Source organism: Pseudomonas sp. EZ-C24 (assembly GCF_014525325.1).
GTDB lineage: Bacteria > Pseudomonadota > Gammaproteobacteria > Pseudomonadales > Pseudomonadaceae > Aquipseudomonas > Aquipseudomonas shirazensis.
Genome location: NZ_JACDIU010000004.1, coordinates 57,238 through 98,063, shown reverse-complemented (window position 1 = coordinate 98,063; position 40,826 = coordinate 57,238). Strand labels below are relative to the sequence as shown.

Annotated in this window: 31 protein-coding genes, 1 tRNA gene and 1 pseudogene (1 of these 33 running past the window's edge); 14 read left to right on the top strand and 19 right to left on the bottom strand. The window is 61.8% G+C overall.

Annotated features, from left to right (window positions below; translation table 11 throughout):
• Positions 1-100 precede the first annotated feature (100 nt).
• The 5 genes from IDM28_RS01810 to IDM28_RS01790 all read right to left on the bottom strand — a co-directional run bounded on the left by IDM28_RS01810 (position 101) and on the right by IDM28_RS01790 (position 5,183).
• Positions 101-817, bottom strand: coding sequence for an ABC transporter ATP-binding protein (locus IDM28_RS01810; protein WP_103435867.1), 717 nt, complete (start codon positions 815-817; stop codon positions 101-103).
• Complete coding sequence (locus IDM28_RS01805) at positions 814-1,689, bottom strand: ATP-binding cassette domain-containing protein (RefSeq protein WP_101315989.1); 876 nt, start codon at positions 1,687-1,689, stop codon at positions 814-816. The genes IDM28_RS01810 and IDM28_RS01805 overlap by 4 nt, the downstream gene beginning before the upstream one ends.
• Positions 1,686-2,975, bottom strand: coding sequence for a high-affinity branched-chain amino acid ABC transporter permease LivM (gene livM / locus IDM28_RS01800; RefSeq protein WP_101315987.1), 1,290 nt, complete (start codon positions 2,973-2,975; stop codon positions 1,686-1,688). Before livM ends, IDM28_RS01805 begins: the two co-directional genes overlap by 4 nt.
• A 2-nt stretch (positions 2,976-2,977) precedes the next feature.
• Positions 2,978-3,892: an ABC transporter permease subunit gene (locus IDM28_RS01795; RefSeq protein ID WP_101315985.1), complete on the bottom strand. Its 915-nt coding sequence runs from the start codon at positions 3,890-3,892 to the stop codon at positions 2,978-2,980.
• A 154-nt stretch (positions 3,893-4,046) separates the two neighbouring features.
• The gene (locus IDM28_RS01790; RefSeq protein ID WP_101315983.1) at positions 4,047-5,183 is read right to left on the bottom strand and encodes a branched-chain amino acid ABC transporter substrate-binding protein; all 1,137 of its coding nucleotides are present in this window, start codon (positions 5,181-5,183) and stop codon (positions 4,047-4,049) included.
• 663 nt (positions 5,184-5,846) lie between these two features.
• Here IDM28_RS01790 and pncB point away from each other — a divergent pair.
• Positions 5,847-7,052 (top strand): nicotinate phosphoribosyltransferase, encoded by a 1,206-nt coding sequence (gene pncB / locus IDM28_RS01785; RefSeq protein WP_150572869.1) that lies wholly within the window; start codon positions 5,847-5,849, stop codon positions 7,050-7,052.
• A 3-nt stretch (positions 7,053-7,055) separates the two neighbouring features.
• Complete coding sequence (gene nadE / locus IDM28_RS01780) at positions 7,056-7,883, top strand: ammonia-dependent NAD(+) synthetase (protein WP_188035235.1); 828 nt, start codon at positions 7,056-7,058, stop codon at positions 7,881-7,883.
• A gap of 65 nt (positions 7,884-7,948) precedes the next feature.
• On the opposite strand, the gene azu is transcribed toward nadE, so the two are convergent.
• Positions 7,949-8,398, bottom strand: a complete 450-nt coding sequence (azu, locus tag IDM28_RS01775) for an azurin (protein ID WP_103435862.1) — start codon at positions 8,396-8,398, stop codon at positions 7,949-7,951.
• Positions 8,399-8,744: 346 nt separating this feature from the next.
• On the opposite strand from azu, the gene IDM28_RS01770 reads away from it, so the two are divergent.
• On the top strand, positions 8,745-9,332 hold the full coding sequence (locus tag IDM28_RS01770) for a TIGR00730 family Rossman fold protein (protein ID WP_150571559.1): 588 nt from the start codon (positions 8,745-8,747) through the stop codon (positions 9,330-9,332).
• 146 nt (positions 9,333-9,478) lie between these two features.
• On the opposite strand, the gene IDM28_RS01765 is transcribed toward IDM28_RS01770, so the two are convergent.
• A complete protein-coding gene (locus IDM28_RS01765; protein ID WP_101315973.1) occupies positions 9,479-11,776 on the bottom strand; it encodes a YgiQ family radical SAM protein in 2,298 nt (765 codons plus the stop codon).
• A gap of 284 nt (positions 11,777-12,060) precedes the next feature.
• On the opposite strand from IDM28_RS01765, the gene IDM28_RS01760 reads away from it, so the two are divergent.
• Complete coding sequence (locus tag IDM28_RS01760; protein WP_188035234.1) at positions 12,061-12,987, top strand: RHS repeat-associated core domain-containing protein; 927 nt, start codon at positions 12,061-12,063, stop codon at positions 12,985-12,987.
• 4 nt (positions 12,988-12,991) lie between these two features.
• Here IDM28_RS01760 and IDM28_RS24110 read toward each other — a convergent pair.
• The 8 genes and pseudogenes from IDM28_RS24110 to rnr form a co-directional block, all read right to left on the bottom strand.
• Positions 12,992-13,155: pseudogene (locus IDM28_RS24110) on the bottom strand (hypothetical protein); the annotation flags it as partial.
• Between the two features lie 370 nt (positions 13,156-13,525).
• Entirely contained in the window at positions 13,526-14,923 is a 1,398-nt protein-coding gene (gene dnaB / locus IDM28_RS01755; protein ID WP_101315971.1) for a replicative DNA helicase, read from the bottom strand.
• A gap of 111 nt (positions 14,924-15,034) precedes the next feature.
• Positions 15,035-15,481, bottom strand: coding sequence for a 50S ribosomal protein L9 (gene rplI, locus IDM28_RS01750; RefSeq protein WP_101315969.1), 447 nt, complete (start codon positions 15,479-15,481; stop codon positions 15,035-15,037).
• Positions 15,482-15,501: 20 nt separating this feature from the next.
• A complete protein-coding gene (locus tag IDM28_RS01745) occupies positions 15,502-16,392 on the bottom strand; it encodes a hypothetical protein (protein WP_150571557.1) in 891 nt (296 codons plus the stop codon).
• Positions 16,393-16,425: 33 nt separating this feature from the next.
• Entirely contained in the window at positions 16,426-16,656 is a 231-nt protein-coding gene (rpsR, locus tag IDM28_RS01740) for a 30S ribosomal protein S18 (protein WP_101315965.1), read from the bottom strand.
• 28 nt (positions 16,657-16,684) lie between these two features.
• Positions 16,685-17,107, bottom strand: coding sequence for a 30S ribosomal protein S6 (rpsF, locus tag IDM28_RS01735; protein WP_101315962.1), 423 nt, complete (start codon positions 17,105-17,107; stop codon positions 16,685-16,687).
• Between the two features lie 258 nt (positions 17,108-17,365).
• Positions 17,366-18,112, bottom strand: a complete 747-nt coding sequence (gene rlmB / locus IDM28_RS01730) for a 23S rRNA (guanosine(2251)-2'-O)-methyltransferase RlmB (RefSeq protein ID WP_101315960.1) — start codon at positions 18,110-18,112, stop codon at positions 17,366-17,368.
• The gene (gene rnr / locus IDM28_RS01725) at positions 18,109-20,763 is read right to left on the bottom strand and encodes a ribonuclease R (protein WP_150572873.1); all 2,655 of its coding nucleotides are present in this window, start codon (positions 20,761-20,763) and stop codon (positions 18,109-18,111) included. The genes rlmB and rnr overlap by 4 nt, the downstream gene beginning before the upstream one ends.
• 269 nt (positions 20,764-21,032) lie before the next feature.
• Between rnr and IDM28_RS01720 the strand changes: the two genes are divergently transcribed.
• A tRNA-Leu gene (locus IDM28_RS01720) sits at positions 21,033-21,119 on the top strand.
• A gap of 89 nt (positions 21,120-21,208) precedes the next feature.
• Here the strand turns inward: IDM28_RS01720 and IDM28_RS01715 are convergent.
• From IDM28_RS01715 to IDM28_RS01700, 4 genes are all read right to left on the bottom strand, one after another.
• Positions 21,209-22,702 (bottom strand): surface lipoprotein assembly modifier, encoded by a 1,494-nt coding sequence (locus IDM28_RS01715; RefSeq protein WP_188035233.1) that lies wholly within the window; start codon positions 22,700-22,702, stop codon positions 21,209-21,211.
• A 73-nt stretch (positions 22,703-22,775) separates the two neighbouring features.
• The gene (locus IDM28_RS01710; protein WP_150571134.1) at positions 22,776-23,600 is read right to left on the bottom strand and encodes a Slam-dependent surface lipoprotein; all 825 of its coding nucleotides are present in this window, start codon (positions 23,598-23,600) and stop codon (positions 22,776-22,778) included.
• Positions 23,601-23,657: 57 nt separating this feature from the next.
• Entirely contained in the window at positions 23,658-26,783 is a 3,126-nt protein-coding gene (locus tag IDM28_RS01705) for a TonB-dependent receptor domain-containing protein (RefSeq protein ID WP_188035232.1), read from the bottom strand.
• A gap of 144 nt (positions 26,784-26,927) precedes the next feature.
• Positions 26,928-27,890: a helix-turn-helix domain-containing protein gene (locus tag IDM28_RS01700; RefSeq protein ID WP_101315949.1), complete on the bottom strand. Its 963-nt coding sequence runs from the start codon at positions 27,888-27,890 to the stop codon at positions 26,928-26,930.
• Between the two features lie 220 nt (positions 27,891-28,110).
• Between IDM28_RS01700 and IDM28_RS01695 the strand changes: the two genes are divergently transcribed.
• The 9 genes from IDM28_RS01695 to IDM28_RS01655 form a co-directional block, all read left to right on the top strand.
• A complete protein-coding gene (locus tag IDM28_RS01695) occupies positions 28,111-29,154 on the top strand; it encodes a class I SAM-dependent methyltransferase (protein ID WP_150572877.1) in 1,044 nt (347 codons plus the stop codon).
• Positions 29,155-29,158: 4 nt separating this feature from the next.
• Entirely contained in the window at positions 29,159-30,439 is a 1,281-nt protein-coding gene (locus IDM28_RS01690) for an MFS transporter (protein ID WP_188035231.1), read from the top strand.
• A complete protein-coding gene (locus IDM28_RS01685) occupies positions 30,436-32,811 on the top strand; it encodes a thiamine pyrophosphate-binding protein (RefSeq protein ID WP_188035230.1) in 2,376 nt (791 codons plus the stop codon). Before IDM28_RS01690 ends, IDM28_RS01685 begins: the two co-directional genes overlap by 4 nt.
• Entirely contained in the window at positions 32,811-35,330 is a 2,520-nt protein-coding gene (locus IDM28_RS01680; RefSeq protein WP_188035229.1) for an aminotransferase class III-fold pyridoxal phosphate-dependent enzyme, read from the top strand. The genes IDM28_RS01685 and IDM28_RS01680 overlap by 1 nt, the downstream gene beginning before the upstream one ends.
• A gap of 178 nt (positions 35,331-35,508) precedes the next feature.
• Positions 35,509-36,684, top strand: a complete 1,176-nt coding sequence (gene moeB / locus IDM28_RS01675) for a molybdopterin-synthase adenylyltransferase MoeB (protein ID WP_188035228.1) — start codon at positions 35,509-35,511, stop codon at positions 36,682-36,684.
• A gap of 10 nt (positions 36,685-36,694) precedes the next feature.
• Entirely contained in the window at positions 36,695-37,105 is a 411-nt protein-coding gene (locus IDM28_RS01670; RefSeq protein WP_150571127.1) for a Mov34/MPN/PAD-1 family protein, read from the top strand.
• 53 nt (positions 37,106-37,158) lie between these two features.
• A complete protein-coding gene (locus tag IDM28_RS01665) occupies positions 37,159-37,431 on the top strand; it encodes a MoaD/ThiS family protein (RefSeq protein ID WP_101315935.1) in 273 nt (90 codons plus the stop codon).
• Positions 37,432-37,488: 57 nt separating this feature from the next.
• Positions 37,489-39,297, top strand: coding sequence for a CoA transferase (locus IDM28_RS01660; protein ID WP_188035227.1), 1,809 nt, complete (start codon positions 37,489-37,491; stop codon positions 39,295-39,297).
• On the top strand, positions 39,294-40,826 hold the 5' portion of the coding sequence (locus tag IDM28_RS01655; protein WP_188035226.1) for a class I adenylate-forming enzyme family protein. The gene runs 117 nt beyond the window's last position; only the first 1,533 of its 1,650 coding nucleotides appear in the window; its start codon is at positions 39,294-39,296; its stop codon lies off the right edge, out of view. Before IDM28_RS01660 ends, IDM28_RS01655 begins: the two co-directional genes overlap by 4 nt.

Sequence of the window (40,826 nt, the reverse complement as noted above, 5' to 3'; positions counted from 1 at the left end):
AACAAGGGCTTGGCGAGGGATTCGAAGAAGCGAAATCAACGGTGTGCGACAAGTTGTCCACATTTGCTGAAAGAAGGGGCCGCATGGCGGCCCCTGACCATCAATGGCCGCCAAGATAGGCGTTGCGCACATCCTCGTTGACCAACAGCTCCTGGCCGGTGCCGGTCATGCGGATCTCGCCGTTGACCATCACATAGGCGCGGTCCGACAGCTTCAAGGCATGGTTGGCGTTCTGCTCCACCAGAAAGATGGTCATGCCGCTCTGGGCCAGCTCGCGCAGGGTGGCAAAGATCTGCTTGACCACGATCGGCGCCAGGCCCAACGATGGCTCATCGAGCAGCAGCAGTTTGGGCCGGCTCATCAGCGCGCGGGCGATTGCCAGCATCTGCTGCTCGCCGCCAGACATGGTCATGGCCCGCTGGCTGCGGCGCTCCTTGAGCCGCGGAAACAGCTCGTACATACGCTGCATGTCTTCGCTGGCGTGCTTGTCGCCGATGGGGATGGTGCCCATCATCAGGTTCTCCTCGACGGTCATGTCGGGGAACACCCGGCGCCCTTCCGGCGATTGGGCAATGCCGTTGGAAGCGATGAAGTGCGGCGATTTGCGGGTGATGTCGGTGCCGCGATAAAGGATTTGCCCGGATGCTGCCCGTGGCTGGCCAAAGATCGACATCAGCAACGTCGACTTGCCGGCACCGTTGGCGCCGATCAGGCTGACCGTCTCGCCCTCGTTGATGTGCATCGAGACCTTTTTCAGGGCCTGGATCGGCCCGTAGAACACGTCCAGCTCCTTCAGCTCGAGAATGGGTGCACTCATACCAGTTCCTCTTCATCTGCACCCAGGTAGGCGGCGATCACCGTCGGGTTGTGGCGAATTTCCTGCGGCGCGCCTTGCGCGATCACCGTACCGTGGTCGAGCACGACGATATGGTCGGAGATGCTCATGACCATGCCCATGTCATGCTCGATCAGCACGACGGTGATGTCGTGCTCGTCGCGCAGCACGCGGATCATCCGGCTCAGTGCTTCGGTTTCCTGCGGGTTGAGGCCGGCGGCCGGTTCGTCCAGACAGATGATCTTGGGCCGGGTACACATGGCCCGGGCGATCTCCAGGCGGCGCTGCTGGCCGTACGATAATTCGCCAGCCAGGCGGTTGGCACAGTCGACCAGGTCGACCACTTCGAGCCAGTAGAAAGCGTGGTCCAGCGCATCGCTTTCAGCTTTGCGGTAGCTCTTGGTGTTGAGCACGCCGGCGAGCAGATTGCGGTTGACCCACATGTGCTGCGCCACCAGCAGGTTCTCCACCACGGACATTTCCTTGAACAGGCGAATGTTCTGGAAGGTCCGCGCCAGCCCGGCGCGGTTGACCAGGTGGGTGCCGCCGAACATCTTGTAGTACACGCGACTGGCAAAACGCGCCGGCGACACGAAGTCGCTGGGCTGGAAGCGCTCGCCCAGCAACTGGATCACGTCGGTCTGGTTACCGCGCAGGTTGAGCTGGATGCGCCCGCCGCTGGCCTTGTAAAAGCCGGTCAGGCAGTTGAACACGGTGGTCTTGCCGGCGCCGTTGGGGCCGATCAAGGCAAAGATCTGGTTGCGCCTGACCTGCAGGCTGACGTCGCTCAATGCCTTGATGCCGCCAAACTGCATCATCAGGTGTTCGACCGAGAGAATGACTTCGTCGCTCATGGCGCCACTCCTTTACGCGGGACTACCCCGGTGCGGCTGATCCGGATCAGCCCACGCGGTCGCCAGATCATCATCAGCACCATCAGTACCCCGAACAGCAGCACGCGGTATTCCGAGAAACTGCGCAGCAGCTCAGGTGCCACGGTCAACACAAAGGCCGCAATCACCACGCCAACGGTCGAGCCCATGCCGCCCAGCACCACGATGGCGAGGATCAACGCCGACTCGAAGAAAGTGAACGAGGACGGGTTGACGAAGCCTTGGTAAGTGGCAAAGAACACCCCCGCCAGGCCCGCGGTAGATGCGCCCAGGGTGAATGCCGAGAGTTTCACCAGCACGTGGTTCAGACCCATCGAGCGGCAAGCGATCTCGTCTTCGCGCAGCGCTTCCCAGGCGCGGCCAACCGGCATCCGGGTCAGCCGGTGCTTGATGTACAGCACCGCCAGCACGACCAGGAACAGCACGATGTAGATGAACAGGAATTTCACGTTGGGGTTGTAGTCCAGACCAAAGAACTCATGGAACGGCACCCCGCCGTCCTTGGCCCGGCGGCCAAACTCCAGGCCGAAGAAGGTCGGTGATGGCGCCGGCATGCCGTTCGGCCCGCCGGTGAACGACAGCCAGTTGTTCAGCACCAGGCGGATGATCTCGCCAAAGCCCAGGGTCACGATCGCCAGGTAGTCGCCGTGCATGCGCAATACCGGAAAGCCCAATATGCAGCCGGCCAGTGCCGCTGCAATGGCGGCCAGCGGCAACACCGTCCAGAAGCCCAGGCCGAGGTACTGGTAACCAAGCGCCAGGCCGTAGGCGCCGATGGCATAGAACGCCACGTAGCCAAGGTCGAGCAAGCCGGCCAGGCCGACTACGATGTTCAGGCCAAGGCCCAGCAACACGTAGATCAGGCCGAGAATCACCACCGTCAGCAGGTACTTGTTGGCGAAGATCGGGAACACGATGGCGATCACGATCAGCGCCGGAATGATGTAGCGCAGCCGCGACTTGTAGTCCGGCGCCAGCACATGCACGCCCGAGCCACCACTGTCGAAGCCCTGCAGCATGCGCTGGCCGGTGCCGCTCTGGAAGAACAGGCTGAGCACGAAGCGCCCGACCATCACCGCGCCGACCAGCCAGGCCACACGGGCGGGCTCGGCGTTGAAGGTATAGCCATCGAGCACCACGCCGACCACCGGGCCGAACACGATCAGGGCAAGCAGGCCGGCGACGATGGTCTCGATCAGGCTGCGTTTGATATCAAAACCGGAAGAAGCAGAATTGGCAGCAGACATGTTCACACCTTAGCCACGAGCGGGCGGCCCAACAGGCCTTGTGGCCGGAAGATAAGGATCAACACCAGCAGCGAGAAACTGAACACGTCCTTGTAGTCGGAGTTGATCAGGCCGGCGAAGAGTGATTCGGAGATGCCCAGGATGATCCCGCCCAACATGGCTCCAGGCAGCGAACCGATGCCGCCGAGCACCGCGGCGGTGAACGCCTTGATGCCGATGATGAAGCCGGCATAGAAGTCGAAGGTGCCGTAGTTCATGGTGATCAACACGCCAGCCAGGGCGGCCATGACCGCACCGATGACGAATACGTAGGAGATCACTCGGTCGGTGTTGATACCCAGAATCGAGGCCATCTTGCGGTCTTGCTGGGTGGCGCGGCACATCCGCCCAAGTTTGGTGTACTTGATCACATAGGTGAGCAGGGCCATGCCGGCAAAGGCAGCAATCAGAATGAAGATCTTGGTGTAGGTCAGTTGCACGAAGCCGCTACCAACCTCGACCCGCAGCGCGCCTTCGAGCAGGGTCGGCACGCCTTGCTGGCGAGCGCCCTGGCTGATCTGCGCATAGTTCTGCAGGATCAGCGAGATGCCGATAGCGCTGATCAGCGGCGCCAGGCGGGTGGAGTTACGCAGGGGTTTGTACGCGATACGTTCGATGGTGAAGCCGTACACACCGGTCACCACCACGGTGAACAGCAGCGTGCCGAGCATCAGCAGCGGGAAGGATTCGACACCGAAATAAGCCAGCAATGCCAGGCTGATTGCCGCCAGGTAGGCGGAAATCATATACACCTCGCCGTGCGCGAAGTTGATCATGCCGATGATGCCATAGACCATTGTGTAGCCGATGGCGATCAGGCCGTAGACCGACCCGAGGGTCAGGCCGTTGACCAGTTGCTGCAGGAAAATACCATCCATAACGCAATCTCGCTGAGTGAGATCGCCCCTGCGCTGGCCACAGCGGGGCTGCCGTCAGGCGGCCCGCGTGGTGCAGCACAGGTGCAGATCTACGGATAAAGACAGATACCGCCTGGGCGTCGGCCCGGGTCTGTGCCCGGGCCTTGCGCCGTTGTTATTTTTGTTTTTCCAGCTGGTGGTACTTGCCGTCTTTATCCCACTGGTAGACCACGTAGTCGGAGATCTTCAGGTCACCCTTGGCGTCCCAGGTCTTCTCGCCCATGACGGTCTGCACCGGGTTGGCCTTGAGCCACTTGGCGGCGTCTTCGCCCTTGTTCGACTTGGCGCCATTGAATGCAGCAGCCAGGGCCTGTACCGAGGCGTAGGCATACAGGGTGTAGCCTTCAGGCTCGGTGCCGTTCTTGCGGAACTGATCCACTACCGCCTTGCTGTCTGGCAGCAGACGCGGGTCGGCGCCGAAGGTCATGTACACGCCGTCGACGTATTGCGCGCCGCCTGCGGTAGTGACCAGTTCGTCGGTGACGATACCGTCATCGGACATGAATTTGACGTCTTTCAGGCCGGCTTCACGCAGCTGACGTACCAGCGGACCGGCTTCCGGGTGCAGGCCGCCGAAGTAGACGACATCTGCGCCGGCGCCACGGATCTTGGTGACCACCGCGCTGAAGTCTTTCTCGCCGCGGGTCAGGCCTTCATACAGCACCGGTTTGACGCCGCGTTTTTCCAGCTGCGCCTTGGTCGCATCGGCCAGGCCTTGGCCATAGGTGTCCTTGTCGTGCAGCACCACGACCTTCTTGCCCTTGAGCACATCAACGATGTAGTCGCCGGCAACGATGCCTTGCTGGTCGTCACGCCCGCACATGCGGAACATGGCCGACAGGCCCCGCTCGGTGACCTGCGGGTTGGTCGAGCCTGGGGTAATCGCGATGATGCCGGCCTCGTCGTACACCTCGGAGGCTGGGATGGTGTTGGACGAGCAGAAGTGCCCGACCACGCCAACCACTTTCTCCTGGTCGACCAGCTTGTTGGCTACCGCTACGGCCTGTTTCGGTTCGCAGGCGTCATCGCCGGCTACCAGTTTGATCTGCTCGCCGTTGACCCCACCGGCCTTGTTGATCGCGTCGGCCGCAGCCTGCGCACCTTTCATGTACTGCTCGCCAAACGCTGCGTTGGCCCCGGTCATTGGCCCCGCGACGCCGATCTTGATGTCGGCCTGAACATACGAAGAAACACCCAGTGCCGTTGCCACGGCCAGAGCCAGGAAGCCTTTCTTGTAAAACGTCTGCGACATGAGGTGGTGCTCCTAGAGTCTTTTTTTTGGTTGGCACTACAACGTTCTGCTTGCTGATCAGAGCAAGCGCCGTGCCACTGACTTTGCATTTCGAGCAAACACGCCTGGCTGGCCGTCTGGAGGCCGGCGCCGGGCATCGTTCATTGAGCGTGCAACCGTCTACAACGAAGCGGGCGCCACCATTCCTCCAATATAGGCGCAACCGAGCAGTGCCATCATTGCAACCAGCACCAGTGTCAACGTGCAACCTGCCGGTAACTGTCGACGTCACCGAAGTGCACACCGCTGGTGCGTGACTGCTACGGGGGCACTGTTTCAAGGCTAGTCGCTGCGCGCGAAAACGTCCGGGTTTTGGCAGTTACAGCCCCGTTGCAGGGCTGCGCGAAGCCTGCCCGCAGCAGCCGCGACACGGTAAGGTGTAGGAGCGGCCTTGTGTCGCGAAAGGGCCGCGTAGCGGCCCCAGCATTTGTGCTGCACCGCAAGATCGCCGGGCCCGCTGCGCGCGCCTTTCGCGACACAAGGCCGCTCCTACAGAGGCTCCGCGCGAGGTAAAGGTAATGCGGTCAACTGTGAGTGCCCTGTGAAGCGCAAAGGCTGGCACAATGATCGCCATTCCCGCGCGCTTGCGCCGTTTCAGCGAGCGCCGCCGACCTGGAGCTTTCAATGAGCGAGAGCGCATTCTCTGAGCGCATCGTGCACAACCTGCTCGACACCGATTTTTACAAGCTGACGATGATGCAGGCGGTGCTGCACAACTATCCCGATGCTGATGTCGAGTGGGAGTTTCGCTGCCGCAACGGCGAAGACCTGCGCCCCTATCTGGGCGAGATTCGCCGCCAGATCGAGCTGCTCAGCGAGCTGACCCTGGACGACGGCCAGCTGGCGTTTCTTGAGCGCATCAGCTTTCTCAAGCCAGACTTTCTGCGCTTTTTGCGCCTGTTCCGCTTCAACCTGCGTTATGTCCATCTGGGCATCGAAGACGATCAGCTGTGCTTGCGTCTAAAAGGCCCGTGGCTGCATGTGATCCTCTTCGAGGTGCCGCTGCTGGCGCTGATCAGCGAGGTGCGCAACCGTCACCTGCACCCGCACATGCCGCTGGCGGCTGCCCGCGATCAGCTCTACCGCAAGTTCGACTGGCTCAGGGCCAACGCCAGCGAGGACGAACTGGCCGAACTGCAGGTAGCCGACTTCGGCACCCGGCGGCGCTTCTCCAGCCGCGTTCAGGAAGAAGTCGTGCGGGTCCTGCGCGATGACTTCCCGGGGCGCTTCGTCGGCACCAGCAATGTCGATCTGGCATGGAAACTGGATATCAGACCATTGGGCACCATGGCCCATGAATGGCTGATGGCCCACCAGCAACTCGGCCCGCGCCTGATCGACAGCCAGATCGCCGCGCTCGACTGCTGGGTCCGCGAGTACCGCGGCCTGCTCGGCATCGCCTTGACCGATTGCATCACCATGGATGCCTTCCTCAATGATTTCGATCTGTACTTTGCCAAGCTGTTCGACGGCCTGCGCCACGACTCCGGCGAGCCGGTGGCCTGGGCGGAAAAGGCTATCGCCCATTACCAGCAACTGGGCATCGATCCGATGACCAAGACCCTGGTGTTCTCCGACGGTCTCGACCTGCCGCGTTCGTTGCAGATATTCCGTGCCCTGCGTGGTCGCATCAATGTCAGCTTCGGCATCGGCACCAACCTCACCTGCGACCTGCCGGGGGTAGCGCCAATGAGCATCGTGCTTAAAATGACCGACTGCAATGGCTCGCCGGTAGCGAAGATTTCCGACGAGGCCGCCAAGACGCAGTGCCGCGATGAAAACTTCGTCGCCTACCTGCGTCACGTATTCAAAGTTGCCCACAAGGAGTAACCCATGCAAGCCGTTCAGCAAGAGATCGCGCAGCAGCTCAAGGTGCAGCCGCCATTCGCCGATGCCGCCGCGCTCGAAGCCGAAATTGCCCGGCGTGTGGCCTTCATCAAGGACTGCCTGGCCAACGCCCGGCTCAAGACCCTGGTGCTGGGCATCAGTGGCGGGGTCGACTCGCTGACCGCCGCCCTGCTCGCCCAGCGCGCCGTCAACGAACTGCGCGCCAGCAGCGGCGACGACGGCTATCGCTTCATCGCCGTGCGTCTGCCGTACAACGTGCAGCACGACGAACACGACGCGCAGGCCTGCCTGGATGTGATCAAGGCCGATGAAGTGCACACCATCGACATCGCTCCCGCCGTCCTTGGGCTCAAGAGCAAGGTCGATGTGCTGCAGGACGGCGCACCGGCCATGGTCGATTTCGTGGTCGGCAACATCAAGGCGCGCATGCGCATGGTGGCCCAGTACAGCGTCGCCGGCGCCCGTGGCGGCCTGGTCATCGGCACCGACCATGCAGCCGAAGCGGTGATGGGCTTCTTCACCAAGTTCGGCGACGGCGCCTGTGATCTGGCGCCGCTCAGCGGCCTGGTGAAGAACCAGGTACGCGCCATTGCTCGTGCCTTTGGTGCGCCTGAGTCACTGGTCGAGAAAGTACCGACCGCGGACCTCGAAGACCTTGAGCCAGGCAAGCCAGATGAAGCAGCGCACGGCATCACTTACCAGCAGATCGATGGCTTCCTGCACGGTGAGCCTGTCGACCAGCATGCTTTCGATATCATCGTCAGCACCTACCGCAAGACTCAGCACAAGCGCGAGCTGCCGTTCGCGCCGTAATCGGCGGCGATAAAAAAAGCCCGACCGCGACGTTGATCGCGGCCGGGCTTTTTTTGTGGCGTGGCTTACTTGACCACGACCTTGCCTTTCATCATCGAGATGTGGCCTGGGAAGGTGCAGAAGAAGCTGTAGTCGCCGCCAGCTTCCAGCTTGGAAGTGTCGAAGGTGACCTTGGTTTCTTTCTCTGGCGCACCGATCATCGCGGTGTGAGCGATGATATTGGCGTTGTCTTCCTTCAGGTAACCCTTGTCGATGCCTTGGGTCATGCCTTCGGTGGCAATGGCCTGCATGTCGGCAGTCTTGCTGACCACCAGGTTATGGCCCATGACGTTCTTCGGCAGGTTGCCGGAGTGAGTCAGGGTCACGGTGAATTCTTTGCAGCTCTTGTCGACGGTGAATTCTTTGCTGTTGTAGGACATCTGGTCAGTCGAATCAATGGTCACCGCGCACTCGGCTGCAAACACAGAAGCGCTGGCGAGGGTCAGCAGGGATACCGCTACAGCTTTCGCAAACATCGTGAATCTCCTTGGCAGGGTTTATCAATTGCGAGTCTGCCTGAAAGCGGAACGAGCGTGCCTGATATGCATCAAGGCAGTGTTCGGCTGGCAGCCAGTAAATTTGTTCTATGGATTGTATACAACCAATCTAAGTGCACATCATGCCTGCATAACCGACGATGGGACAACCTCTCATTTAGGAGCAAACGACATGTCCCTTGGTAGCTTGATGAATAGCCTGCTCGCCGCTTACGCCCATGGCACCACTGGCGCGGCCTGCGAGTTTTCCCGTCCCGAATAAATCCGATCTTGGAAGCGACAGGCATGCGCTTTACCCTTGGACGTCTGTAAAGGGAGAGAAGCAATGCCTGTACGTTCCGTTTGTGTGTTCTGCGGCGCCAGTATCGGCGCCAACCCCGCCTACCGCGCAGCGGCCGTTGCCCTCGGCGAAGCGATTGCCCGGCGTGGCCTACGCCTGGTCTACGGCGGCGGCGCGGTCGGCCTGATGGGCGTGGTTGCCGACGCGGCGATGGCGGCCGGCGGTGAGGTGGTCGGGATCATCCCGCAGAGCCTGGTCGACGCCGAAGTCGGCCACAGTGGGCTGACCCGCTTGGAAGTGGTCGACGGCATGCACGCACGCAAAGCCCGTATGGCCGAACTCAGCGATGCCTTTATTGCCCTGCCGGGTGGCTTGGGGACGCTTGAGGAGTTGTTCGAGGTGTGGACCTGGGGGCAACTGGGCTACCACGCCAAGCCGCTGGGACTGCTCGATGTAAACGGCTTCTATACCAAGCTGGGCGGGTTCCTCGACCATATTGTCGAAGAAGGTTTTGTGCGGCCGCAGCACCGGGCGATGCTGTTGCTCGGGCAGCAGGCGGATGCGCTGCTGGACGGGATGGATGAATTCGTCGCGCCGGTGGTGCCCAAGTGGGTCGATCGCGCACCTGACTGACCGTGCATCTGGGCCCGCTTGCGCGGGCCTTTCGCGACACAAGGCCGCTCCCACAGATCCGGTGCACGCCTCGAAGGCGGCGCTGACCATGTGGGAGCGGCCTTGCGTCGCGAAAGGGCCGCAAAGCGGCCCCATCAACCTTCAGATCAACGCGGAACCGCTGGCTGACGCGGCTTCTTCTTGCCGCCGCCCTTGGCCGCTTCCTTACGCTCCTTGGCCGCCTGCTGGTTACGCGCAAACGCCTCAGCCTTGGCCTTCTCACGCTTGTCCCACGGCTTGCTGCCGTCACTGGCGCGCGGTGGCAACCCGGAGTGCTGAGTAAGGATCTTCTGTTCCTTGCCGACCTTGTGGCTGCCGCTCGGCGTGGAGTTCTTGCGCCGTGCACTCTGGTAGCCGTCGGTCTGCGGCTGATGCAGCGGGATCAACTGGTGCTTGCCCGGGCCGATCAGGTCGGCGCGGCCCATGCGCTCCAGTGCTTCACGCAGCATCGGCCAGCCTTTCGGGTCGTGGTAGCGCAAGAATGCCTTGTGCAGCCGACGCTGCTCGTCGCTCTTGACGATCTCGACGCCTTCGCTCTTGTAGGTGACCTTGCGCAGCGGGTTCTTGCCCGAGTGGTACATCGCCGTGGCCGAGGCCATTGGCGACGGGTAGAACGCTTGCACCTGGTCGGCACGGAAGCCGTTGCCCTTGAGCCACAGGGCGAGGTTCATCATGTCCTCGTCGGTGGTGCCCGGGTGCGCGGCGATGAAGTACGGGATCAGGTACTGCTCTTTGCCCGCTTCTTTCGAGTACTTCTCGAACATGCGCTTGAAGCGATCGTAGCTGCCGATACCCGGCTTCATCATCTTGTCCAGCGGGCCACGCTCGGTGTGCTCCGGGGCAATCTTCAGGTAACCGCCGACGTGGTGGGTGACCAGTTCCTTGACGTACTCCGGCGACTCGACCGCGAGGTCGTAGCGCAGGCCCGAAGCGATCAGGATCTTCTTTACCCCCGGCAAGGCACGGGCCTTGCGGTACAGCTCGATCAGCGAAGTGTGGTCGGTGTTGAGGTTCTCGCAGATGCCCGGGAACACGCACGACGGCTTGCGGCAGTGCTTCTCGATCTCGGTGCTTTTGCAGGCGATGCGGTACATGTTGGCGGTCGGCCCGCCAAGGTCGGAGACCACGCCGGTGAAGCCCGGCACCTTGTCGCGCATCTCCTCGATCTCGTTGAGGATCGACTCGTGCGAGCGGTTCTGGATGATGCGGCCTTCATGCTCGGTGATCGAGCAGAAGGTGCAGCCGCCAAAGCAGCCACGCATGATGTTCACCGAGAAGCGAATCATCTCGTAGGCCGGGATGCGCTCCTTGCCGTAGGCCGGGTGCGGCACACGGGCATACGGCATGCCGAACACGTAGTCCATTTCTTCGGTGGTCATCGGAATCGGCGGCTGGTTGAACCAGACGTCGACGTCGCCGTGCTTCTGCACCAGCGCACGGGCGTTGCCCGGGTTGGTTTCAAGGTGCAGAACGCGGTTGGCATGGGCGTACAGCACCGGGTCATTGCGGACCTTCTCGAACGAGGGCAGACGCAGCACGGTCTTGTCGCGGGTCATGCCCGGGCTGTCGAGGATCTGCACCACCTTGGCTTCGTTCGGATCTTCGACCTCGCCCTTGGCTTGCTCGATGGCGCAGGCCTGGGTGTCTTGAGTATTCACGTACGGGTTGATGATCTTGTCGACCTTGCCCGGACGGTCGATGCGCGTCGAGTCGATTTCGAACCAGCCGGCCGGGGTGTCGCGGCGTACGAAGGCGGTGCCGCGCACGTCAGTGATCTGCTCGATGGTTTCGCCGTTGGACAGGCGCTGCGCGACTTCAACTACCGCACGCTCGGCGTTGCCGAACAGGAGGATGTCGGCGCAGGCGTCGATCAGGATCGAATGGCGGACCTTGTCCTGCCAGTAATCGTAGTGGGCGATGCGGCGCAGCGAAGCCTCGATGCCGCCGAGCACGATCGGCACATGCTTGTAGGCTTCCTTGCAGCGCTGGCTGTACACCAGGCTGGCACGGTCAGGGCGCTTGCCGGCCAGACCACCAGGGGTGTAGGCATCGTCGGAGCGCATCTTCTTGTCAGCGGTGTAGCGGTTGATCATCGAGTCCATGTTGCCGGCCGCGACGCCGAAGAACAGGTTCGGCTCGCCAAGCTTCATGAAGTCGTCTTTGGACTGCCAGTTCGGCTGGGCAATGATGCCGACCCGGAAGCCCTGGGCTTCGAGCAGGCGGCCGATGATGGCCATGCCAAACGACGGATGGTCGACGTAGGCATCACCGGTCACGATGATGATGTCGCAGGAATCCCAGCCGAGCTGATCCATCTCCTCCCTGCTCATCGGCAGGAAAGGCGCTGGCCCGAAGCATTCGGCCCAGTACTTGGGATAGTCGTAAAGTGGTTTGGCTGCGTGCATGTCAGTGACCGGTTCTTGGTGTGCAGGGAAATCGCGGGCGCGGAATATAGCACAAATTTTGATCACATCCGACGGTAATGGTCGGATTTTGCCTGAAGGCATTGGGCGCACGGCCGCATCAGCGACCCTTCAGAATCATCGCAATCCTCTAAACGCCAAGCTGACCTCAGTAAACGGCATGGGGCACGCCTGAAGCGAGCGGGCCTTACTATAAATTCTGACAGTGTTGGAGACCCTCACTGGGGGGTAGGCTGCCGGAGAAGGCCATCATCGAAGCTAGCAGAATGAAGAAATTTTTTTACCACCAACGAAGAGTCAGCACGTTGCTACAGCAGGGCGGACGGACGCGCTTGCTTGCGAGCCCTGCAGGCATCATGGCTGTATGCGAGGAGCTCGACTGCCATCTGGTTGCCAGCGAGGCAAACGAGTCCCCCACCTCACTCATATCACCGCAAGAGCGTGATGCCGTTGTTTTCAGTGCCTACGGGTCAAGCCCAGAGAAAAAACTCACGGTCGGCTTCAAGGGAGAGCTTCAAGATTCGACAACCCGTTACTATCTACTTGGAAACGGCTATCGTGCTTACAATCCTGTCTTGATGCGGTTCAATAGCCCTGATCGCGAGAGCCCCTTCGCGAGAGGAGGTATCAATACCTACACGTTTGTACTCAACGACCCTATTAATGGCAGAGACCCTTCCGGGCGCTTTGGTGAGTTCTTCAGCTCAATGCTCAGTCGCGTTTTCACGAAAAAGACTTACAGGGGCCCCATTGTTGCGGAGTTTGAGGGAGTTATCGTATTCACCGCACCCCCGCGTCAAGATGGCCGTTTGCCAACCCTCTATATCACTTCTCACGGCAGCGCGGGCTATATAGGCGGTAGTAACGTCGCGATCCACGATGGCTTGAGTCTTTACAAAAGGCTGATCGCAAATAAAGTCGACATGACCGGGCGGCAAACCCATTTCCTATCGTGTGACTCAAGCCTGCCTAACTCCCGGACAGGTAGATCCATGACGCAGGACATGAGTAGCATGACCGGCGCACAGTCCTCGGGATACGCGACCACAGTCTCCCTGGTCGAAACGAGACTAGGAAACGAATATCAGGTGCAGAAGCTCCGTGTTATGCCATTCCATGGAATGACATCGACGAAAACCAGGTCAGGGGGCATTCGAGATCCTCAGCGGCACCTTGACGAAGATTACGTCTAGTTGTAATCCGGCGCACCGACGCCTTAATGCCACCGAGGACAATCGACGCGTGCTTGTAGGCTTCCTTCAGCGCTGGCTGTAGACCAGGCTGGCGCGGTGAGGACGGTTAGAGTTCATGTTGCCTGCAGCGACACCGAAGAACAGGTTCGGCTCGCCGAGCTTTATGAAGTGACCGGTTCTTGGTGTGCAGGGAAATCGCGGGCGCGGAAAATAGCACAAATTTTGATCACATCCGACGGTAATGGTCGGATTTTGCCTGAGCGCATCCGGCACAGAGACGATGGGAGAATCCGCCATCAGCGTGCGAAGTCACGAAGAGGACAATGGTTTTCATCAGCATCTGATCAAACCTATGGGCACAGCGGCTACGTTTACCCGACTTTGCTTGCGCCTCTTCGGCAAAAGGCGCTCCGAACGACGCGCCGGCCAGCCTCAGCCTCTATCCATGCAGTTTGAACCTATCGGTAGCTGACCTACATTCCTTCAAACCAAGAGGCTCGGCAGCGCCATACCAAGCGACTTTGAGCGAACGACACAATCATTCGTCGTCGTCGAAGTTATACGCACCCGGCGCCAGGTTTTCGAAGCGGGTGTACTTGCCGATGAACGCCAGGCGGACAAACCCGATCGGGCCATTACGCTGCTTGCCGATGATGATCTCGGCGACGCCCTTGTGCTCGGTCTCGGGGTGATAGACCTCATCCCGGTAGACAAACATGATCACGTCGGCGTCCTGCTCGATTGCACCGGATTCACGCAAGTCGGAGTTGACCGGGCGCTTGTTCGGGCGCTGTTCCAGCGAGCGGTTCAACTGCGACAGGGCAATGACCGGGCAGTTGAATTCCTTGGCCAGGGCTTTCAACGAGCGGGAAATCTCCGAAATCTCGTTGGTACGGTTGTCACCACTGGAGCCCGGGATCTGCATCAGCTGCAGGTAGTCGACCATGATCATGCCGATCTCGCCGTGTTCGCGGGCCAGGCGGCGGGTCCGCGCGCGCATCTCCGAAGGGCTGATGCCGGCGGTATCGTCGATGAACAGCTTGCGGTCGTTGAGCAGGTTGACCGCCGAGGTCAACCGCGGCCAGTCGTCATCATCAAGCTGACCGGAACGCACCTTGGTCTGGTCGATGCGACCCAGCGACGAGAGCATCCGCATGATCAGCGATTCGCCTGGCATCTCGAGGGAGAACACCAGCACCGCCTTGTCGCTGCGCAGCACGGCGTTTTCCACCAGGTTCATGGCGAAGGTGGTTTTACCCATCGACGGACGGCCGGCAACGATGATCAGGTCGGCCGCCTGCAGGCCGCTGGTCTTGCCGTCCAGGTCGGTATAGCCGGTGGAGATACCGGTGATGTCGCTGTCGGAGTTGAACAGCGTGTCGATGCGGTCGATGGCCTTGGCCAGCAGGTCGTTGACCCCGACCGGGCCGCCGGTCTTGGGCCGCGCCTCGGCGATCTGGAAGATCTGCCGCTCGGCATCGTCAAGAATCTCGGCGGCGTTGCGCCCTTGCGGGTTGAAGGCGTTGTCGGCGATATCGGTGCTGATGCTGATCAGCTGGCGCAGCGTGGCGCGCTCACGAATGATCGCCGCATAAGCCTTGATGTTGGCAACCGACGGGGTGTTCTTGGCCAGCTCGGCCAGATACGCCAGGCCGCCGACCTGGCTCGACTGGCCTTCGCGGTCGAGCTGTTCGTGCAGGGTGACCACGTCGAACGGCTGGTTGAGATCAACCAGCTTGTGGATGGCACGGAAGATCAGGCGGTGGTCATGCCGGTAGAAGTCGCCATCCGAGACCTGATCCAGCACCCGCTCCCAGGCTTCGTTGTCCAGCATCAGACCACCGAGCACGGCCTGTTCGGCCTCGATGGAATGGGGCGGCACTTTCAGCGCGGCGGTTTGCAGGTCGAGCTGTTCTGGATGGGTGATCTCGTTCATGGCCACAATAGAATTCTGGGTGATGAGAAAAACAAAGGGCACGGCCTGCAAAGCAGAGCCGCGCCCAATGTTAACCGGCTAGCCCACAGGGAGCCAGCCGAGTGCTACAGCTTAGGCTGCAACGACAACCACGCGAACGGTGGCTTCAACGTCGCTGTGCAGGTGCACGGCTACGTCGTATTCGCCAACGTTACGGATGGTGCCGTTCGGCAGACGAACTTCAGCTTTAGCCACTTCAACGCCGGAGGCAGTCAGGGCATCAGCGATGTCGTGGGTGCCGATCGAACCGAACAGCTTGCCTTCGTCGCCAGCGGTGGCAGTGATAGTCACTTCCAGCTCGGCCAGTTGGGCAGCACGGCTTTCAGCCGAAGATTTCTTGTCAGCTGCAGCTTTTTCAAGCTCGGCGCGACGTTCTTCGAACGCAGCGACGTTGGCGGCATTGGCAACAGTGGCCTTGCCGAACGGCAGCAGGAAGTTACGGCCGTAACCGGCTTTAACTTTAACTTTGTCGCCCAGGTTGCCCAGGTTAGCGACTTTTTCCAGCAGGATCAGTTCCATTTGGTAAAACCTCTTAACTTTTAACCTTCACCGTTCGCGGAATCGTCACCCTGAGGCGACTTGCGACCGCGAAAATCAACCAGGCTATCGACAATGGCCAGGACCACGAGCAGCGGATAAGTCAGCTGCATGAACAGCACCAGCGTCACGTACAACCCGACCAGCCAGAATCTGCCCAGACGTTTCTGTGCCACCAACCCGTGCAGCAGGGCAAGCCCGGCAAACATGAGCGGTACGCTGCAAAGCGGCGTGAGCAGCGCCAGGGCAGAACCGAGGTTCGGACCCAACACCATGCACCCCAGCAATACCAGCGTTGGCACCAAGGGAATCCGTACCGCTTGAAACTCGCGGCCGAAACCTCCCGGGTTGTACAACGAGGCCTGCCAGTAGCGCCCCAACATCAGGGACAACACACTGACAACCTGCAGCAAAGCCGCAATCAGGCCATTGAGCACCGGTACGACAAGACTCCCAAGGCGTGCCTGCTCCTCTACCGATAACTGCTGGTAGAGACCGTCGAGCATCTGCGGCAGGGCTTTTTCAAGCGCTCGCGCCAGAGCTTCAATCGGTTCACGGAACACCGAACTGAGAATCAGGCCATACAACAGGCCCAGTGCAATGCTGGACAACAGCACCCGGTTCCAGGAATGCCCGGCGCGCAACAGCGCAGCCAACCCCAGCGTACCCAGCAACACCATCAAGGTGCGCGGCTCGCCGAAGACCCACCAGACCAACGCCGGCAAAATGCCCCAGACGATGACCGAGGAAGCGTCCTTGAAACCGCGCCGCAGGAACACCAGGCTCCCAGCGGCGGCACACAACCAGAACAACAGCGGCAATGCCGCACAACCGGCCACTACTACAGCGGCCTGCACGCGACCGCGCATGATGAAATCAGCCAACGCTCGCATGCTTATCCCTTGCTACTTGTCGAAAGCCAGGCCTCAGCGGCCGTGGCTGTCGGTGTAGGCAAGCAGGGCCAGGAAGCGGGCGCGCTTGATAGCGGTAGCCAGCTGACGCTGATAACGAGCTTTGGTACCGGTGATACGGCTTGGAACGATCTTGCCGGTTTCGGATACGTAAGCTTTCAGGGTGTTGAGATCTTTGAAGTCGATCTCTTTCACGTCTTCAGCAGTGAAGCGGCAGAATTTACGACGACGGAAGAAACGTGCCATGTAATAGGCTCCTCAAAAGGTCCGTGGATTACTCGTCAGCGCTATCGCTGGCGTCGCTGTCATTGCTGTCGTCGCCATCGGCGCCATCAGCTTCAGGACGTTCACGACGCTCACGGCGCTCGCTGCGGTTCTCTTCGGCCTTGAGCATCTCGGACGGGCCAGTAACGGCTTCGTCGCGACGGATGACCAGGTTACGGATCACGGCATCGTTGTAACGGAAGTTGTCTTCCAGCTCGGCCAGGGCCTTGCCAGTGCACTCAACGTTCAGCATCACGTAGTGAGCCTTGTGAACATTGTTGATTGCGTAGGCCAGTTGACGACGGCCCCAATCTTCCAGACGGTGGATTTTGCCACCATCTTCTTCGATCAGCTTGGTGTAACGCTCAACCATGCCGCCGACTTGCTCGCTCTGATCCGGGTGGACCAGAAAGATGATTTCGTAATGACGCATGAATGCTCCTTACGGGTTAGAAGCCTGCCAGGGAATCTGGTCAGACAAGGAGTGAATGACACTGTATGACTTGCCTTGTGCAGAAGGCACATGCGCGCCTGCCTGCTGGGCAAGGGGCGCAATTGTAGAGAAGGCGGGACGCACAAGCAAGGTGATTGGCGATTATTTGAACAGCGGTAGGGATCTGCCCAAATCGCCAGGGTGCAGACTGATCCCGGCGGGCAAATAGCTACGCCGGGATCGCTGCAGACGACTGGATCAGCGCTTCAGTTGGCGCTGACGTACGGCTTCGAACAGGCACACACCGGTAGCCACCGACACGTTCAGGCTGCTGACGCTGCCAGCCATCGGCAGCTTCACGAGGAAGTCGCAATGATCACGGGTCAGACGACGCATGCCCTTGCCTTCAGCACCCATGACCACCACCAGCGGACCGGTCAGGTCCTGCTGGTAGATCTCCTTGTCGGCTTCGCCGGCAGTGCCGACCACCCACAGGCCGCGCTGCTGGAGCTTCTCCAGGGTACGCGCCAGGTTGGTCACGGCGACCAGCGGGATCACCTCGGCAGCGCCGCAAGCAACCTTGCGCACAGCCGGAGTCAGGGTCGCCGACTTGTCCTTGGGCACCACCACTGCGGTGGCACCGGCAGCATCGGCGGTGCGCAGGCACGCGCCGAGGTTGTGCGGGTCGGTAACGCCATCGAGCACGAGAATCAGCGGCGGGGTTTCGGTGCGCTCGAGCAACTCCTCGAGCATCAACTCGCCCCACACCTGCGCCGGGCTGACTTCAGCCACCACGCCCTGATGCACGCCTTCAACCCAGGCGTCCATCTCGCGACGCTCGGCCTGGCCGACCGCTACGCGGTTTTCTGCGGCCAGAGCCAGCAGGGTTTGCAGACGCGGCTCACTGCGCCCTTCCGACAACCAGATCTGCTTGACCCGCTTGGGATGGTGCTGCAGCAGCGCCTGCACGGCGTGCACGCCGTAGATTTTTTCCAACTGACTCATGACTTGTTCTTGCTCTTGCGTGGCGCGCCGGACTTGGACGGCCCTTTACGGTGTTTGCTTGGCTTGTCGCTGGCGGGCTTGCTCGAACTTTTGCCGGACTTGCTTGCCGTCGGCGCATTGCGGGCTTCGCCCATCAGCGCCTTTTTCACTTCACGGCTCTTGCGTACTTCGGCGTTGCGCTGCACGGCATCGCTCGGGAAGTAGGCATCCGAACTTTCATTCTTGCGCCGACGCGGTGCTGGCTCGGCCTTGGCTTCTGGCTTGGCTTGCGACGTGGCCTCGCGCTTGCTGTCCTGCTTCACGTCACGCTTGCCCGTGCCAGCACCTTTGCCTGCCGGCGCGGACTTGCCCGCCGGAGCCGTCTCGGCGGCGCCACGTTGCTTGCGGCCAACCGGCGCATTGACGGTGGCTTCGGACATTTCGAAGTCGATCTTGCGCTCGTCGAGATCGACCCGCATGACCTTGACTTCAACCGTGTCGCCCAGGCGGAAGCTGCGACCGGTGCGTTCGCCCGACAGGCGATGATGCACGGCGTCGTAGTGGTAGTAGTCGCCCGGCAGCGCGCTGACGTGGACCAGACCTTCGACGTAAATGTCGGTCAGTTCGATGAACAAACCAAAACCGGTCACAGCGGTGATCACGCCCGGGAAGACTTCGCCCACGCGGTCTTTCATGTACTCGCACTTGAGCCAGTTGACCACGTCGCGGGTGGCCTCGTCGGCGCGCCGCTCGGTCATCGAGCACTGCTCGCCCATCTGTTCCAGGGTGGCAACGTCGTACGGGTAGATGCGCGCTTTGGGGATTGCCACGGCGCCGGCACGCTTGACGTGCGGGGTGTCGATCTTGGAGCGGATCACGCTGCGAATGGCACGGTGCACCAGCAGGTCCGGGTAACGCCGGATCGGCGAAGTGAAGTGGGTGTACGCTTCGTAGTTCAGACCAAAGTGGCCATTGTTGTCGGTGCTGTACACCGCCTGGCTCAACGAGCGCAGCATCACCGTCTGGATCAGGTGGAAGTCCGGACGCCCGGAAATGCTCGCCAGCAGGGCCTGATAGTCCTTCGGCGAAGGCTCCTTGCCCTTGTGCAGCGACAAACCCAGCTCGCCGAGGAAGGCGCGCAGTTTTTCCAGACGTTCCGGTGGCGGGCCGTCGTGCACACGGTACAACGACGGCACTTCGTGCTTCTGCATGAACGCAGCGGTGGCGACGTTGGCCGCGAGCATGCATTCTTCGATCAGCTTGTGCGCTTCGTTACGCACAGTCGGGCGAATTTCTTCGATCTTGCGGTTATCACCGAAGATGATCCGGGTTTCCTGGGTCTCGAAGTCGATCGCGCCACGGGTATGGCGCGCCGCCAGCAGGACCTTGTACAGGGCGTGCAGGTTCTTCAGGTGCGGCACGACTTCGCTGTACTCATCGCGCAGGGCCTTGCCTTCACGGGTACGCGAGTGCTCGAGCATGCTGCTGACCTTGTTGTAGGTCAGCCGTGCATGGGAGTGGATCACCGCCTCGCAGAACTGGTAGTCGACCATCTGCCCGGACTTGTTGATGGTCATTTCACAGACCATGGCCAGGCGATCGACGTGCGGATTCAACGAGCACAGGCCGTTGGACAGCTCCTCGGGCAGCATCGGGATCACCCGCTCAGGGAAATACACCGAGTTGCCGCGTTGCTGCGCTTCGATATCCAGGGCCGAGCCCAGGCGCACGTAGCTGGACACGTCGGCAATCGCCACGTACAGGCGCCAGCCGCCGGAGAACAGTCGCAGCTTGCCTTGCGGCTCGCAATAGACGGCGTCATCGAAGTCACGGGCGTCTTCGCCGTCGATAGTGACGAACGGCAGGTGACGCAGGTCGATGCGGCGTTCCTTGTCCTTTTCTTCGACTTCGGAGCGGAACTTGCGCGCTTCCTTGACCACTTCCTGCGGCCACACGTGCGGGATGTCGTAGCTACGCAGGGCAACGTCGATTTCCATGCCCGGCGCCATGTAGTTGCCGATCACCTCGACCACATCACCCTGCGGCTGGAACCGCGGCGTTGGCCAGTGGGTGATTTTGATTTCGACGAACTGGCCGATCTTGGCGCCACCGTTACGCCCGGCAGTGACCAGCACTTCCTGCTGGATCTTCGGGTTGTCCGGGGTTACGTAGCCGATGCCGCCTTCTTCGAAGTAACGGCCAACCACGCTCTCATGGGCGCGGGAGATGATCTCGACCAGCACACCTTCGCGGCGACCACGACGGTCAGTACCGGAAACCCGTGCCAGGGCACGGTCACCGTCGAACGCCAGACGCATCTGCGACGGGCTGAGGAACAGGTCAGCGCTGCCATCATCCGGGATGAGGAAGCCGAAACCATCGCGGTGGCCAGACACGCGGCCGCAGATCAGGTCCAGTTTGTCTACCGGGGCATAGGTGCCACGCCGGGTATAGATCAGCTGACCGTCACGTTCCATGGCGCGCAGGCGGCGGCGCAGGGCTTCGATCTGGTCTTCTTCGAGCAGGCCGAACTCTGCGGCCAGCTCCTCGCGCGCGGCTGGCTCGCCACGATCGGCAAGGCGCTGCAGGATCAGCTCACGGCTGGGAATAGGGTTGTCGTATTTATCCGCTTCGCGAGCGGCCTCTGGATCGAGGGATTGCCAATCGGCCATCAGGAGGGGTTCACCTTGGTATATATAGAGTAGAAGTTTGGCATAGGCCTATTGAAACCGGAAATGTCGTCGTTGGACAGCCCCCGTCTGACAGTCTTGTTGGCGAGGGAAGCTCAACAGAATCAACGTGTTGAGTTTTTTACTTTTTTTTTGATACGAGGGCTTTACAGCCCCCAATGGCGTCCGTATAGTGCGCACCACAACGACGGACACCGCCGTTGTAGTTGAGATAAGCGATGTTGTAAAGCATCCTCTAATCTTGACAGTGTGCCCAGGTGGCGGAATTGGTAGACGCGCTGGTTTCAGGTATCAGTGACCGCAAGGTCGTGGAAGTTCGAGTCTTCTCCTGGGCACCAAATTAAAAACCCACTAGCTTGCTAGTGGGTTTTTTCTTGCCTGCGATTTTTCATGCCCCGCCTTCACTGGCCGGAGCAGCCCTCCCCGCTCAAAAACTCTTCTCGAATTTCAGCGCCACCTCGCTCTGGCGATACGCGTAGGCCCAGTCGATGCTGCTGTCAGTCACCGTACGTTTGGCATACAGGCTCGGCACTACGCCGGCGAACGCCAGCCGCGGCACGCTGAGGGTGGCGATGTAGATCTGCTGGCGATCCTTGCGCAAGCCGCCGAGAAACGCATCCGGCTGGTCATAACGGGTCTTGCGATAGAGCCCGACGACGCTCAGGTTCACGCCGGCATCAAAGCTGTGATAAGCGCCGAGGCTGGCCAGGTACTCGCGGTTGCTGGCGCTGGCGGCATCCTGGCTGCGCCGGGTATAGGTCACTCCGGTAAATACCAGGGTCCGTGGATCGAGCATGTACGACAGCGAAGTACCGACCTGCCGCTCGTCGTAGTCATCGAAATAATCGCGTTGCTCACCCTGAAAGCGAAAGTACTTGTTCTGCAGCTGCAGGCTGAGCTGCAGACGGTTGCTCAGGTTGTGCTTCCATTCGCCGCGTACGCCGCTGGCCTGGTACTTGGTGTGGTGGTCGCTGTAGTAGTTTTCGAACAACGGCGTCAGCGACACATCGTTGAGCGCGCTCTGAAAGTTGTAGCCGGCGTAGAGCACGCTGGTGTTGTCGTCGTACCAGGTCTGGTTCTGCTGCGTTTCGCTATGTTTGTCATAGCTGTTGCCATAGCTCAGCCCGCGCACCAGCAGGTGGTGGTTACCAGCCAGCTGAAAGCGTCGCTCGGCAGCCACGTCATAGACCGTGCTGGCTGACTTGATCGGCTTGGGCATCTGCCGCGAGTAATCAAAGCACTCGAAGAAAATCGTGCACACCTGGGTGGTGGTGAGCATGCCATTGCCCTGGTTGATATTGCTGTTGTAGCCAAACCCCAGCGATGCCGAGCCGTGCCACTCGCGTCGGCTGTCGATGGCGCTGCGGTACTGACCAAGCACTTCGAGCACCGCCTCGGGCACTTCAGCACTGGCGACCTCAGCGAACAACGCTTCGGCTTCAGCGGTCTGGTTGTCTTCGAACAGCGTACGCGCCAGCTCCAGACGGGCACGGACGAAGCCGGACTGCAGTTGATCGGCGCGGCGGAGTTGAGCGATCGCCTGTTTGTACCTGCGCGCCTGGCGATCGATCAGGCCTTCGGCCATTTCCACCAATGCCTGTTCGTGCCCGGGCAGTTGCCGATAGCGCTCGACAAACTGGCGCACCTTGCTCCACTGCTGCAGGTTGATCGACACATAGATAGCCGGGCCGAGGTCTGCGAGGCTGTTCTGCACGTTGTACGTCTGCCCCTCGATGGTGATCAGCGAAGCGTCGTTCTCGGCCGGGTCCGGTGCGCCCAGGTTGGCCCGCTCCCGCGCCTCGGCGCGGCGGTCAATCTTGTTCAGCAACAGACGTGTGTCGTCATCGTCGGCCAGCAGTACGGGGGAGAACAAGGTCGAGAGACACAGCAGGGCGACGTGCACCCGCATGGACGGCAGCATGGTGATCGATCCAGGGACAGGGACAAAAAAGTGGAGGCAGGCGCCGCAGCGCCCCCTCCGTTACACAGGGGTATTACTGCTTGGCGCCGCCGAAGGCGACTTTGGTGGTGCCGCTGGTGTAGATACCCGCCAGGGCCTCGGCGTTGTTGCCGTAGAACTGGCCTTTGATCTGATTGGAACGAGCGAATGACCCATTGGCTGCGATGGTAGTGCCCGCGAAGTTGATAGATCCTACGCTACCCGCCAGCGTGCCGGAGCCGCTGCCATAGTTGGCGGTCAGCACACCACTGGTCACGCCGGCGGCCGTACCTGGGTTGTACTGGTTGATGCCCACGACGTTGTACTTGGCATTGACCAAGGCCGGCATGCTGGTAGTTGGATTTTCGCCAACGAACCAGACCGTACGGTTGGCATGCGACAGGTTCAGGTCAGTGCTGTTGGTCGGCTGAGCACCGCTCTTGGCTGGCGCCCACTCGCCGAAGTACACCTCGGCACCCGATACCTTGGCGATGACTTCACCGCCGAATTGCGGGAAGCCGGGGGACGGCGCTGCGATCTGGCGATAGGCATAAACCTCGGTATTGTAGGCAGCCTTGTTTTTCCAGGTCTGCGAGGTAATTACGCCTGTACCGGGGTTGGTGATGAGCGCCGAGGTGGTGCCATAGCCGCTGAGAAGCGCATTGGTTTGAGCAATAGGCCCTGCCTTGAAGCTGACAACGGCTGAGGTGTTCGCGGTAGCGCCGGCTACCGTTGGCATAGCGATACCCGCTGTGCCTACTGCCATCAAGTTCGAAGGCAGTGTCTGCACATAAGTCGAAGAGGAACCACCGCTGACCGTAGCGGCAAATGCACCGGAGGTCACCAACGACAACGCTGTCATTACAAATAGTTTTTTCACAACACTCTCCTTGTCATAGTTTATGAACAACGCTGTTTTACAAAAACAGCAAAAAATCTAGAAACGTGCAGTCAGCCCCATCTTGAGCGTGCGCCCGGGCGCTGGCATGACCGTGCGCGCCAACGGGTCAAGATAATATCGATTGGTTATATTGTTGACGCCGAAGTCGACATCAATATTCTTATTGATATGCAGCGTCGCATACGTATCGAATACCCAAATAGGGTGCCACTCGTAAGGCTGATTGATGCCTTTGACCATATCAAGATTCTGCTTGATCCACTTAGCCTCTTCCTTGTTCTTCGCGCTGCTGTGATAGACCATGCGTGCGCCGATCTCCAGGCGCTCATCGAACAGGCGCATGCCGCTGTCCAGGTTCAAAGAATAGTGAGGCTGCAAGCTGGTCCTGGAGAACGTCGTCGGGAAGCCACCGGTTACACACTCCTTGACCCGCCCATAATAGGGATCAACGGTGCTGGCCATGTCTTTGTCGCACAGGCGCTGATCCAGTCGATAGCTGGCACCAAAACTGCTGAAATACTTACCGGTATCAAAGCGTGTTTGCAACTCGATGCCTGACAGCAGCTTTTTTTCATACTGGATAATATTGTAGGAGAAGTCCCTGTCGATATAATCCTTGATCTCACTCTTATAATAATTGATGCGAAAATCCGCGTTCCTCCACTCGGGTACAAACCCTAGCAGGTCCTGAACGTAACCGACTTCCCAGTTATACGCATGTTCTGGACTCGGCTGATTGGATGTGATGCTTGAACGGCTACCCGAGAACGCTTGAGTGTCTTCGTAGATGGTGGGAAAGCGAATGAACTCGACATACCTTGCGTACACCCTGGCACTGTCACTCAGCTTGAGGGTCACCCCTGCCATCGGCGCCCAAGCGCTGTCTCTGCGTTTCTTCGGCTTGGCCCAACGCTCATCCTCGGGTATCTGCTGGTATACCCCACCGCTTGAGGGCGCTTTCAAATAACGGGCAACCGTGCGGCCACTGCCTTGAGCATTGGCTACCTGTTCACTAAAGTTAATGGTGCCGTTGGTGAATGGATTTGCACTGCTGTCCAACCGCGTGCCTTTGAGCGGAACCTGCGCCACCTCGACGGGACCGTAATAAACTCCATCTACAGTAGCATTCGCCAGTTCGCCGGCAACAGCTTCCTCAATTTCAGCTGGGTTGTCCAACCCCCAACTCTCCACCATGTCCCTCACCGAGGCTTCATAATTTTTGGCCTCTTCGTCGCTGAGCAGCTTGACATATCCAAAGTCACGGATGGTCTGATAACTGTTAACACCCCAACCTTCAACTTGCCCTTTGCGATTCTCATCCAGCGTCGTATCGAACGAGTTGTAATCGCTGTAACGCGCCCCCGCCGTAAACGTCAACCACGGCGTTGCAGCCCACTCGTTATTAAAACTAAAGTTATACTGCTCCCGCCTGCCGCCGCGCGGTCCCAAGTAGTTGATGGCGTAGGCAACTACACCACCACTCTCTTGATCGAGATTGTTGCCCTGCTCCAGCTTTTCTTTGCTAAAGTCCCCGGACAGCGTCAGCATCCAACTGTCTGTCAATTGCATTTTATTACCCAGTGTCACCCCCCAACGGTCGTGCTGGGTCACTTGCAGCGCGCGCGAGAACAAGTTGAAGCGCCCGTCGGTATTGGCTAACTTGTCCGGCATGGCGCTATCGCCATTGCAGCCGAACAGGCTGTAGCGACACTGCACATAGTTGTCCCAGGCGGCATCGCCCCTACCGTCAATACCATTGATGGCATATATCTGCTCGCCATTCTGGTAGCGCTTGGAGTCACTCTTGGTCAGCCAGAAACCAGCCTGGAGGTCGACCCAGCGATTATCTTCAGGGCTCCAGCTGTAATTGATTGAAAACGTGTCTTGCTTGACTTCACTGTACGGCAGCTGAAAACCAAAATTGCTGCCACTGGGGACCTGCTTGATGACCTCGTTGATCATGTAAGGGATGGTTTCGCCAAACTCGAGATCGCTGTGCATGTAAGAGAGTTTGATGCGCTGCTCATCAGGCAAGTACAGCGTGCCCTTGAGCAGCGTGGTGCGCATCTCGTTGGACGTGCCCGCTACCTCGCCACCCGGGTTGTAGAAGCTGGCCAGGTAGTTGGCGGAGGTGTCGCCCACTACCGGCGCATTTTCCGCTGTAACGCCCTCATAACCGCTTTCGGATTCGTAACGCTTGCTGCCCTTCTTGCCGCTGAAGTAGTTCCCCTTTTTGCGATAGCTGTAAGCGCCAAGCAGGTCGAAATTGTCCTGGCGGGTCGCTGCGGCAATGCGGTAGGCATTGTCCTCGAAGTCGAAATCATTCGCCCGTGAGTCGGTATGCGGGGTGTAACGGGTGCCGCCGCCATTGGCGAAATAAACGGAAGTGCCGCCGGTATACGCGCCTTCGATATCGCGGTAGTCGCGGCCGAAGCTGCGCATGCCGTCTTCATTGGGCGCTACCGAATTACTGGCGGTTTCGCTCTTGAGCTCGAGTCCATAGGTCTCGCCTGGCCGCACAATATCCTCGGCGTCCAGCGTGCGGATCTCCACCGAGCCACCGATGCCACTCTTGACCCCAGCGGTCAGCGATGGCCCTTTCTCCACCGAGATGCCGCCGATCATGTTCGGATCGACGTAGTTGCGGTTGGAGACCCCTGCCGAGCCCAGCCACACCGAGGTCGATTGCTCGGTACCATCCACGGTAACCGGGATCCGCCCTTCGCCCTGGATGCCGCGAATGTTCGGATCAAGCGCGCCGCTGTTGCGTGACTCGCCGCTGTAGACGCCATTCAAGCCTTTGAACAGGTCACCAACACTGGTGCCCTTGTAGCGCTCGATGTCTTCCTTGCCGACATAAACGTTGGAGACGTCCTTGCGGTAAACGTCGTTCTCGCCCTTCTCGGTCTGGTCCTCCCATTCACCTTTGACCTCCAACGCCTCCAGCACCTGCAGGCCCTGCTGCGAAGTACCTGGCCTGCTCAGCTCATCCTCGAAACCTGCCGGCAGCTCGATCTCGATGGCGCCCATATTCGGCGCGGGCGCCTGAGCTCCTGGGGCGTTTTCCTCGCCCAGTGCTGCTGGGCTGGACAGTGTCAGCAGGATCGACCACGCCAATGGCTTGAGGCGCATTGGCGATGGCGGTGGGGTGAGCAAAGACATGGCGAGACCTGTATTTATCGTGACATGGCAGTTTCATGGCCGCTGACTCGCGGCGCAGTGATACTAACGATAAATGCAAATGAATCTCGTTTAGATTGATATGCGAAAACAACAAAAATCTATGCGCACAGCCCGACCACGTCGCTAGCGCTTCTTGCCGAAAATCGACTTCGGCGCCCGGCCGAAGTAGCGGGTAAAAGCCACGGTGAAATTGTTCGGATATTTGTAGCCCACCTGCCAGGCGGCCTGGGCCACTTGCTGGCCGGACTCGAGCAGGGTCATCGCCTTGCGCATGCGCATGTCCAGGAGCATGCGCGCCGGGGTCGAGTCGAACAGGTGACGAAAACCCTCCTTGAGCTTGTGCTCGTTCATCCCCACCGCCGTGGCCAAGTACTCGACCGTCAGAGGCTGATGCAACTGCTCGCAGAGCAGGTTGCGCGCACGCTCGATGCGCTCGACGTCGCTGCTGCTCAGCGCCGAGCTGATGCTGTCCTGCGGCGCCAGCAGATTGAACTGTTCGGCCAACAGACTCAGCGTATGGATGTGCAGATCAAGGCGGTTGGCCGGGTTCAGCAGGCCTGGCTGCAGGTAGCGCACCAACGCCGCGGCATGCGCCTGCGCGGCTTGCGAGCTTGGGCGAAAGTCGAGGCGATGCAGATGCCCGGTACCCAGCACCTGCGCCGCCCGCTCCTCGCCGACGTACTTGCACAGGGTCTGCTCATCGATCACCAGGCGCAGCTGCGAGGCGGTTTGATTGGCCTGATAGCGGCGCTCGCCGGGGGTCGCCTTGAACGCCGTGATGGTGGTGTGGCCAGCCTCGAAAGCGAGGTGGTTGCCATCCTTGCCAGTGAACCCCGATTTACCCTGCAAGCCAATCGTCACCACCATCACATGGCCGTCATGCGGGCCGCAGGTCTCTTCGATCAAGGGGCGCAGCGGGTGGTAATGCAAGCGCCCCAGTGACAGGCCCCGCTCCAACTGCAACAGCTCGGAGTGGCACTGGCCAAGGTCCTCGCTCAGCTGCATGCGCAGGCGCCCATCAGCCAACACGCTGCGCTCGCGCGCTTGATCCAGACCGAGACGGCAACTCCCTTTCAATGTGCTCATGCTGACTTCCCTGAAGGTCCGCGAGCTCGCGTCGCATAGGAACGGCTCCGACTCGCATACTTATACTGAATGATTCTCATTTAATATATATCACCTTTATCAGTGATTCGGCCATGCCTTGTTTCGTTTCATACAAGCGGCCACTACAGGGAGTTACCGTGCCTCAATCTGCGAAGCCACACTGCTGCCGCGTGCACCTGAGCAACCCAGCGGGTGAACGATGACTTGCAACTACCAGGACCTGCGTAGCAGTCACCCCCTCCAGGCCTGCTGGGACCTGCAACTGGGCGGCCTTGGCGCCGATGCCCTGCGGGTAGCCCTTGAGTACGGCGTGTTCGACCAGTTGCGCCAGTTCACCAGTGCCCGGCACACGGCAGAGGCGCTGGCACTGGACCAGCAAGCCACCAGTTATCTGCTGGAGCTGCTGTGGTGCCAGGGCTTGCTCGAGCGCAACGAGCAGCAGCCTGCGCTGTATCGCAACCTGCCCACCGCCGAACGCCACCTGCGGGCCGAGGCCGACGACTACTGCGGCGATGCCCTGCTGTTCCGCCATCAGGTACTGCGCCAGACCGGCAGCCAGCTCGGCGACTACCTGCGCAACGGTATGGCGACGCCGTCCGCCAGCCCACAGGCGATCGCTCGCAGTTGGGCCAACGCCGCTCGCCTGCAGATCGCTCAGGAGCAACGCGCAGTCACCACCGAGTTGGCCTGCGCGCTGATCGAGCGCCTGCCCGAATGCGCCCAGTTGGAACGTGTGCTCGACCTCGGCGGGGGGCCGGGGCTGGTCGCCATCGCACTCGCCGAACGCTTGCCGAACCTGACCGGAGTGGTCTTCGAGTACCCCGAGGCGGCCGCCGTGGCGGACGACAACATCCAGCGCGCCGGGCTTGGCGAGCGTTTGCAGGCGCTTGGCGGCGACCTCAACGACGACGACATCGGCAGCGGCTTCGACCTGATCTGGTGCTCGTCGGTGCTGCACTTTGTCCACAACCTGCCCGCCATGTTGCGCCGCCTGCACGCCGCCCTGCGCCCCGGCGGGCTGCTGGTGTGCTGCCAGGCCGAGGTGCCCAGCGAGCGCGCTGCGGCAGCGCAGGTCCTGCCGTACTACCTGCACATGCGCCTGCAAGGGCGCCACGTACTGGCCGAGGGTGAAATGGCGCACCTGCTTCAGGGCGCAGGCTTCAGCGCGGTACAGCAACTCAACGGGCTGCGTTTTCCGGTCACCCCGGTGAACGCCGTCATCGCTCGCAGACCTCAGGGATAACGTGATGAATCGCACTCGAATCGCCGGCCTGCAACTGCTGTTTGGCTGGCTCAACCTGGCGCTGGCGGTGCCCAGCATCTACCTGATGTTCGGCATGCCGCTGGTAATGCGCCAGTACGGCTGGAGTGGCACCGAGATCGGCCTGTTTCAACTGGCTGGGCTGCCGGCAGTGTTCAAGTTCCTGCTCGCCGTACCGGTACAGCGGATGCGCCTGGGAAACGGACATTTGGTGCACTGGATGCTGTTGCTCGGCGCCCTGCTGCTGGCCCTGTATTGGCTGATTGGTCGGCATGACCTGATCGAACAGCGTCTGGCGCTGTTCACCATGACCTTCGCCATCAGCATCATCGCCACCTGGATGGACATCCCGCTGAACGCCCTGGCCGTGCAGTGGCTGCCACGCAGCGAACAGCTGCGCGCCGGCAGCATTCGCTCGGCGGCATTGTTCATCGGCGCGATCGTAGGTGGTGGCGCGATGTTGCTGGTTCAGTCCCGGCTGGGCTGGCAGGCGCCGTTTCTGTTGATGGCCGCTGCGTTGGTACTGGGCCTGCTGCCATTGCTGGTCTTGCGCAAACGGGCACAGGCGGCTACCAGCGAACCTGTCGAGCCACCTGGCCTGGTCGCCGAGTGGATGAGTTTCTTCGCTCAGCCCGGTGCACGCCAATGGAGCTGGGTGTTGCTCAGCGCGTTCCCGTTCATCGGCGCCGCCTGGCTGTACCTCAAGCCGTTGATGCTTGATCAGGGCATGGCCATGGAACAGGTAGCTTGGCTGGTTGGAATCGCCGGCGGCGCCACGGGCGCCATATCGAGCCTGCTGTTTGGCCGGCTGATACCGGTGCTTGGCACGGCCCGGGCGATCCTGTGCTACCTGCTCGCCGCCCTGCTGGCGCTGCTGCTGTTGACCGTCAGCGTATGGCTGCGACTGGGGCCTGCCTGGCTGACCGCCAGCGTGCTGCTGCTCGCGGCAAGCATGGGCGCGGTGTCCGCGCTGATGTTCGGCCTGACCCTGTGCTTCAGCCGTCGCGGCAACACTGCCAGCGACTACGGCCTGCAGTCCAGCCTGTTTGTCATCAGCCGTCTGGCTGTGCCGGTTGCCGCCGGGCTGCTGCTTGATCGGCTGGGCCAGCACGGCATGCTGGCCTGCCTCAGCGCAGGTCTGCTGGTGGCGCTGCTGCTGGCCTGGCGGGTGCGTCACAGCATCGCCGGCAGCACCGCCGCTGTGCTGGCGAGCGAGCGTCACACCGCAGCGGGCCTGGCTCGCTGCATCAGCGAGGGCAAAGCATGAAGCAGCAAACCGTCGGCATCTGCCTGGTCAGCGCCGACAGCGCGCTGCGCGACGATGTGCAAGCTGTGCTGGATCGGCTCAACCACTGGCTAGGCCACGAAACTCCCGCCGCCAGCCAGTCATGGCCGGACAACGACCCACAGTGCCTGTACCGGCAGGTCGCCGAGCAGGCTCAGGCGTACGTTCGCGAGCATGCCGAGAGCCATGGCTTGTATCTGGATCTGCAGGTATTCGGCAATGCCGAGGCGGCACGCTCGGCCCTGCACAGCGAGCATGCCAGCGACAGCGATTATGTGCTGTTCGATACGCGCCAGCTGGCGCCGCAACCAGCCAGCGACCCGTTGCTCGAACTGCTCGCAGCCCAGCCCCATGCCAAACGTTCGCCCAGCTCTGCGCTGCTGCTGTGTAACGCAGACGATCTTGGCCACTGGCTCAACCGGCTTGGCGGCAACCGCCTGCTGAGGGTGCCACACGCCGAACAGGCGCTGCGCCGGGCTGATCTGTTGCGGCTGTTTGTCGATCACCTTGAACACGCCTACTTCAACCGCATGCTGGCCCGCACCACACTGCAATCGAATGAACCGGTGGCACTGGCCCGGGATATCCAGCAACGCATGAACGCCCGCTGGGCCGGGCAATGGGACTGCCACTTCTTCACCGGTTCCATGGTTGCAGGCTTCATCGACTCCATGGGCGCGCTGCTCAAGGGTAGTGGCTGCGGTTTCCATACCGCCAGCAACGAGCACGCCCTGGCCGTCAGCGCCATGGCCGGCTGGCAACTGTACCGACGCGCCTACGTGATCGTGATGACCTCGGGGATGCTCGACGAGATGCGCGGCACGCTGGCCAACCTCAAGCGTGCCGGGGCGCCGGGGCTGGTGATCTGCGCGGACTCGGCGGCAAGCGTCTGGTACGCCTTCCAGGGCACTGTGGACAACGACAACGACGGTCATCAGGTGATTGCCGCACGCGGCCTGTGGCAGCGTTTCATCCAGCGCCCGGAGCAATCGCGCAGCTGCGTCGAGGCCGCCTTTGCCGCGCTTGACGGGCAACCCGCGCCGACCTTCCTGTTCGCCACCCAGGCGGTACTCGAATCGCGAGTCGACACCGGCCCACAGCAACACCTGGCAGCTGCTGCAACGCCTGCACAATCGCTTGACCCTGGCCAGCAGGCGGCCCTGGCGCAGGTGCTCGAGGTACTCAACAACGAACCCGCAGGCATCCTCTGGCAGTGCGGCAGGCTGACCGAGTGCGAGCGCCAGCGGGTCATGGCCCTGGCCCAACGCAGTGGCATCGCGCTGGCCGACAGCATCATCGCGCCTGGCAGCGTCACCGCCTATGCCGATCAGGAGCCGGTGCTCAACTATCTTGGTCCGCTGTCGATGTACGGCTTCAGCCGGCGCATCCATGCCTTCCTCGAACAACCCGAGACCGAGCATGGCAAGCCCTGGCTGTTTTTCATCAAAAGCAAGATCGACCAGTCAGCCACGCCCTACTCCGAGGGCCGCCTCAAGCGCCTGTTCCACATCGCTCAGGTCAACCGGCGCCGCGAGCACATTGCGCCTTTCACCGAGCTGGCGGTGGACCTGCCGCTGACCACCCTGCTTGATTATCTGGAACAGCACCTGGCAGTCCCGCCAGCGCTGCTCAAGGCCCGGCGCGAGCGCCTGCAACAGCTGCAACGCACCCGTGAGGCGCTGCCAAGCGACCAGATCGAAACCTTGCCGATGACGCCGAACTTCTTCTTTCACCGGCTTGGCCAGCTGCTGGCCGAACTGATCGAGGCAGACGGTTATCGCTACACCGGCGTGTATGACGTCGGTCGCTGCAGCATCTCGGCGATGCGCAACCTGCCCCGCACCGATGCTGGCTTTTCCGGTTGGTACGGCCGGGCATTGATGGGCGATGCGTTGATGTCGCTACCCTACATCGCCGTCAATAACCGCCAGCACGTGCTCGCCTTCATCGGCGACGGCGCGCGGGCACTGGTGCCGGACATCGAACAGCGCCTGGCAATCTCCTTGGCCGGCAGCGCCGATGGCAGCCAGCGCAACGTCACCGTGATGTACCTGGCCAATGGCGTGCTGTCGATGATCCAGACCTACCTGGATAAACGCTACGCCTGCCACGGCGCCGCTCAGGTCAATGTGCCGGTCGCCGACGGCCCACTCTGGCAGGAGCAGGCTTTCGGCCCTATCAGCGTGTGCCGCGCTCGCCTCCTGCAGTTCTGCCCGACCACCCTGCGCCAGGCCCTCACCACCCCTGGCCGGCTCAACTTCTTCGACGTCTGGCTTGGCCACAATTCGGAGGGCGATGGCTTGAGCCTGGTCTCCGAAACGGCCTGGAGCCGCCTCAACACAGAGACCCTCTGATGAAATTCGGATTCATTGCTCACCCCACCTCCACCGGCCTGCTGCATCAGGTCAAGCTGGTCAACATGCTTGAACGTACCTTGGGCGAACAAGCCTGGGGCTACAGCAGCGCACGCTGGCGCCAGCGCAACCTGGTGCCGTTCGTCGACTTCGGCCGCATCGTCAGCGCCAGCGGTGCCGAGTGCTCGGGGATCCTCCAGTTCATGCCATTGACCGCCGAGCAGATGCTACGCCAGCCCCGCGCCATCGCCGAACGGGTGCTGCAGGGGGTCAATACGCTCAAGGCCGAAGGCGCCGAGCTGGTTGGCCTGGGCGGCTTCACAGCGATTGTCGGCAACCGCGGCGTAGCCACCATGGAGCAGGCCGACGTAGCTGTCACTACCGGTAATTCGCTGACTGCCTACGCCGCCTACATCAATCTGCTGGACAGCCTCGAACTGGTCGGCGTAGCCACCGAGAACGCCGAAGTGGCGATCCTCGGCTACCCCGGTTCGATCGCCCTGGCCGTGGCACGCCTGCTTGCCGAGCAAGGCTGCCGGTTGCGCCTGGTGCACCGCGGTAGCCCGCGCCAGGCACAGGCACAGTTGGAGTTCCTGCCGGCCCGCTACCACGCCCAGGTCAGCCTGCATGACAGCGTCGAAGACTGCTATGCGAATGTGCGTTTCTACGTGGCAGCGACCTCCAGCGGTGGCCTGATCGACCCGCGTCGGCTGCTGCCAGGCTCCGTGGTGATCGATGCCGCACTGCCCAAGGACGTCATGACCGTTGCCCATTCCCGCAGCGACATTCTGCTGGTCGACGGCGGTCTGGTCTCGGCCAGCCAGGCGGTGCATCTAGGCATGCGCACCATGGGCCTTGAGCCCAAACGCAGCATGAACGGCTGCCTGGCCGAAACCATTATCCTTGCCCTCGAAGGCCGCGCCGAAGCGTTCTCGATTGGTCGCGAGCTGCCGGTGGACAAGGTCCTCGAAATCGGCGAGATCGCCGCGCGTCATGGCTTCACGCCTTCGCCGATGGCCAGCGACGGCGAATCCCTCGGCGTCGATGACTTCGCTCGCCTGCGCCGCCACCATCATGGCCAGCGGCCGGTGCGCGCCAGTGACAGCCGCGATGACCCACTGAGCCTGCGCCGGGAAGTGCTCAACAGCTTTGGCGAACACATCAATCCGGTGCTGCGTGAGTTCTATCGGTTCAACCACATCGAACGGGTGTTCAGCCACGGCGAAGGCTGCTGGCTGACCGACCTGGACGGTCGCCGCTACCTGGACTTCGTCGCCGGCTACGGCTGCCTCAATGCGGGACACAACCATCCAGCGATCAGCCAGGCTCTGCAGCGCTATCTGCAAGAGCAGTTCCCAACCTTCATCCAGTACTCGTCGGCGCCGCTGCACACCAGCCTGCTGGCCAAGCGCCTTGCTGAGCTCGCGCCCGGCGATTTGCGCCGGGTGTTTTTCAGCAACTCCGGCACCGAGGCGGTCGAGGCCGCGCTCAAGCTGGCCCTGGCAGCCAGCGACAAGCGCTGCGTGGTGTATTGCGACAACGGCTACCACGGCAAGACCCTCGGCGCGCTGTCAGTGACCGGCCGGGCCAAGCACCGTACGCCGTTCGAACCGTTGTTGCCACGTTGCGACAGCCTGCCGTTCGGTGACCTGCCAGCCCTGCGCGAGCGGCTGGCCAAGGGCGACGTCGCGGCGTTCATCTGTGAGCCGATTCAGGGTGAAGGGGGCGTGATCCTGCCGCCTGAGGGTTATCTGGCCGGGGTGCGTGCACTGTGCGACGAGTTCGACTGCCTGTGGATTCTGGACGAGATCCAGACCGGTCTGGGCCGCACCGGCAAACGTTTCGCCTGCAACTGGGAGGCTACTGCGCCAGACATCATGGTGCTGTCCAAGTCGCTGTCCGGCGGCCTCGTCCCGATCGGCGCGACGTTGGCCAGCGCGGCGGTGTGGCGCCGCGCCTATGGCGACATCGACACCTTCGCCCTGCACACCTCGACCTTCGGCGGCAACAACTTCGCGGCAGCCGCGGCACTGGCGGCGCTGGATGTGCACGAGCAGGAGGACCTCACCGGCAATGCCGCACGGGTCGGCGCGCACCTGCAGCAAGGCTTGCAGCAGGTGGCCGCGCGCTACCCGTTCATCAAGGCGGTGCGCGGCCGCGGGCTGATGCTGGCGATCGAGTTTCACAACGACATGAGCGGCGCCATCGAGGCACTGGTCAGGGAGATGGCAGGGCGGATTCCGGGGCAGCCGGCGGCCACCTACCGCATGCTTTCGAGCAAGGCTCGCCAGCATCTGCAGGCGGCCATGGTCGAGCTCGAGCAGAGCCTGGAAGACATGTTCGTACTGCGCCTGATGACCAAGCTCTCAGAGGAACACGGCATCCTCACCTTCGTCACCGCCAACAACAACCGGGTGATGCGCATCCAGCCTCCGCTGGTATTGAGCATGGCTGAAGCAGAGGGTTTCCTGCAGGCGTTTGCCAGCAGCTGCGCCGACCTGGCGACCTTCGAGTCCTGAATCAGGCGCGGCGGCCGCAGTGCACAGCAAATGCGCAGGCGGCCGCCGCAGCGCTTCAGCACTCTGCATAGGTTTTTCACCCAGGCTCATACAAAAGCCCTCCTTGAGTGGATTGAATCCACCCCCGGCACAATTGAAAATGGTTCCAGTTCGTATCTACTGAATGGAAGAAAGCGATATGACCACCCTACCGCCGCTGGTCGAGCCCGGTGCCGAGCTCACGCGTGAAGAAATCAACCGCTACAGCCGTCATCTGCTGATCCCCAACCTCGGAGTGATCGGCCAGCGCCGCTTGAAAAACGCCAAGGTGCTGGTGATCGGTGCCGGCGGCCTGGGCTCGCCGACTCTGCTCTATCTGGCTGCTGCCGGCATTGGCACCCTGGGCGTGATCGATTTCGACCGGGTCGACGAATCCAACCTGCAACGCCAGGTGATTCACACCGTCGACAGCATCGGCGAGCTCAAGGTCGAGAGCGCCCGCCAGGCGATTGCCCGGCTCAACCCGCTGGTCAAGGTCATTGCCCACAATGACCGGCTCGAACCTGAGATGGCCGTCGAGTTGTTCTCGCGCTATGACCTGATCCTCGATGGTACCGACAACTTCGCCACGCGCTATCTGGTCAACGATGCCTGCATCCTGGCCAACAAACCCTACGTATGGGGTTCGATATTCCGCTTCGAAGGCCAGGCCTCGGTGTTCTGGGAGGATGCCCCGGACGGCCGTGGGCTCAACTACCGCGACCTGTATCCAGCGCCTCCACCGCCCGAGCTGGCACCTTCCTGCGCCGAAGGCGGCGTGCTCGGCGTGCTCTGCGCAGCCATCGCGTCAATCATGAGTACTGAGGCGATCAAGCTGCTGACCGGTATCGGCGAGCCGCTGCTGGGCCGCCTGATGGTCTACGACGCGCTGGAGATGAGCTATCGCGAACTGCGCATCCGACCGCTGCGTGATCGCCAGGCGGTCACCGCCCTGAGCGACTACCAGGCGTTCTGTGGTCTTGGTCAGGCAAAGCCTGATCACGACTACAGCGTGCCGCTGATCAGCAGCCTGCAACTGAAGTCGCTCAAGGACGCCGGCAAGGCACCGGTGATCATCGACGTGCGCGAACAGACCGAGTGGGACATCGTACACATCGACGGCGCCCTGCTGATGCCCAAGACCGCCGAATTGGCCGCACAGATCGTCGAGCGTTTTGGCCGCGACACTGACCTGGTGGTCACCTGCAAATCGGGGGTGCGCTCGCAGGCGGTGACCAGTGACCTACGCAAGCTGGGGCTGGACAAGGTGCGCAATCTAGACGGTGGCGTACTGGCCTGGGTGCGCGAAGTCGACCCGGCGCTGCCGAGCTACTGAGGGCGCAGCCATGCCACTGTGCATTACCCGCGAGGCGTTGGAGCAGATCCGCCGCCACGCCGCAGCCGAACACCCGCTCGAGGCTTGCGGCCTGGTCGCTGCCGCCAGCGGCTCGGCGCTGGCCCATCGCGTTGTCGCGATGCGCAATCAGGCGGCCTCGCCGACCTGGTTCAGCTTCGACTCGCGCGAGCAACTGCGGGTCTGGAGCGAACTCGACGAGCGTGATGAGGAATGCCGGGTGATCTACCACTCGCACACGGCCAGCGAAGCCTGGCCGAGCCGCGATGACATCGCCCACGCCAGCGACCCTGAGCTGCACTACCTGATCGTCTCGACCTGGCCCGCAGCCAGGCACGCACTGCGCAGCTTTCGCATCGTCGCCGGGCGGGTTTTCGAAGAACACCTGGCCATCCAGGAATGAACCCGGTCAGCCACACATGGCTGACCCAACAGCACCCTTTCAAGGAGAGTCACATGTCGGTTTCAGTCATGGTCCCAACCCTGCTGCGTCCCCTTACCGAAGGCCAGAAAAAAGTCGAAGCGCAAGGCGAGACAGTGCGCCAGCTGATCGACCAGCTCGACCAACGTTACCCAGGCATCAAGGGACGCCTGGTGCACGACGACCAGGTGCACCGCTTCGTCAATATCTACGTCAACGATGACGACATCCGCTTCGCCGACGGCCTCGCCACAGTGATCGCCGCAGGCGACCGCCTTACCGTGCTGCCGGCCGTGGCCGGCGGCTGAAATCGGCCCCAGCACGCAGTCCCTGGCACCACCGCCCTACTCCAAGGTAACCCCCACATGTCCCGTATTCTGCAACAAGGCGGCTTCGCCTGGCGCAGCGGCGCCTGCCTGCCCGCGTGGCAGAGCCTGAGCGCGGCACTGGCGCGCCACGGTGAGTGCCTGGGCCTGCGCCATCAGGACAGCCAGGCCGAGCCTGACAGCCCGGCGCTGCAACTGCTGCATTCCGATCTACGTCCGCTCCAGAGCCGCCTGGTGGGCTTGCCCGCCTTGCCTCTGGAGCTGTCTACCGAGTTCACGCTCCAGGCCGCCTGTGGTCTCATGTCGGTGCACGGCCGCGCCAGTGGCAGGCCGCAGGCTCTGGGCGTGAATTACCTCGCCAGCATCAACGCCGCACTGGCCTGGCAAGGCACTCTGGCCGCCGCCGTTGGCCAACTGCGCGGCGGCGCCTTCACTGATGTCAGCTTGGCCCCGGCCGGCGGCGCCCTGCTCAGCATCGGCCAGTACCTCGCCGGCGCAACCGCTGCCGACGAGGCAGAACAGCTGCTGCCAGGCCAGGATGACGCCCTTGCCCGGCCACCGTTCGTTTCCGCCGAGGGTGTGCTGTTCGAGCTAGAAACCCTCGACAGCCAACCGTGGCGCCGTTTCTGGACTGCACTGCAGGTCAGCGATGCGATTGCCGGTCGGGCCTGGCAGCAGTTTCTGTTGCGCTATGCCCGTGCGGTCGCGCCGATGCCGGCCGAGTGCCTGGACGCCCTGGCACGGCTGCCGCTGGGTCGTATTCGGGCGATGGCGGCAGACTGCGGCGTGGCGCTGGTGGTGCTGCGCAGCCCGGCGCAGCGCTACGCCGATGCCGATTACCCGGCCAGTGCGGCTGCGCCCTGGCAGATGCAGCACGGCCCCGCCGCCGTGCCCGGCCCACGCCAGGCACCCGCCACGCTGCCGCTACAAGGCATTCGCGTGCTGGAGTCGTGCCGCCGGATCCAAGGCCCGCTGGCCGGCCATCTGCTGACGCTGCTTGGCGCCGAAGTGATCCGTCTCGAACCGCCAGGCGGTGATCCACTGCGCAGCATGCCGCCCTGCGCCGACGGCTGCTCGGTGCGCTTCGATGCCCTCAACCATCGCAAGCAGGTGATTGAAGTGGACATCAAGTCGGCTCAAGGCCGTGTACAGATCCATGCACTGTGCGCCGACGCCGACGTCTTCCTGCACAACTGGGCCCCGGGCAAGGCTGCCGAGCTGGCCTTGGATGCAGCTGACCTGCATGCCAGCCAACCGTCTCTGATACACGCCTATGCCGGCGGCTGGGGTGCAGCGCAGGTCGACGCGCCGGGCACCGACTTCACCGTGCAAGCCTGGTCAGGGGTGGCAGCACGCGTTGCCAGCGCTTCCGGCACACGGGGCGGTACGCTGTTTACCGCACTCGATGTCCTCGGCGGAGTCATCAGCGCCCAAGGGATCTGCGCCGCGCTGCTCGAACGTGAGCTGCATGGCCACGGCAGCCAGTTGCACAGCTCTCTGCTAGGCGCTGCCGACCTGCTGCTCGACCGCGACAGCGGCGCGCTTGCGACAAGCCTGCTGCAAGGTGTGTTCGCCACCGCCGATGGCTTGCTCGCGATCGACTGCCAGACCCGCCAGCAGTACCAGGCGTTGACCCAAGTGCTGGGTGCCGAGCCTGATCCACGGCACCTGCCGCAGCGCTTGGCTGACGCCAGCGGCGAAGACTGGCTGGATGCCTGCCAACAAGCCGGCGTCCCCGCCAGCATCGCCCATCAAGACCTTGCCGTACTCGCTGCCGACCCGCGCCTGGCGCCAAGCCTGGGCCAACGCGCCTATCGATCTGTCCAATCTCCGTGGAGTTTCACATGAATACTGCCGGCATCATCGACCTGGTCCCTTTGCATACCCGCCGCCGCTGGGCTGAAGACGGCAGCTACCCCAATCAGGATGTATTCAGCCTGTTCCGCGCGCGGGTTGCGCAAGCACCTGACAAAGCTGCCGTGTTGTCGCCAGAGGGCAACATCAGCTATGCCGCACTGCTCGACGCCGCCCTGCGCCTGGCCAACAGCTTGCGCCAGGCGGGCATCGTCGCCGGCGACGTGGTCGCCTATCAGCTGAGTAACAGCTGGCGCTGCTGTGCCATTGACCTGGCGGTGGCCGCGCTGGGCGCCATTGTCGCGCCGTTCCCGCCAGGACGTGGCAAGCTCGATATCCAGGCCATGGTGCGCCGCTGTGATGCGCGCGCAGTGATCGTGCCGCAGAGCTATGCCGACATCGACCTGTGCGAAGTGATCGAGTCGCTGCGCCCGACCCTGCTCTCGTTGCGGGTGTTGATCGTCGATGGCGCGCCGCGCGCCGGGTGGTCGACGCTGGACGCGCTGCTCGCCCAGCCGCCATTGGCGCTGGCCAGCCTGTGCGCAGTCTGCCCAGACTCGCCGGTACGCTTGCTGGTGTCTTCCGGCACCGAGTCAGAACCCAAGCTGGTAGCCTATTCACACAATGCGCTGGTGGGGGGCCGCGGCCGGTTTCTGCAACGTATCAGCGACGACGGTGCGGCATTTCGCGGGCTGTACCTGGTTCCGCTGGGTTCGTCATTCGGCTCGACCGCAACCTTTGGTGTACTGAGCTGGCTGGGCGGATCGCTGGTGGTGCTACCACGCTTCGACGTCACTGAAGCGATCAAGGCGATCGAGCAACTGCGCCCAAGCTTCATTCTCGGCGTGCCGACCATGCTTCAGCGAATTGCCGCCGACCCCGCCCTGGCCAACATCGACAAGTCCAGCCTGCGCGGATTGATCTGCGGGGGCTCGCTGATCGATGAAGCGACGGTGCTGCGCTGCACGGAAAACTTCGGCTGCGGCTTCATCAGCCTGTATGGTTCGGCCGACGGCGTGAACTGCCACAACACCCTCGACGACCCCATCGAGGTGGTGCTGGGCAGCGTTGGCAAACCGAACCCTGCGGTATGTGAAATTCGCATTGTCGACGACCTCGGCCATGAGCTGCCCCAGGGCGATGTCGGCGAGATCACCGCGCGCGGACCGCTGAGCCCGATGCAGTACGTCAACGCACCCGAGCTCGACGAGCGCTACCGGGATGCGGAGGGTTGGGTCAAGACTGGCGACCTCGGTTTTATCGACCCCCAGGGCTACCTGGTGCTGGCAGGGCGCAAGAAAGACATCATCATCCGCGGCGGCGCCAACATCAGCCCGGTACAGATCGAAGGCCTGGTCATGGCTCACCCTGATGTGGTCACCGTGGCCTGCGTGGCGGTGCCTGACCCCGACCTGGGGCAGCGCGTGTGCCTGTGCGTAACCCTGCGCGACGGTGCGCAGCGCTTCGCCCTGGCTGACATCAGCAGCTTTTTGCGCGAGCAGGGCCTGGAGGTCAACAAGCTC

Bases quoted from the DNA above. Each gene is read 5' to 3' on its own strand.
- livM (WP_101315987.1), bottom strand. From the start codon at position 2,975: ATGTCTGCTGCCAATTCTGCTTCTTCCGGTTTTGATATCAAACGCAGC.
- IDM28_RS01745 (WP_150571557.1), bottom strand. From the start codon at position 16,392: ATGCGAGCGTTGGCTGATTTCATCATGCGCGGTCGCGTGCAGGCCGCT.
- dnaB (WP_101315971.1), bottom strand. From the start codon at position 14,923: ATGAACGAGATCACCCATCCAGAACAGCTCGACCTGCAAACCGCCGCG.
- azu (WP_103435862.1), bottom strand. From the start codon at position 8,398: ATGTTTGCGAAAGCTGTAGCGGTATCCCTGCTGACCCTCGCCAGCGCT.
- IDM28_RS01690 (WP_188035231.1), top strand. From the start codon at position 29,159: ATGAATCGCACTCGAATCGCCGGCCTGCAACTGCTGTTTGGCTGGCTC.
- IDM28_RS01805 (WP_101315989.1), bottom strand. From the start codon at position 1,689: ATGAGCGACGAAGTCATTCTCTCGGTCGAACACCTGATGATGCAGTTT.
- rpsR (WP_101315965.1), bottom strand. From the start codon at position 16,656: ATGGCACGTTTCTTCCGTCGTCGTAAATTCTGCCGCTTCACTGCTGAA.
- IDM28_RS01695 (WP_150572877.1), top strand. From the start codon at position 28,111: ATGACTTGCAACTACCAGGACCTGCGTAGCAGTCACCCCCTCCAGGCC.
- IDM28_RS01810 (WP_103435867.1), bottom strand. From the start codon at position 817: ATGAGTGCACCCATTCTCGAGCTGAAGGAGCTGGACGTGTTCTACGGG.
- IDM28_RS01665 (WP_101315935.1), top strand. From the start codon at position 37,159: ATGTCGGTTTCAGTCATGGTCCCAACCCTGCTGCGTCCCCTTACCGAA.
- IDM28_RS01790 (WP_101315983.1), bottom strand. From the start codon at position 5,183: ATGTCGCAGACGTTTTACAAGAAAGGCTTCCTGGCTCTGGCCGTGGCA.
- rpsF (WP_101315962.1), bottom strand. From the start codon at position 17,107: ATGCGTCATTACGAAATCATCTTTCTGGTCCACCCGGATCAGAGCGAG.
- IDM28_RS01770 (WP_150571559.1), top strand. From the start codon at position 8,745: ATGCCTGTACGTTCCGTTTGTGTGTTCTGCGGCGCCAGTATCGGCGCC.
- rplI (WP_101315969.1), bottom strand. From the start codon at position 15,481: ATGGAACTGATCCTGCTGGAAAAAGTCGCTAACCTGGGCAACCTGGGC.
- pncB (WP_150572869.1), top strand. From the start codon at position 5,847: ATGAGCGAGAGCGCATTCTCTGAGCGCATCGTGCACAACCTGCTCGAC.
- rnr (WP_150572873.1), bottom strand. From the start codon at position 20,763: ATGGCCGATTGGCAATCCCTCGATCCAGAGGCCGCTCGCGAAGCGGAT.
- moeB (WP_188035228.1), top strand. From the start codon at position 35,509: ATGACCACCCTACCGCCGCTGGTCGAGCCCGGTGCCGAGCTCACGCGT.
- IDM28_RS01765 (WP_101315973.1), bottom strand. From the start codon at position 11,776: ATGCACGCAGCCAAACCACTTTACGACTATCCCAAGTACTGGGCCGAA.
- IDM28_RS01700 (WP_101315949.1), bottom strand. From the start codon at position 27,890: ATGAGCACATTGAAAGGGAGTTGCCGTCTCGGTCTGGATCAAGCGCGC.
- IDM28_RS01795 (WP_101315985.1), bottom strand. From the start codon at position 3,892: ATGGATGGTATTTTCCTGCAGCAACTGGTCAACGGCCTGACCCTCGGG.
- IDM28_RS01670 (WP_150571127.1), top strand. From the start codon at position 36,695: ATGCCACTGTGCATTACCCGCGAGGCGTTGGAGCAGATCCGCCGCCAC.
- IDM28_RS01705 (WP_188035232.1), bottom strand. From the start codon at position 26,783: ATGTCTTTGCTCACCCCACCGCCATCGCCAATGCGCCTCAAGCCATTG.
- nadE (WP_188035235.1), top strand. From the start codon at position 7,056: ATGCAAGCCGTTCAGCAAGAGATCGCGCAGCAGCTCAAGGTGCAGCCG.
- IDM28_RS01715 (WP_188035233.1), bottom strand. From the start codon at position 22,702: ATGCTGCCGTCCATGCGGGTGCACGTCGCCCTGCTGTGTCTCTCGACC.
- IDM28_RS01680 (WP_188035229.1), top strand. From the start codon at position 32,811: ATGAAATTCGGATTCATTGCTCACCCCACCTCCACCGGCCTGCTGCAT.
- IDM28_RS01760 (WP_188035234.1), top strand. From the start codon at position 12,061: ATGAAGAAATTTTTTTACCACCAACGAAGAGTCAGCACGTTGCTACAG.
- IDM28_RS01660 (WP_188035227.1), top strand. From the start codon at position 37,489: ATGTCCCGTATTCTGCAACAAGGCGGCTTCGCCTGGCGCAGCGGCGCC.
- IDM28_RS01685 (WP_188035230.1), top strand. From the start codon at position 30,436: ATGAAGCAGCAAACCGTCGGCATCTGCCTGGTCAGCGCCGACAGCGCG.
- rlmB (WP_101315960.1), bottom strand. From the start codon at position 18,112: ATGAGTCAGTTGGAAAAAATCTACGGCGTGCACGCCGTGCAGGCGCTG.